53 protein-coding genes and 1 tRNA gene are annotated in these 53949 nt (G+C 51.2%); 35 read left to right on the top strand and 19 right to left on the bottom strand.

The features are described from left to right. Window positions 1-73 (bottom strand) — tRNA-Met (locus D6C13_RS21605). Between the two features lie 220 nt (window positions 74-293). Here D6C13_RS21605 and mltA point away from each other — a divergent pair. Together mltA and tcdA are read left to right on the top strand one after the other, a co-directional pair. Beyond that, window positions 294-1406 (top strand): murein transglycosylase A, encoded by a 1113-nt coding sequence (mltA, locus tag D6C13_RS21600; RefSeq protein ID WP_120134699.1) that lies wholly within the window; start codon window positions 294-296, stop codon window positions 1404-1406. A gap of 33 nt (window positions 1407-1439) precedes the next feature. Beyond that, window positions 1440-2255, top strand: a complete 816-nt coding sequence (gene tcdA, locus D6C13_RS21595; protein WP_120134698.1) for a tRNA cyclic N6-threonylcarbamoyladenosine(37) synthase TcdA — start codon at window positions 1440-1442, stop codon at window positions 2253-2255. On the opposite strand, the gene csdE is transcribed toward tcdA, so the two are convergent. Together csdE and csdA are read right to left on the bottom strand one after the other, a co-directional pair. After that, the gene (gene csdE, locus D6C13_RS21590) at window positions 2243-2680 is read right to left on the bottom strand and encodes a cysteine desulfurase sulfur acceptor subunit CsdE (RefSeq protein ID WP_208642929.1); all 438 of its coding nucleotides are present in this window, start codon (window positions 2678-2680) and stop codon (window positions 2243-2245) included. The two genes, tcdA and csdE, sit on opposite strands and share 13 nt — an antisense overlap. Window positions 2681-2697: 17 nt before the next feature. Continuing rightward, on the bottom strand, window positions 2698-3903 hold the full coding sequence (gene csdA / locus D6C13_RS21585; protein ID WP_120134696.1) for a cysteine desulfurase CsdA: 1206 nt from the start codon (window positions 3901-3903) through the stop codon (window positions 2698-2700). 185 nt (window positions 3904-4088) lie between these two features. On the opposite strand from csdA, the gene D6C13_RS21580 reads away from it, so the two are divergent. The 4 genes from D6C13_RS21580 (at window position 4089) to rlmM (ending at window position 7295) form a co-directional block, all read left to right on the top strand. Next, window positions 4089-4310 (top strand): YgdI/YgdR family lipoprotein, encoded by a 222-nt coding sequence (locus D6C13_RS21580; protein ID WP_104924609.1) that lies wholly within the window; start codon window positions 4089-4091, stop codon window positions 4308-4310. A gap of 475 nt (window positions 4311-4785) precedes the next feature. Then, window positions 4786-5706 carry a transcriptional regulator GcvA gene (locus D6C13_RS21575; RefSeq protein WP_120134695.1) on the top strand — a complete coding sequence of 307 codons (921 nt, stop codon included), beginning with the start codon at window positions 4786-4788 and terminating at the stop codon, window positions 5704-5706. A gap of 94 nt (window positions 5707-5800) precedes the next feature. Further along, window positions 5801-6196: a DUF423 domain-containing protein gene (locus tag D6C13_RS21570; RefSeq protein WP_095923229.1), complete on the top strand. Its 396-nt coding sequence runs from the start codon at window positions 5801-5803 to the stop codon at window positions 6194-6196. Then, on the top strand, window positions 6189-7295 hold the full coding sequence (gene rlmM, locus D6C13_RS21565; protein WP_120134694.1) for a 23S rRNA (cytidine(2498)-2'-O)-methyltransferase RlmM: 1107 nt from the start codon (window positions 6189-6191) through the stop codon (window positions 7293-7295). The genes D6C13_RS21570 and rlmM overlap by 8 nt, the downstream gene beginning before the upstream one ends. A gap of 106 nt (window positions 7296-7401) precedes the next feature. Here the strand turns inward: rlmM and xni are convergent, their stop codons facing one another. The 3 genes from xni to queF form a co-directional block, all read right to left on the bottom strand. Next, window positions 7402-8154 (bottom strand): flap endonuclease Xni, encoded by a 753-nt coding sequence (xni, locus tag D6C13_RS21560; protein ID WP_120134693.1) that lies wholly within the window; start codon window positions 8152-8154, stop codon window positions 7402-7404. Window positions 8155-8220: 66 nt separating this feature from the next. Next, entirely contained in the window at window positions 8221-9585 is a 1365-nt protein-coding gene (gene ppnN / locus D6C13_RS21555) for a nucleotide 5'-monophosphate nucleosidase PpnN (RefSeq protein ID WP_120134692.1), read from the bottom strand. 183 nt (window positions 9586-9768) lie between these two features. Further along, window positions 9769-10614 carry an NADPH-dependent 7-cyano-7-deazaguanine reductase QueF gene (queF, locus tag D6C13_RS21550; protein ID WP_120134691.1) on the bottom strand — a complete coding sequence of 282 codons (846 nt, stop codon included), beginning with the start codon at window positions 10612-10614 and terminating at the stop codon, window positions 9769-9771. A gap of 79 nt (window positions 10615-10693) precedes the next feature. Here queF and syd point away from each other — a divergent pair, with 79 nt between their 5' ends. Continuing rightward, on the top strand, window positions 10694-11245 hold the full coding sequence (gene syd, locus D6C13_RS21545; protein ID WP_120134690.1) for a SecY-interacting protein: 552 nt from the start codon (window positions 10694-10696) through the stop codon (window positions 11243-11245). A 675-nt stretch (window positions 11246-11920) separates the two neighbouring features. On the opposite strand, the gene D6C13_RS21540 is transcribed toward syd, so the two are convergent. After that, the gene (locus D6C13_RS21540) at window positions 11921-13159 is read right to left on the bottom strand and encodes an MFS transporter (RefSeq protein WP_120134689.1); all 1239 of its coding nucleotides are present in this window, start codon (window positions 13157-13159) and stop codon (window positions 11921-11923) included. A gap of 191 nt (window positions 13160-13350) precedes the next feature. Between D6C13_RS21540 and D6C13_RS21535 the strand changes: the two genes are divergently transcribed. Genes D6C13_RS21535 through D6C13_RS21525 form a run of 3 tightly spaced genes read left to right on the top strand, consistent with a single transcriptional unit; the run spans window position 13351 to window position 14938 of the window. Next, the gene (locus D6C13_RS21535; protein ID WP_120134688.1) at window positions 13351-13665 is read left to right on the top strand and encodes a YqcC family protein; all 315 of its coding nucleotides are present in this window, start codon (window positions 13351-13353) and stop codon (window positions 13663-13665) included. 1 nt (window position 13666) lies between these two features. Then, entirely contained in the window at window positions 13667-14446 is a 780-nt protein-coding gene (gene truC, locus D6C13_RS21530) for a tRNA pseudouridine(65) synthase TruC (protein WP_120134687.1), read from the top strand. A gap of 42 nt (window positions 14447-14488) precedes the next feature. Further along, complete coding sequence (locus D6C13_RS21525) at window positions 14489-14938, top strand: flavodoxin (protein ID WP_120134686.1); 450 nt, start codon at window positions 14489-14491, stop codon at window positions 14936-14938. A gap of 86 nt (window positions 14939-15024) precedes the next feature. Here the strand turns inward: D6C13_RS21525 and D6C13_RS21520 are convergent, their stop codons facing one another. The 4 genes from D6C13_RS21520 to map all read right to left on the bottom strand — a co-directional run bounded on the left by D6C13_RS21520 (window position 15025) and on the right by map (window position 20018). Next, window positions 15025-15414 carry a DUF3461 family protein gene (locus D6C13_RS21520; protein ID WP_056781756.1) on the bottom strand — a complete coding sequence of 130 codons (390 nt, stop codon included), beginning with the start codon at window positions 15412-15414 and terminating at the stop codon, window positions 15025-15027. Window positions 15415-15556: 142 nt separating this feature from the next. After that, a complete protein-coding gene (gene dapD, locus D6C13_RS21515) occupies window positions 15557-16381 on the bottom strand; it encodes a 2,3,4,5-tetrahydropyridine-2,6-dicarboxylate N-succinyltransferase (protein ID WP_101079222.1) in 825 nt (274 codons plus the stop codon). Window positions 16382-16427: 46 nt separating this feature from the next. Beyond that, window positions 16428-19118, bottom strand: coding sequence for a bifunctional uridylyltransferase/uridylyl-removing protein GlnD (gene glnD / locus D6C13_RS21510; protein ID WP_120134685.1), 2691 nt, complete (start codon window positions 19116-19118; stop codon window positions 16428-16430). Window positions 19119-19226: 108 nt separating this feature from the next. Next, on the bottom strand, window positions 19227-20018 hold the full coding sequence (gene map, locus D6C13_RS21505) for a type I methionyl aminopeptidase (protein ID WP_120134684.1): 792 nt from the start codon (window positions 20016-20018) through the stop codon (window positions 19227-19229). A 367-nt stretch (window positions 20019-20385) separates the two neighbouring features. Between map and rpsB the strand changes: the two genes are divergently transcribed. From rpsB to D6C13_RS21400, 21 genes are all read left to right on the top strand, one after another. Continuing rightward, on the top strand, window positions 20386-21111 hold the full coding sequence (rpsB, locus tag D6C13_RS21500; protein ID WP_120134683.1) for a 30S ribosomal protein S2: 726 nt from the start codon (window positions 20386-20388) through the stop codon (window positions 21109-21111). A 147-nt stretch (window positions 21112-21258) separates the two neighbouring features. Continuing rightward, entirely contained in the window at window positions 21259-22110 is an 852-nt protein-coding gene (tsf, locus tag D6C13_RS21495) for a translation elongation factor Ts (protein ID WP_112288325.1), read from the top strand. Between the two features lie 158 nt (window positions 22111-22268). After that, window positions 22269-23000, top strand: a complete 732-nt coding sequence (gene pyrH / locus D6C13_RS21490) for a UMP kinase (RefSeq protein WP_095923215.1) — start codon at window positions 22269-22271, stop codon at window positions 22998-23000. 108 nt (window positions 23001-23108) lie between these two features. Next, a complete protein-coding gene (gene frr, locus D6C13_RS21485; RefSeq protein ID WP_120134682.1) occupies window positions 23109-23666 on the top strand; it encodes a ribosome recycling factor in 558 nt (185 codons plus the stop codon). Between the two features lie 157 nt (window positions 23667-23823). Beyond that, window positions 23824-25020 carry a 1-deoxy-D-xylulose-5-phosphate reductoisomerase gene (gene ispC, locus D6C13_RS21480; protein ID WP_120134681.1) on the top strand — a complete coding sequence of 399 codons (1197 nt, stop codon included), beginning with the start codon at window positions 23824-23826 and terminating at the stop codon, window positions 25018-25020. A 285-nt stretch (window positions 25021-25305) separates the two neighbouring features. After that, window positions 25306-26064 carry a (2E,6E)-farnesyl-diphosphate-specific ditrans,polycis-undecaprenyl-diphosphate synthase gene (ispU, locus tag D6C13_RS21475; protein WP_095923213.1) on the top strand — a complete coding sequence of 253 codons (759 nt, stop codon included), beginning with the start codon at window positions 25306-25308 and terminating at the stop codon, window positions 26062-26064. Window positions 26065-26073: 9 nt separating this feature from the next. After that, complete coding sequence (gene cdsA, locus D6C13_RS21470; protein ID WP_120134680.1) at window positions 26074-26922, top strand: phosphatidate cytidylyltransferase; 849 nt, start codon at window positions 26074-26076, stop codon at window positions 26920-26922. Between the two features lie 41 nt (window positions 26923-26963). Further along, window positions 26964-28319 carry a sigma E protease regulator RseP gene (gene rseP / locus D6C13_RS21465; RefSeq protein WP_120134679.1) on the top strand — a complete coding sequence of 452 codons (1356 nt, stop codon included), beginning with the start codon at window positions 26964-26966 and terminating at the stop codon, window positions 28317-28319. 36 nt (window positions 28320-28355) lie between these two features. Further along, window positions 28356-30776 (top strand): outer membrane protein assembly factor BamA, encoded by a 2421-nt coding sequence (gene bamA, locus D6C13_RS21460; RefSeq protein WP_120134678.1) that lies wholly within the window; start codon window positions 28356-28358, stop codon window positions 30774-30776. Between the two features lie 153 nt (window positions 30777-30929). Next, window positions 30930-31427 carry a molecular chaperone Skp gene (gene skp, locus D6C13_RS21455; protein ID WP_120134677.1) on the top strand — a complete coding sequence of 166 codons (498 nt, stop codon included), beginning with the start codon at window positions 30930-30932 and terminating at the stop codon, window positions 31425-31427. 2 nt (window positions 31428-31429) lie between these two features. Then, on the top strand, window positions 31430-32452 hold the full coding sequence (lpxD, locus tag D6C13_RS21450; RefSeq protein ID WP_120134676.1) for a UDP-3-O-(3-hydroxymyristoyl)glucosamine N-acyltransferase: 1023 nt from the start codon (window positions 31430-31432) through the stop codon (window positions 32450-32452). 147 nt (window positions 32453-32599) lie between these two features. Continuing rightward, a complete protein-coding gene (fabZ, locus tag D6C13_RS21445) occupies window positions 32600-33055 on the top strand; it encodes a 3-hydroxyacyl-ACP dehydratase FabZ (RefSeq protein ID WP_095923207.1) in 456 nt (151 codons plus the stop codon). A 3-nt stretch (window positions 33056-33058) separates the two neighbouring features. Further along, a complete protein-coding gene (lpxA, locus tag D6C13_RS21440) occupies window positions 33059-33847 on the top strand; it encodes an acyl-ACP--UDP-N-acetylglucosamine O-acyltransferase (RefSeq protein ID WP_120134675.1) in 789 nt (262 codons plus the stop codon). 18 nt (window positions 33848-33865) lie between these two features. Next, on the top strand, window positions 33866-35017 hold the full coding sequence (lpxB, locus tag D6C13_RS21435) for a lipid-A-disaccharide synthase (protein WP_425272740.1): 1152 nt from the start codon (window positions 33866-33868) through the stop codon (window positions 35015-35017). Further along, the gene (rnhB, locus tag D6C13_RS21430; RefSeq protein ID WP_120134673.1) at window positions 35010-35606 is read left to right on the top strand and encodes a ribonuclease HII; all 597 of its coding nucleotides are present in this window, start codon (window positions 35010-35012) and stop codon (window positions 35604-35606) included. Before lpxB ends, rnhB begins: the two co-directional genes overlap by 8 nt. Before the next feature lie 70 nt (window positions 35607-35676). Beyond that, a complete protein-coding gene (dnaE, locus tag D6C13_RS21425; protein WP_120134672.1) occupies window positions 35677-39159 on the top strand; it encodes a DNA polymerase III subunit alpha in 3483 nt (1160 codons plus the stop codon). Window positions 39160-39171: 12 nt separating this feature from the next. Beyond that, window positions 39172-40131, top strand: coding sequence for an acetyl-CoA carboxylase carboxyl transferase subunit alpha (accA, locus tag D6C13_RS21420; RefSeq protein WP_120134671.1), 960 nt, complete (start codon window positions 39172-39174; stop codon window positions 40129-40131). A 187-nt stretch (window positions 40132-40318) separates the two neighbouring features. Then, window positions 40319-42466, top strand: coding sequence for a lysine decarboxylase LdcC (locus tag D6C13_RS21415; protein WP_120134670.1), 2148 nt, complete (start codon window positions 40319-40321; stop codon window positions 42464-42466). An 86-nt stretch (window positions 42467-42552) separates the two neighbouring features. Next, on the top strand, window positions 42553-42942 hold the full coding sequence (locus D6C13_RS21410) for a VOC family protein (protein ID WP_120134669.1): 390 nt from the start codon (window positions 42553-42555) through the stop codon (window positions 42940-42942). Window positions 42943-42949: 7 nt separating this feature from the next. Beyond that, on the top strand, window positions 42950-44293 hold the full coding sequence (tilS, locus tag D6C13_RS21405; protein ID WP_120134668.1) for a tRNA lysidine(34) synthetase TilS: 1344 nt from the start codon (window positions 42950-42952) through the stop codon (window positions 44291-44293). A gap of 49 nt (window positions 44294-44342) precedes the next feature. Next, on the top strand, window positions 44343-44672 hold the full coding sequence (locus tag D6C13_RS21400) for a c-type cytochrome (RefSeq protein ID WP_167458061.1): 330 nt from the start codon (window positions 44343-44345) through the stop codon (window positions 44670-44672). Between the two features lie 67 nt (window positions 44673-44739). On the opposite strand, the gene rof is transcribed toward D6C13_RS21400, so the two are convergent. Together rof and D6C13_RS21390 are read right to left on the bottom strand one after the other, a co-directional pair. Next, window positions 44740-45000, bottom strand: a complete 261-nt coding sequence (rof, locus tag D6C13_RS21395; RefSeq protein ID WP_120134666.1) for a Rho-binding antiterminator — start codon at window positions 44998-45000, stop codon at window positions 44740-44742. Then, window positions 44987-45187, bottom strand: a complete 201-nt coding sequence (locus D6C13_RS21390; protein WP_013574215.1) for a YaeP family protein — start codon at window positions 45185-45187, stop codon at window positions 44987-44989. Before D6C13_RS21390 ends, rof begins: the two co-directional genes overlap by 14 nt. A gap of 215 nt (window positions 45188-45402) precedes the next feature. Between D6C13_RS21390 and D6C13_RS21385 the strand changes: the two genes are divergently transcribed. The 3 genes from D6C13_RS21385 to nlpE all read left to right on the top strand — a co-directional run bounded on the left by D6C13_RS21385 (window position 45403) and on the right by nlpE (window position 47122). Next, window positions 45403-45963 (top strand): YaeQ family protein, encoded by a 561-nt coding sequence (locus tag D6C13_RS21385; protein WP_120134665.1) that lies wholly within the window; start codon window positions 45403-45405, stop codon window positions 45961-45963. Continuing rightward, window positions 45930-46379, top strand: coding sequence for an alternative ribosome rescue aminoacyl-tRNA hydrolase ArfB (gene arfB, locus D6C13_RS21380; RefSeq protein WP_425272739.1), 450 nt, complete (start codon window positions 45930-45932; stop codon window positions 46377-46379). The genes D6C13_RS21385 and arfB overlap by 34 nt, the downstream gene beginning before the upstream one ends. A 65-nt stretch (window positions 46380-46444) precedes the next feature. Continuing rightward, the gene (gene nlpE / locus D6C13_RS21375) at window positions 46445-47122 is read left to right on the top strand and encodes an envelope stress response activation lipoprotein NlpE (RefSeq protein ID WP_120134663.1); all 678 of its coding nucleotides are present in this window, start codon (window positions 46445-46447) and stop codon (window positions 47120-47122) included. Between the two features lie 94 nt (window positions 47123-47216). Here nlpE and proS read toward each other — a convergent pair whose 3' ends face one another. The 6 genes from proS to metN all read right to left on the bottom strand — a co-directional run bounded on the left by proS (window position 47217) and on the right by metN (window position 52889). Further along, window positions 47217-48935, bottom strand: coding sequence for a proline--tRNA ligase (proS, locus tag D6C13_RS21370; RefSeq protein ID WP_120134662.1), 1719 nt, complete (start codon window positions 48933-48935; stop codon window positions 47217-47219). 119 nt (window positions 48936-49054) lie between these two features. After that, window positions 49055-49762, bottom strand: a complete 708-nt coding sequence (tsaA, locus tag D6C13_RS21365) for a tRNA (N6-threonylcarbamoyladenosine(37)-N6)-methyltransferase TrmO (protein WP_120134661.1) — start codon at window positions 49760-49762, stop codon at window positions 49055-49057. Beyond that, on the bottom strand, window positions 49759-50166 hold the full coding sequence (rcsF, locus tag D6C13_RS21360; RefSeq protein ID WP_120134660.1) for an Rcs stress response system protein RcsF: 408 nt from the start codon (window positions 50164-50166) through the stop codon (window positions 49759-49761). The genes tsaA and rcsF overlap by 4 nt, the downstream gene beginning before the upstream one ends. Window positions 50167-50334: 168 nt before the next feature. Next, window positions 50335-51150 carry a MetQ/NlpA family lipoprotein gene (locus D6C13_RS21355; protein ID WP_120134659.1) on the bottom strand — a complete coding sequence of 272 codons (816 nt, stop codon included), beginning with the start codon at window positions 51148-51150 and terminating at the stop codon, window positions 50335-50337. Between the two features lie 61 nt (window positions 51151-51211). Continuing rightward, window positions 51212-51865, bottom strand: a complete 654-nt coding sequence (locus D6C13_RS21350; protein ID WP_120134658.1) for a methionine ABC transporter permease MetI — start codon at window positions 51863-51865, stop codon at window positions 51212-51214. Then, window positions 51858-52889 (bottom strand): methionine ABC transporter ATP-binding protein MetN, encoded by a 1032-nt coding sequence (gene metN, locus D6C13_RS21345; protein ID WP_120134657.1) that lies wholly within the window; start codon window positions 52887-52889, stop codon window positions 51858-51860. Before metN ends, D6C13_RS21350 begins: the two co-directional genes overlap by 8 nt. Before the next feature lie 179 nt (window positions 52890-53068). On the opposite strand from metN, the gene gmhB reads away from it, so the two are divergent. Beyond that, the gene (gene gmhB / locus D6C13_RS21340; RefSeq protein WP_120134656.1) at window positions 53069-53629 is read left to right on the top strand and encodes a D-glycero-beta-D-manno-heptose 1,7-bisphosphate 7-phosphatase; all 561 of its coding nucleotides are present in this window, start codon (window positions 53069-53071) and stop codon (window positions 53627-53629) included. Window positions 53630-53949 lie beyond the last annotated feature (320 nt).

Here is a 53949-nt window from a genome sequence, read left to right as displayed (position 1 = left end):
TGCGGGGGCCGGATTTGAACCGACGACCTTCGGGTTATGAGCCCGACGAGCTACCAGGCTGCTCCACCCCGCGTCCGATGGAGGCGAACTATACTCCCCATGAGATTTCGTGCAACCCTTTTTTTTATTTATTCAAATAAAGCACTTAGTTGCTGACTTTTTATCCACAAAATACCCGTTTGATGGCCAATTTGGCTCAGCACACTTTTTTCGGCTGTGGCAATTCCTTTCTGATAGGCCGTTTGTTATCGTTTCGCCAGTCATTTCCCTGAAAGTAAGAGAGCGCGGCAATAATGAAAGGACGTTGGAGTAAATATCTGCTGGGTGGTCTGGTGATAGCGGTACTGGCGGGATGTTCCTCGCGACCCACTGACCGCGGCCAACAGTATAAAGATGGTCGTCTGGATAATGCGCTTGAATACGTCAATGAGCCGAATGCGACAGGCAAACCGGTGAATGCGTTGGATTACTCCAATCAGGTTGCCGCAGTTCAAATTGCCTCTTCTTCTTTATATGGTCGTAATAACACGACTTTCCAGGCCGTACAGCAATGGTTACGTTCCGGCGCGGATACCCGCAATCTGAGCCAGTATGGAATCAGTGCGTATCAGATGGAAGGCGCTGACAATTTCGGTAACGTCCAGCTGACTGGCTATTACACGCCTGTGTTGCAGGCGCGTTATACCCGTCAGGGGGAATTCCAGTATCCGCTGTACCGTATGCCACCGAAACGCGGCCGTCTGCCGGATCGCGCTTCTATATACTCCGGTGCGCTGAGCGATAACTACGTGATTGCCTGGACCAACTCTCTGATGGATAACTTCATGATGGAAGTGCAGGGCAGCGGGTATGTCGATTACGGCGATGGTCGCCCGTTCATGTTCTTTGGCTACGCAGGCAAAAACGGCCATGCCTACCGCAGTATCGGCAAAGTGCTGATCGACCGTGGCGAAGTGGCGCGTGAAAACATGTCGATGCAGGCTATCCGTCAGTGGGCCGATACGCACAATGCGGCTGAAGTCCGCGAACTGCTGGAACAAAATCCGTCATTTGTCTTCTTTAAGCCGGAACCGTTCGCCCCGGTTCGTGGCGCAAGCGGTGTTCCGCTGATCGCCAAAGCGTCAGTGGCGTCCGACCGTTCGCTGATCCCGGCGGGTACCACTTTGCTGGCCGAAGTCCCTGAATTAAATGATAAGGGTAAATTCACCGGTAAATATCATATGCGTCTGATGGTCGCACTGGATGTCGGCGGTGCGATTAAAGGGCAACATTTCGATATGTATCAGGGGATTGGGACAGATGCGGGTCATGCGGCAGGATATTATAATCACTACGGACGCGTCTGGGTGTTAAAATCAGCGCAGAACGGCAAGCCGCTGTTCACGGCTTACGCGCCATCCAACTAGATTTCGACACAACGCACTGAGGTTTATCGTTTCATGACAGCTACTTACTCCGACGCTTATCAGCAACGTTTTGGTGGAACTGCCCGGCTTTATGGTCAGCAGTCGCTGGCGCTGTTTTCGCAGGCGCATGTCTGTGTGATTGGTATTGGCGGTGTGGGCTCCTGGGCTGCGGAAGCGCTGGCGCGAACCGGCATTGGCGCGATTACGCTGATTGATATGGATGATGTGTGTGTCACTAACACCAACCGCCAGATCCATGCGTTGCGTGAAAATGTCGGGCAGGCGAAAACGGAAATCATGGCGCAGCGTATTCTGGCGATTAATCCGGAGTGTAAAGTCACCTGCATTGACGATTTTATTACGCCGGATAATGTGGCTGAGATGCTCAATCAGGGGTTCAGCTATGTGATTGATGCTATCGACAGCGTGCGGCCAAAAGCCGCTCTGCTGGCTTATTGCCGTCGTTATAAGATCCCGGTAGTGACAACCGGCGGTGCGGGCGGACAAATCGATCCTACGCAGATTTCTGTCGTGGATCTGGCGAAAACTATTCAGGATCCGCTGGCGGCAAAACTGCGCGAACGTTTGAAAAATGATTTTAACGTGGTGAAAAACAGCAAAGGTAAGCTCGGGATTGACTGCGTATTTTCCAGCGAACCGCTGATGTATCCGCAGGCCGATGGCTCAGTCTGTGCGTCGCGGGCAACGGCTGAAGGGCCGAAACGGATGGATTGTGCATCCGGTTTTGGTGCGGCGACCATGGTTACCGCGACGTTTGGGTTTGTCGCGGTTTCTCATGTACTGAAGAAAATGATGGCGAAAGCACAGCGTCAGGCTCAGGCCGCCTGACGGGCAAGGGCGATAACGCCTTCTGCCAGCGCATTCAGTCCGCTCGAGCGGCTGGTGCTGAGCTGCTCACGCAATCCCAACACGTCAAACAGCGCCAGCGGATCACGCTTTACGATCTCGTCTGGCGTTTTGCCTTCTACTGCCGTCAGCAGCACGGCCAGCAGACCTTTCACGATGCGACCTTCGCTGTCGCCATAAAAATGCATTGTCCCGTTTTCTGCTTTTTCCGCCCCCAGCCAGACCCTGTTTTCGCACCCGGACAGCTCATTTTCAGGCGTTTTCAGTGCCATATCCAGCGGCGGCAGGGATTTCGCGAGCAGGATTAACTGGCGATAGCGGTCTTCCCACTGACGGAAAGAGGCGAATTTTTCGGTCAGTGAAGCTTCAGTGATCTCGTGGCCGAAAGGATGTGGCGCTAACATGATATTCCCCAAACAATGAATTAGTCGGCTAACAAATCGAGGGCATATTTTACCGCCCCGACCAGCCGTGTAACGTCCTGTTCATTATTATACGGTGCAAATGAGGCGCGTAATGTTCCGCTGATGCCCAGCGCATCCATCAGTGGCTGAGCGCAATGCTGTCCGGCGCGCAGGGCAATCGCCTGTTCAGACAGCAACGCCACCAGGTCACTGTGATGCACACCGGCGATATCAAATGCCAGAACGGTAGAATTCTGACAGCGGAAACTGCGGAAGCCTTCAATCTGCGACAGTTGTTCTTCTGCCAGTGTCGCCAGACGTTGGCTGTATTTCTCTGCGGCTTGCAGATCGAAAGTTTTCAACCATTTCAGTGCAGCAGACATCCCGATCACACCGGCAATATTCGGCGTTCCCGCTTCGAAGCGATGCGGAACGGCCTGCGGTGTGAAATCCGTCATAGAAGCCTGCGTCAGCATTTTCCCGCCACCCTGCCACGGCGTCATACTTTCCAGTAATTCGGTTTTGCCATACAGCACGCCGATGCCGGTCGGTCCGTAAAGCTTATGACCGGAGAAAGCATAAAAGTCGATATCAAGCCGCTGTACATCTGGCGGGCAATGCACCACGCCCTGTGCGCCATCGATAAGCACGGGCGTGCCGTTGGTATGTGCCTGTTCAACGGCGCGGGCAATATCGGGCATGGCGCCGGTCACGTTCGACATTTGCGTCAGAGCCAGCAGGCGTGTTTTACCGTTCAGAAGTGCGGGGAGGGCATTGATATCCGGAATACCGTATTTATCTACCGGCAGCGTGACAACGTGCGCCCGACACTGTTGTGCCACTATCAGCCACGGAATGAGGTTCGCGTGATGTTCAGCCTGACTGACAATAATCTCATCACCCGGTTGCAGGCGCGGACGCAGCCAGCTTTGTGCCACCAGATTTATCGATTCGGTCGTTCCCCGTGTCCAGACGATATTTTCGCTTCGCGGCGCATTAATCCATTGCGCCATCTGAACTCTGGCCTGCTCGTATTGTTCCGTCAGAGTTTGCGCCGCACGATGCTGGCTGCGGTGGACGGTTGCGCCTTCCTGCGTATAGAAATTTACGGTCGCGTCGATTACCGCCTGCGGCTTCAGCGCCGTGGCAGCGCTGTCGAGATAGCATTGTCCCTGAGACAGCGCAGGAAACTGCTGGCGGAATCCGGCGGGGTTAAAGTCTGTCATACGAAATCAGATCCTTCGGCCTGAGTTTAAAAAAGCAGTTTTTGTAACACAAGCCGCTTATTCATTTTAGGAATGGTTACCTGGAAATTTATCAGAGGTTTGTTATGCTGAATTACGAAGACTAGACGCATTAGCCTGGAGTTTAACCAGGAATTTAAAGCATTTTAATCTGCAAGGAGTCTATGATGAAGAAGATCGCCGCCGTAATTTCAGCTGCACTGCTGACAACAACACTTGCCGCCTGTTCGAGCAACTACGTGATGCATACCAACGATGGCCGTACCATTGTTGCTGAGGGTAAACCTAGCACGGACAGTGATACCGGTATGATCAGTTATACCGATGCGTATGGCAACAAGCAGCAGATCAATAAATCTGAAGTTAAAGAAATGGCAGAAGGGAATTAATCCCTCAGGTAACCTCCCTGATTCTATGAGTCCGGGGTGACCTCACGTTCTGCTTTATGACAAAACCGGCTCTTCTTGCGATGAGGCCGGTTTTGTCACATTATGCGCCCGCATAATGCTGCACAAGCCCTGACGTGTCATGAAAAACAGGCAAAAAAAAGCACCGCAAATTGCGGTGCTGAAAAATCACTTTGGACAGACAGGGTAATGTACAGGAAGTGAAAAGTTTGTAGCATTCAAGCTACGTGTCCGGATTGCCAGACAATTGCAAACACAACATCACAACCACAAGCCAAAAGTATTTCAGCATCCTCATACCAATCTACTTTTCGTTCCGGCTCAGGAAGTGGCGCCACTATAGGTTTTTGCCTGTACATCCTCAACGGACAAATTATAATGTCTCGGATTAAAAAAACTAATATCTAAAACCGCGGACAGGCGCTCCGCTTACCGGCGAATAAGAAGTATTCATTCTATGTCAAAACGTTTACCGCCTTTAAATTCTCTGCGGGTATTTGATGCCGCAGCACGCCACCTTAGTTTTACTAAGGCTGCCGAAGAATTGTTCGTCACGCAGGCCGCTGTTAGCCACCAGATTAAGTCAATTGAGGACTTTTTAGGGTTAAAACTGTTTCGCAGGCGTAATCGCTCATTGTTACTGACCGAAGAAGGGCAGAGCTATTATCTGGATATTAAGGAGATATTCTCATCCCTGAATGAGGCGACGCGCAAACTTCAGGCGCGCAGCGCGAAAGGCGCTCTGACGGTGAGTTTGCCGCCGAGCTTTGCGATTCAGTGGCTGGTACCAAGATTGTCTGGCTTTAACTCAGCTTATCCGGGCATCGATGTGCGCATCCAGGCTGTGGACCGTGAAGAAGACAAATTGTCCGACGATGTAGACGTAGCGATTTTCCACGGTCGGGGTAACTGGCCGGGTCTTCGTGCCGAGCGTTTATATGCTGAGTATTTACTTCCGGTTTGTTCTCCTTCTTTACTGATGAGCGATAATCCGCTGAAGGAACCGGCAGATCTAAGCCACCATACTTTACTGCACGATGCTTCACGCCGCGACTGGCTGGCCTACACCAAACAGCTCGGGCTACAGCAGATCAATGTTCAGCAGGGACCCATTTTCAGCCACAGCGCGATGGTGGTTCAGGCCGCGGTTCACGGACAGGGAATTGCGCTGGTGAATAATGTCATGGCGCAGACAGAGATTGAGGCCGGACGCCTGGTGTGTCCGTTCAGTGAAGTGTTGATCAGTAAAAATGCTTTTTATCTGGTTTGTCATGACAGTCAGGCAGAACTGGGTAAAATAGCCGCCTTTCGTCAGTGGATCCTCGCGCGTGCAGCCAGCGAGCAGGAAAAACTGCGCTTTCGTTTCGATCAGGCATGAAGCCGGATTTCTGGGGATAGAACGTCCTGAGTCTGCTTATCAGACTGATTACTTGGGATTTTCATCGGCAAATAACGATAACAGGTAACGCATAATGACCAGTCGTTCAATGTTGATCTTCGCCGCGATCAGCGGTTTTATCTATGTCGCTTTCGGTGCCTTTGGCGCACACGTGCTGAGTCAGTCACTCGGCGAAGCGGAAATGGCGTGGATCCATACCGGATTAACGTATCAAAGTATTCATACGCTGGCGGTAATGATTTTAGGTGTTGCGATGCAGCGCCAGCGTAATGTGTGGTTCTACTGGAGCAGCGCCTTTTTAGCGCTGGGAACCGTGTTGTTCAGCGGCAGCCTCTATTGTCTGGCGTTGTCGCATCTCCGTTTATTCGTTTTTGTAACTCCGATTGGCGGTACCTTGTTCCTGGTCGGTTGGATTTTGTTGTTGATCGGCGCACTGCGCCTGAAGAAAAAGGCCGAACGCCATGAATAAAGTTGCTCTCTACTGCCGTCAGGGTTTTGAAAAAGAATGCGCAGCAGAAATTACCGACAAAGCCGCAAAGATGGAAATCTTCGGTTTTGCCCGTGTTAAAGAAAACAGCGGTTATGTGCTGTTTGAATGCTATCAGCCGGATGATGCTGACAAGATTGCGAAGAATTTGCCGTTCCGTGAACTGATTTTTGCCCGTCAGTTAATCGTGGTCGGCGAATTGCTGAAAGATTTACCGCCGGAAGATCGCGTTTCTCCGATCGTTGGCATGGTTCAGAACGTCATCACCAACGGTGGTGAACTTCGCGTTGAAGTGCCGGACACCAATGAAAGCAAAGAGCTGACCAAGTTCTGTCGCAAACTGACGGTGCCGCTGCGTTCCGCAATGCGTGAACGCAAAGTGCTGGGTAAGAAAGAGAACGCGCTGCGCCCGGTGGTGCATGTGTTCTTTATCGCGCCGGGTTGTTGCTACGTGGGATATTCCTACAGCAATAACAACTCACCTTTCTATATGGGTATTCCGCGCCTCAAGTTCCCGTCTGAAGCGCCAAGCCGTTCGACGCTGAAACTCGAAGAAGCTTTCCACGTCTTTATTCCGGCGGATGAGTGGGATGAACGTCTGGCCAGCGGCATGTACGCGGTCGATTTAGGCGCGTGCCCTGGCGGCTGGACGTATCAGCTGACACAACGCAGCATGATGGTCACGGCTGTCGATAACGGCCCGATGGCGCCAAGCCTGATGGAAACCGGTCAGGTTATACACCTGCGTGAAGACGGCTTTCGTTACAAATCCACCAGTACCAAAAACTACTGGCTGGTGTGCGATATGGTAGAAAAACCGGCGAAAGTGGCTGCGCTGATGTGTGACTGGCTGGTCAACGGCTGGTGTCGTGAGGCGATCTTTAACCTTAAATTGCCGATGAAAAAACGTTACGAAGAAGTGTCTAACATTCTTGAGCGTATCGATGAGCGTCTGAAAGAAAATGGCGTGAACGCGGAGATTTTCGCGAAACAGCTTTATCATGACCGCGAAGAAGTCACCGTGCATATCCGCCGTTTCTGGTCGGCCATCGGTGGGCGTCGCGACGAGCGCGACCGCTGAGGTACTCTTCATACTTCGAGTTGCTGATGCGCTGGCTGCAACTCGAAGTATTTTAAGTATCTGGTTATGGCGTTTCTTAATAAGAAGCGCCTTTTTTACACCCATTTTATGGCAGACGCAGTTGCTGTAAATTGCCGTCCAGCGCGACGTCGGTTTGCAGTGTCGAAACCCGTTTGCAGATATAAGCCTGTTCGCGATGTTCCTCCAGTTTTTTACGCCATTTTTCTGGCACGCCTTCCAGATTATCGTAAAGCTCATCCAGCGATCCGGTCTGCGTCAGTAGCGTAACCGCCGTCTTCGGGCCTATCCCCGGCACGCCCGGAATTTTACTGCTGCTGATCCCGGCCAGCCCCCAGTAATCGGTCAGTCGCTGCGGCAGAACACCAAAGGTTTGCTGCACAAAAGGCATATCCAGCCAGCGTTTCTGGAAGTAATCGCGGATCTGAACGTTCGGTGCCAGCAGCTGGCAGTAACCTTTGTCGGTTGAAACGATGGTGACCTGATGCCCGCCGGACGATACTTTCGCTGCCAGCGTTGCCGCCAGGTCATCCGCTTCGTTGCCCGTCGAATGCCAGCAGGCGATGCCCTGCGATTCGAAACCGGCTTTCAGACTGGGCATTTCCGCGAATAAATTTTCCGGCATCGGTGTGCGCCCGGCTTTGTAGTCAGGCAGACACTGATGACGCCAGCTGTCTGCGCGGTCATCTTCGTCAAATACCGCAACGGCGTGCGTGGGCTGAGTATGCTGAATCAGCTGTGCGATGGCGTTCTGGCAGGTAGTCAGACAAGGCGAACCCTGAACCGCATGAATCCGGCGGATCAGGTTCAGGGCATCGATAATCAGCAGATGTATAGCCATGATAATCTCCATAATAAAGGCGACTCGCGTCGCCCTTAGATCTGCTTTTGAAACGTGACTGAGGGGTCAGGCACAAATCTCATAACAAGGAATGTACGCGCTGCCCGGCAATTTCATGCGGTGCTGAGCGACGAACCCTTGCAGCAGGCTGTCCATTTTCTTCATTAATGCCGGATCGCCGTGCAACTTAAAGCGACCATGTTGTTCGATGGCGTGGATCCCAAACTCTTTCACGTTACCGGCCACAATCCCCGAGAAGGCGCGGCGCAGTGCGGCGGCAAGTTCCTGCGGTGGCTGATTTGGATAAAGGTTCAGATTCGCCATGTTTTCATGGTTTGGCTCGAAAGGATGCTGCAAATCAGGTGCAATGCGAATCGACCAGTTGAAGCTGTAAGCGTCCCCGCTATTACGGCGGTTCTCTTTCACCAGCGGCATAGCGCGTTTCATCTGACGGGCCACTTCGGTCGGATCGTCGATGATGATGGTGTAGAACTTGCAGGCATCTTCGCCGAGCGTGTCTTTAATGAACGCATCGAGCACGTGGAAGTAATCGGCGCTTTCTTTCGGACCGGTCAGGATCAGCGGAAGAACCTGATCGCTGTTTTCCGGATCCATCAGGATCCCCAGCAGATACAACAGTTCTTCTGCGGTACCTACGCCACCCGGGAAGATAATGATCCCGTGGGCAATACGTACGAACGCCTCAAGCCGTTTTTCGATATCCGGCATGATGATCAGTTCATTGACCAGCGGGTTAGGCGGTTCAGCGGCAATAATTGAAGGCTCGGTCATGCCGATAAAGCGGCCTGATTTGTAACGCTGTTGCGCGTGACCGACGGCGGCTCCTTTCATCGGCGCTTCCATCGCACCCGGCCCGCAGCCGGTGCAAATGTTCAGTTCGCGTAAACCCAGCTGGCTGCCGACGTTGCGGGCGTACTGGTATTCGATTTCATTAATGGAGTGACCGCCCCAGCACACGACCATGTTCGGATCTTCATCCAGATGCAGGGCGCGGGCGTTGCGTAAAATAGAAAACACCAGGTTGGTCAGGTGTGCTGAATTTTCGGTATTCAGGTGCTGAAAACGACCGGCGTTGTCGATTTGACCACTGACGAACAAAATGTCGCGCAGCACGGCAAACAAATTAGCCTGCAATGAACGGATGATCCGCCCGTCCACAAACGCATCTTCCGGCGGATTCACCAGCTCGAGTTTGACGCCACGCTCTCTGCGCAGCACGTTGATATCAAAGCTTTCGTAACGTTCGAGAAGTTCTTTACTGCTGTCAGTCTGGCTGCCGCTGTTGAGAACGGCCAGTGAACAATTTCGGAAAAGGCGATAGAGGTCGCTGCTCGCAGTGCGTTTGAGCATGTCGACTTCCAGCTGCGACAACAAATCCATTGAGCCTAACGGGCTGATATGTGTAATCAAAGTTGCTCCTTGACACCAACGGGTGCAGTGATTCTTTCTGCTACCTGATTGCGGCGCATGATTTTTCGGATCATGTTTTTTGCGCCGTATGCAATTTACGTATGCAATTTAACAGTAACCCTGTCATCAGGCTTTTACCAATGCTGACAGAGCGTTAGCTCAGTTCTTGAGCAACGTCTCGCATTATTGTCTGACAAGTCTCGCTGTTGCAGGTTCAAACGGGAAGTTGGATCTCCACGGATTGATATCCAGCCCGCCGCGACGTGTGTAACGGGCATACACGGCAAGTTTTTCCGGCTGGCAGAAACGCAGCAGATCGTTGAAGATCCGCTCGACGCACTGTTCGTGGAATTCGTTGTGATGACGGAAAGACACCAGATAGCGCAGCAGGGCTTCGCGGTCAATTTTCGGGCCGCGGTATTGGATCTGTACGGAACCCCAGTCCGGCTGATGCGTGATCAGACAGTTGGATTTCAGCAGATGGCTGACCAGCGATTCTTCAACAATTTCATCACCTTTAGCATTGGCCAGATAATCAGTACTGAATTCATAGCTGTCGATTTCAATATCCTGCTCGTCAATACAGACGCCTGCGAAATGTCCTACCGGCGTGCCTTCTATTTCAGACAGGCGGCTGACCGTTACCGTCACGTCACCTTGCGCGCAGGCGCTCAGGTCACGGGTTAAGGTTTCCTGCACGGTTTCCCAGTCCGGGAAGACGGTCTGATTGAAACTGTTCAGATAGAGTTTGAAACTTTTGGATTCGATCAGGTTCTGACTATTGGCATTCAGGCTGATTTCGCCCACGGCAACCTGCGGCAATCCTTTGGCGTTGAGCCAGGACAGTTCATACAGCGTCCAGATATCTGCGCCATGAAACGGTAAATTATCCGGATACAAGCCCAGCGGCTCACGGTTCATGCTGCGCGGAACGGCCTGCAATAAAGACGCATCATAATGGTCAACGTAAGCCATACTTTTGCCCAGCGTCAGTTGCGCCAGAGCGGGGTTATCCTGATATGAGGACATGCTGTCACCTTGCTAAGAGATCGGTACAATAGAGAATAGCCACCAGTTTAACCCAGCCTTACCGGAAGATGAGAGAATTATGGAGTCTGAAGTTTCTGTAGCATTGCGTGAATTTACTCAGCGTTTTGTCGATCTCTGGCAACAGGAAACCGGCATGCCGCCTTCCAGCGAAGCCCTGTTTGGCGTGGATTCGCCATGCGTGGTGAAGACGGAAGAAGATAAGGTGTACTGGCTGACTCAGACATTCAGCCCGCAGGCGACCCTGGAAAATGTCGAACGCGCGATGGAATTACAGTTGCGTCCCGAAGCGCATGAGTTCTATACCACGCAGTTTGCCGGAGATATGACTACCAGCTGGCAGGGCAATGCGCTGACGCTGTTGCAGGTATGGAGCCCGGAGGATTTTACCCGTTTGCAGGAAAATCTGATTGGTCATCTGGTTACGCAAAAGCGCCTGAAGCTGACGCCAACGATTTTTCTGGCGACCACAGATTCCGAGCTGGATCTGGTTTCGCTGTGTAATGTGACGGGCAATGTAGTGCTTGAACAGTTCGGCAGCAAAAAACGAACTATACTCTCGCCATCGTTGTCAGAATTCCTTACAATGCTGACCGCTGTTTACCCCGCCTGATTGTATTATCGACGCACCCCATCCCGCAGAGCACAAATGGCTCACAAGCGTGTGAGAGATCTCTCACAAAGGCTGTAAGAGATCTCGCTAATTTGACTTAATAATACGGCTCAAATTAATTAAAACCTATTTAAAATCAATGCGTTTATGCATTCCCCTATTGTGGGGCGGCTTACATCTCCTGATTTTGGCTTACAGCCTGTCTTGTCCGTAAGGGCAAAATCGACGATTCTAGTCGTGCACCAAGGAAGCATGAGACAGAACATCAGGATGATGGCTGAATCATAAAAGAAGGGGACGGCTCAGGAAGAGTCAGGACGGCATCGGATTATGCCAGGATGTTTCAGGACGAAACCAGGGACACCTCCAGGACGGAGAAGAGAGCTCACAAAGGAAGCTGAGCGGGTCACAGATGACCAAGGGATATCAGTCAGGATGACTTAGGACAGACCGTCAGGATGAAAGTTGGACGATGCGAAGGACAGCCGGTTAGGATAACCGCAGGAAAAGTTTTCAGGGATTGAGCAGGGAGCACTTAGGTAGCTGGATTGCTATAAAACGAACCGGGGGCACTGTGTAAACAGTGCCCCCAACTTTTTGTCTGAATCTTTTGTCGCAACGCCTGAACATTCTGGTAACAGAAGGCGCTCCGCGATATCCGAAGCGCCCCCTCATTCAGCCGATTGCCCCTAAGACATCATCCTGCCCCTGCTTTTTCGGCAGCAGGAACAATGTGGCGAAGATATCCAGCAGGTAAATTCCAGCCAGTAACGTAATCGCTGCGGTAAACGAAACCTGCGCTACCAGTATCCCGATCACCAGCGGACCGAAACCGCCCACGCCACGTCCGAGATTAAATAACAGATTCTGCGCCGTCGCCCTTATGTGAACCGGATAGAGATCCGATATCAGGCCGCCGTAACCGCCAATCATGCCATTCACAAACATGCCCATCAGCGCGCCCGCGAACAACATCAGGGTCGGGTCGGTAAGCTGCGCATAACACACCACCATAATGACGGCACCGACCTGATAAATCAGGAAGATTTTCCAGCGCGGGAAACGGTCAGAAAGCATGCCGAACAGCCAGATCCCAAACGTCATCCCCACGACAGTGACCGCTGTCCACAGGCCGGATTTGGTCAGCGAGAAGCCGAAGTTTTTCGACAGATAGCTTGGCATCCAGATCATCAGCCCGTAGTAGCCAAAGTTCTGCACTGAACACAGGATCAGAATACCGATGCTGGCTTTGGTCGTGGCTTTATCACGGAACAATAATTTGATGCGGTTGAAAAGTGAGCCATCATTATTGCTGGCTGTCTGTTTAACAAAGGCTTCCGGCTCGCCCATTGTGCGGCGGATTAGGAAAGAGGCCAGCGCCGGCAGCAGTCCGACCAGGAACATGCCGCGCCAGCCGATAATGCCGAGCAGCAGCGGGGTCAGAAATGCTGCCATTAACACACCCAGCTGCCAGCCCATGCCGACATACGCTGAGGCGCGGTTACGTTTTTCAGCGGGCCAGGCTTCTGCAATCAGCGCCATACCGATACCGAACTCACCGCCCAGGCCGACGCCTGCCAGCGTGCGGTAAATCAGTAAGTCCCAGTAACCCTGTGCGAAAGCGCACAAACCGGTGAACAGGGAGAACATCAAAATGGTGAATGTCAGTACGCGGATGCGACCAAAACGATCGCTGATTGGCCCGAAAATCACACCGCCCAGTACGGCACCTATCAAAGTCCAGGTAACCAGCGAGCCACTTTGTGAGGATGACAAACCAAATTCGCTGGTGATAGCGGGGAGCATGAAGCCGAGGATCAGTAAATCAAAGCCGTCCATAGCGTAGCCGGTGACGGAGGCCAGCATCGCTTTTGCCGGTGTTGCGTGTGCTTTTTGAGGATGTTGTGCGGACATTTTTACACATCTGTTAAGAAAAAAGTGGCGGTAGTTTGCCCGTATCGGGCGTTTATCGCCACCACGAAAAACTTATGATTGGATTGATAAATTGGATACGATGCAGAAAGTTGGGGCATCAGTCCTTCAATGTTATGCTTTGCGCCGCCCAGGCGGAGGCTGCCCGGGGCCATGAACGAAGAGAATCATTGATGAATACAGAAAACCAGGTTCGCGAGATTTTAGAAGATATCGAGCAGGTCATGCGTGACGATAAATTGTGGCACGCCACACCGCCGGAAGCGGAAGCCTTTGAAAGCAAGGAACCGTTTTCCGTAGATACCATGTCGGCTGAACAATGGCTGCAATGGGTGCTGGTTCCGCGCATGTACGCGTTACTTGAAGCTCAGTCGCCATTGCCAACCCGTTTTGCTATCACCCCCTATTTTGAAGTGGCGATGCCTGAAGCACTCCGTTTGCTGACTCAGCTGCAACGCCTCGACGATTTGCTGAACATAGAAGACTGACATGCTGGAAATTTTGTATCAGGACGAACATCTGGTAGCAGTGAATAAACCTGCAGGCATGCTGGTTCATCGCAGCTGGCTGGACCGCCATGAAACGGTGTTTGTGATGCAGACATTGCGTGATCAGATTGGTCAGCATGTGTTTACGGTTCACCGGCTGGATAAGCCGACGTCCGGCGTTTTGCTGCTGGCGCTGTCCAGCGAAGTGGCGCGACTGTTGTCGCAGCAGTTCGAAAATAATCAGATGAGTAAGGTGTATCACGCAGTGGTTCGCGGGTATGTGCCACAAGACGGCACGCTCGATTATGCGCTGACCGAAGAGCTGGATAAAATCGCTGATAAGTTTGCGAATCCGGACAAAGCGCCACAACCTGCTGTCACGCATTATCGCGTTGTCGCACAGGTCGAAATGCCGGTGGCTGTCGGGCGCTACGACACCGCGCGCTACAGTCTGATGGAGCTCAAGCCGGAAACCGGCCGTAAGCATCAGTTGCGCCGCCATATGTCGCATTTGCGCCACCCGATTATCGGTGACAGCGCGCACGGCGATTTAAAGCAAAACCGCGGTATGACGCAACATTTTGACTGTTCTGGACTGATGCTGCACGCCAGCCATATGCAACTGCCGCATCCGGTCACCGGAGAACCACTTTCATTGAATGCGCGCTGGGATGGCCGCTGGCAGAATGTGGTGACGCAGTTTGGCTGGCAGGGCAAAATCCCTGAGCTTGAAAGGGTTGAGTTTGCAGAAACTTGCGGTCAGGATAGTCCACAAATTTAAGTCCTTTGATTGAAATATTGGCATCACACAGGAGTGAAACCCATGGCAGAAGTCGGAATTTTTGTCGGTACGGTATACGGCAATGCGTTACTGGTAGCAGAAGAAGCGGAAACCGTGCTCAAAGGCCAGGGCCATGAGGTGAAGTTGTTTGAAGAAGGTACGCTGGAAGCCTGGCAGTATTACCGTCATCACTTTGTCCTGATTGTGACGTCAACCACCGGTCAGGGCGATTTGCCGGACAGCATTGCGCCTTTGTATGCCGCTATCCGCGACACAGTCGGCTATCAGCCTGAACTGCGTTACGGTGTGATTGCGCTGGGCGATATCAGCTACGATCATTTCTGTGGCGGCGGCCATAAGCTGGATGATTTGTTGCAGGAGCAGGGCGCGTCGCGGATCGGCGAAATGCTGGAAATTGATGCGATGGAAACTGCCGAACCGGAAACGGTCGCTGTTCCGTGGGTCGAGAAATGGGGTCAGTTGCTTAAATAATTTCACCCCGTCTTATCTGCGCGCAATAAAAAAGGTCAGGCAAACGCCTGACCTTTTTACTTTCTCAATCTTCCGAATGCGATTAATCAGCGACCGCTGGTCAGTTTTTCCAGATCGGATTCAATTTCAGTAATCTTATTCGCCACAACAGATTCCAGGTGACGCAGGTCATCAAGAATTTTACGCTTCAGATCCACTTCAACCTGATCGCGCTGACAGATTTGGTCCAGCTCATCAATCACATAGCGCAGGTTAGGGCTGATTTCATGAATTTCTTTATAACCTTGTCCCGCGTTATCGGCGACGATGGTTTTGCGCTGGCGTGGATATTTAAATTTCACGCTTTTAGCAAAAAACTCACCTTTATCTCTGCGGAAGTAGATCTTCAGAATGTCGTTATTGGCCTCCTGACGCAGGCTGTAACGATCAATATCGTCGGGATTATTAATGCCCAGGCTTTTCAGATTGTCATACATAGCGCCACCTTCGTTTAGGAGAAAATCAGAGTGTTATGATGAACTGAACGGCGGCTTTAATCATTGATTAATTGCACACTTTGCCGCTTAGAAGATAAAAAAATAGCGGGTTATTTTTTAACAATACCCGCTATTTTTAAGTTTAGTCGATTGTGCGCAATAACTCATTCAGGCCGGTTTTGCCCAGAGTCTTCGCATCCACTTTCTTGACGATCACGGCGCAGTACAGGCTGTATTTACCGTCTTTAGACGGCAGGTTGCCGGAAACCACAACGGAGCCCGCAGGTACGCGGCCGTAATGCACTTCGCCGGTTTCGCGGTCGTAAATTTTGGTGCTCTGGCCGATGTAAACGCCCATGGAAATCACAGAGCCTTCTTCGACGATCACGCCTTCAACGATTTCAGAACGCGCGCCGATGAAGCAGTTGTCTTCGATGATGGTCGGGTTAGCCTGCAATGGCTCCAGAACGCCGCCGATGCCCACGCCGCCAGAGAGGTGAACGTTTTTACCGATCTGCGCGCAAGACCCTACGGTCGCCCAGGTATCAACCATGGTGCCTTCATCAACGTATGCGCCGATGTTGACGTAAGAAGGCATCAGCACGGTGTTACGTGCAATGAATGCGCCTTTACGCACGGCAGCAGGTGGCACCACGCGGAAACCTTCACGCTGGAAACGCGCTTCATCGTAGTCAGCGAATTTCATTGGCACTTTATCGAAGTAACGGCTTTCACCGCCTTCCATGACCTGGTTGTCATTGATTCTGAACGAGAGCAGAACCGCTTTCTTCAGCCACTGATGCGTCACCCATTCGCCATCAATCTTCTCGGCCACGCGCAATTCGCCGCTGTCGATTTTGTTGATAACCTGAGTGATGGCGTCGCGCGTTACGCTGTCAACGTTAGCCGGGGTGATATCTGCACGGCGCTCGAAGGCTTGTTCAATAACGGTTTGTAGTTGCTGCATCCTGTTCTCTTTCCTGAATTGGTTTTAAAAGATAGTGGTACTTGTATCACATTTTATCGCCAGGGTTGAGTGCCTCAGTTAATCGGCGTGTGATTTCCTTGCGAGTTTGCTTATCCAGCGCGCGTCGCTCGCTGTTTGCCAGAATAAATAAGTCTTCTACACGTTCGCCGATGGTCGAAATGCGCGCACCGTGCAGTGACAGCCCGAGATCAGAGAACACTTCCCCCACGCGGGCCAGTAAACCCGGCTGATCGAGCGCCACCAGTTCCATATACGTGCGGCGGTCGGTATGCGTCGGCAGGAAACTGACTTCGGTCTGCACGCTGAAATGACGCAGTTTCGGCGAAGGACGTCGGGCGCGAGGCGGCTGATAAGCCTGCGTCATCGACTGTTCCAGCGCGTAACGGATGGCTTCGTGCCGGTCCTGTGCCAGCGGACTTCCGTCCGGTTCCAGCACAATGAAAGTATCCATCGCCATGCCGTCGCGGTTAGTGAAAATCTGCGCGTCATGAATGCTCAGGTTACGCCGGTCGAGCTCACCGGCGACGGTAGCAAACAGATACGGGCGGTCAGGGCTCCAGATAAATATCTCGGTACCGCCGCGCGTTGCCTGACGGCTGACCAGCACCAGCGGTTTGGTGGAGTCATGCTCAAGCAGATGTCTTGCGTGCCACGCCAGCTGATTGGGTGAGTGGCGCAGGAAATAATCCGCGCGGCAACGGCTCCAGATGCGGTGCAGTGCTTCTTCATCGATATTGTCCATGCGCAGCAACGCCAGCGCCTGAAGACGGTGATGGCGCACGCGCTCGCGCAGATCCGGCGTGTTCTGCATACCGCGACGCAGCTGTTTCTCGGTAGCGAAATACAGCTCGCGTATCAGGCTCTGCTTCCAGCTGTTCCAGAGGGTTTCATTCGTGGCGCAGATATCGGCCACGGTCAGGCTGACCAGATAGCGCAGACGGACTTCGGTCTGCATTTCCGCCGCGAATTGCTGAATTTCGTTAGGATCCTGAATATCGCGGCGCTGGGCTGTGACTGACATCAGCAGATGGCAGCGAACCAGCCATGCGACCAACTGGGTTTCGCGGGAATTCAGCCCGTGCAGTTCGGCAAATTCCAGCACATCCTGCGCGCCCAAAATTGAGTGATCGCCGCCACGGCCTTTAGCGATATCGTGGAACAGCGCGGCCATCAGCAACAGTTCTGGCTGTGGCAGACGCGGGTATAATTCGACGCATAAAGGATGCTTTGGCCGCGTCTCTTCATGGGCAAAACTTTCCAGTTTTTGCAGCACGCGGATAGTGTGTTCATCGACGGTATACGCATGGAATAAATCGAACTGCATCTGCCCGACGATTTGCCCCCATTGCGGCATGTAAGCCCATAAAACACTGTGACGGTGCATCGGCACCAGCGCGCGGGACACAGCGCCCGGATGGCGCAGAATCGACATAAACATTTCGCGCGCCTGCGGGATCATACACAGCGGCTCTTTGAGATGGCGGCGGGCATGGCGCAGGAGCCGCACAGTCGTTGAGTAAATCCCTTTGATCTCGCGGTGACGCACCATCAGATGGAACATGCTGATGATAGTTTCAGGGCGGGTATCGAACAGGGATTCGTCGCGCAGATCGATAAGGTCGCCACGTAACTGGAAATGTTCATCCAGCGGGCGCGGTTTTTCATTGGGGCCAATCGCCAGAATCGCTTCGTCGAACAACTGCAATAACATCTGATTCAGCTCGCCGACCCGACGGGTCATACGATAGAAATCTTTCATCATGCGTTCGACCGGCTGATTGCCTTCGCCCTGATACTGCAAGAGCTGAGCCACGCTTTGCTGACGGTCGAACAGCAGGCGGTTGTCGTATCTCGGCAGGACCAGATGCAGGGCGAAACGGATACGCCACAGGAAGCTCTGACATTCCAGCAGTTCGTTGCGCTCGGCTTTAGTCAGGAAGCCAAATGCGACCATTTCATCGAGTGATGTGGCGCCAAAATGGCGGCGGGCCACCCACAGAATTGTGTGGATATCACGCAGGCCGCCGGGGCTGCTTTTGATGTCGGGTTCGAGGTTGTAGCTGGTGCCGTGATAACGCTGATGGCGCTCATTCTGCTCGACAATTTTAGCGCGGAAAAAGTTCGGTGAAGGCCAGAACCCGTCGCTGAAAATGTGTTTCTGCATACTGAGAAACAGCGCGACGTCGCCGCAAATCAGGCGGGATTCGATAAGGTTGGTGGCGACGGTTAAATCGGCCAGACCTTCTAAGAGGCACTCTTCCAGAGTCCGGACGCTGTGGCCGACTTCCAGTTTGAGATCCCACAGCAGGGTGATCAGCTCGCCAATCCGCAGCGCCTGCTCGTCGTTGAGGCGTTTCTGACTCAGTACCAGTACATCGATATCGGATAAAGGATGCAGCTCGCCGCGCCCGTAGCCGCCGACGGCCACCATCGCGGTTTCAGGAATATTGTCGAACCCGTAGAACGTCCACAGACGTTGCAGCAGCTGGTCGATGTAATGCGCCCGCGCATCCACCAGTTCTTCCGCCCGTTGCCCGGCATTGAAGGCATCCGCCAGCCATACCTGAAACTGTTCCATATGCTGTTTCAGGCTCTGACGGTTTAAATCGTCATCCGGATAGACAGAAGGGGAGGCAGGTTGTGGTGGGAAATTGCGGGTGAGATCCTGTGTGGTTTCTGGTTGCAGGCTCTTTTCAGCCGGAAAATTTTCAATCATGGGTGCGCAGCCCTACACGTGAGAGACCAATAAACGTGAAAGATAAAAAAACCGGCTTTCGCCGGTTTGATTCACAGATTTATACCCTCTCCGCAGAGCGGGCGACTGTCAGTCGTGCGTCAGGATAGCCGGGATGGTGTCATCCTTACGCAGCGTCATAATTTCACAACCGTTATCTGTCACCACAATAGTATGCTCGTACTGAGCCGACAAGCTGCGATCTTTAGTTTTTACTGTCCAGCCGTCTTTCATGGTGCGGATACGGAAATCACCGGCGTTGACCATCGGTTCAACGGTGAAAGCCATGCCAGCCTGTAATACCACGCCGCCGTCATCCGCATCGTAATGCAGAACCTGAGGTTCTTCGTGGAAACCTTCGCCGATACCGTGACCGCAATATTCGCGCACGACGGAGAATTTCTCGGCTTCGACGAATTTCTGGATCTCTTTACCCAGCGTGCGCAGGCGGATGCCCGGTTTGATCATACGCAGCGCAATATACAAGCTTTCCTGCGTGATGCGGCAAAGGCGCTCGCCCAGAATGGTCGGTTTGCCCGCGATGAACATCTTGGAAGTATCACCGTGGAAACCGTCTTTAATCACGGTGACATCGATATTGACGATATCGCCATCTTTCAGGATTTTGTCTTCACTCGGAATACCGTGGCACACCACTTCGTTAATCGAGATACAGACAGATTTCGGGAAGCCGTGGTAATCCAGGCAGGCAGAAACGGCTTTCTGTTTGTTCACGATGTGATCGGCACAAATGCGGTCCAGTTCACCGGTGCTCACGCCAGGTTTGACGAAAGGCTCAATGATTTCCAGCACTTCGGCAGCCAGACGGCCAGCCACGCGCATTTTTTCGATGTCTTCAGGGGTTTTGATTGAAATAGCCATGTGTTGTCCTGCAGGTTCTGTGCATCAGGTATGCTTTATTTCTACACCGATGTCGTCAATAATTAGCTGTGGCTTATGGTATCAGCCCTGATATTTGCTGCCAAACTATCATTTTCCGCTAAGCAATTCGGTGAACAAAAGTTGCTGCCTGGTCGTTATTTATGATATAAAGCGCGCCGGCAATCCGCTCTGGGTCTTACGACTCGAAGGGATTAAAGCCAAAATCACTCATTGTGTACTTATTAACGTAAGTAATAACACACACGTATCGACACATACGCCGGGGTGCCTTGGGAATTCGTTCTTCGGGGTCGGTTGTATGGGATACGTGGAGGCATAACCCCAACTACTTAATAGAGGTTTTATCATGGCAACTGTTTCCATGCGCGACATGCTCAAGGCCGGTGTTCACTTCGGTCACCAAACCCGTTACTGGAACCCGAAAATGAAGCCTTTCATCTTCGGCGCTCGTAACAAGGTTCACATCATCAACCTTGAGAAAACTGTTCCAATGTTCAACGAAGCTCTGGCTGAGTTGCAGAAGATCTCCTCCCGTAAAGGTAAGATCCTGTTCGTTGGTACTAAGCGCGCAGCAAGCGAAGCGGTAAAAGAAGCTGCAAACAACTGCGACCAGTTCTTCGTGAACCATCGCTGGTTGGGCGGCATGCTGACTAACTGGAAAACCGTTCGTCAGTCCATCAAACGTTTGAAAGATCTGGAAGTTCAGTCTCAGGACGGTACTTTCGAGAAGCTGACCAAGAAAGAGGCGCTGATGCGCACTCGTGAACTGGCTAAGCTGGAAAACAGCCTGGGTGGTATCAAGGATATGGGTGGTCTTCCTGATGCTCTGTTCGTTGTCGACGCTGATCACGAACACATTGCAATCAAAGAAGCTAACAACCTGGGTATCCCGGTATTCTCCATTGTTGATACCAACTCCGATCCGGATGGCGTTGACTTTGTTATCCCTGGTAACGATGACGCAATCCGTGCAGTAAATCTGTACCTGAGCGCTGTTGCTGCCACTGTCCGTGAAGGCCGTTCGCAAGACTTGGCTGTTCAGGCAGAAGAAAGCTTCGTAGAAGCTGAATAATAAGGCAAGCTCAGCAGAGCCCTTATTAACCAGGTATTGAAATATGTTGGTTAGGGGGCCTTTATTGGCCCCCTTTGCTTATCTTAAATGCGAGAAATATCTCACCGCAAAAAGCCTTTTTGCACTGAGATAATCGAGGAAAATACAATGGCTGATATTACCGCTGCCCTGGTAAAAGAACTGCGCGAACGTACTGGCGCTGGCATGATGGATTGTAAGAAAGCTCTGGTTGAAGCTAACGGCGACATCGAGCTGGCAATCGAAAATATGCGTAAATCTGGCGCGATCAAAGCGGCGAAAAAAGCAGGCAACGTAGCTGCTGACGGCGTGATCAAAACCAAAATAGAAGGCAACTTCGGCGTGATTCTGGAAGTTAACTGCCAGACTGACTTCGTTGCTAAAGATGCAGGTTTCCAGGCTTTCGCTGACAAAGTGCTGGACGCTGCTGTTGCAGGCAAAGTGACTGACGTTGACGTTTTGAAAGCTCAGTTCGAAGAAGAGCGTATTCAGCTGGTTGCTAAAATCGGTGAGAACATCAACATCCGTCGCGTTCAAATCCTTGAAGGCGATGTGCTGGGTAGCTACCTGCACGGCGCACGTATTGGTGTTCTGATTGCTGCTACCGGCGCAGACGAAGAACTGGTTAAGCAAATTGCGATGCACGTTGCAGCAAGCAAACCAGAATTCGTTAAGCCTGAAGATGTGTCTGCTGAAGTGGTAGAAAAAGAGTACCAGGTTCAGCTGGACATCGCGATGCAGTCTGGCAAGCCGAAAGAAATTGCAGAGAAAATGGTTGAAGGCCGCATGAAGAAATTCACCGGCGAAGTTTCTCTGACGGGTCAGCCTTTCGTTATCGATCCAAGCAAAACTGTTGGCCAGGTTCTGAAAGAACACAACGCTGACGTGACTAACTTCATCCGCTTTGAAGTGGGCGAAGGTATCGAGAAAGTTGAGACTGACTTTGCTGCTGAAGTTGCAGCAATGACTAAACAGTCTTAATCAGTATCTGATACACCCAAAATGGAACCGCTGCGAAAGGGCGGTTCCGTTTTATCCAGCCCCAAATTCCTATTACATTGTGCGTAAAGTCATTCTGACAGCGCTATGATGTAAAGACCGACTATCCATTAAGACACATTGCTTCTAGGACAGACACCATGGCTACCAATGCGAAACCCGTTTATCAACGTATCCTGCTTAAACTCAGTGGCGAAGCCCTGCAGGGCAGTGAAGGTTTTGGTATCGACGCGAGTGTATTAGATCGTATGGCTCAGGAAGTAAAAGAGCTGGTCGAACTCGGCATTCAGGTAGGCGTTGTGATCGGCGGCGGTAACCTGTTCCGTGGCGCGGGCCTCGCACAGGCGGGCATGAATCGTGTTGTAGGCGACCATATGGGTATGCTGGCGACTGTCATGAACGGCCTGGCAATGCGTGATGCATTACACCGTGCCTATGTTAACGCACGTCTGATGTCTGCAATCCCTTTGAACGGTGTTTGTGATAATTACAGCTGGGCTGAAGCTATCAGCTTGCTGCGTCATAACCGCGTGGTGATTTTCTCCGCCGGTACCGGCAACCCTTTCTTTACCACTGACTCAGCAGCCTGCCTGCGCGGTATCGAAATCGAAGCTGATGTGGTATTAAAAGCCACCAAAGTTGACGGTGTGTATTCCGCTGACCCGGTGAAAAACCCGGAAGCGACGCTGTACGAAAGACTGACCTATCAGGAAGTGCTGGAACAGGAATTGAAAGTGATGGATCTGGCGGCCTTTACGCTGGCCCGCGATCACAATCTGCCAATTCGTGTTTTCAACATGAATAAGCCTGGCGCACTGCGTCGCGTGGTGATGGGTGAAAATGAAGGGACGCTGATTTCTAAAGCGGAGTGATCCTTCACAATTGAACATTGCGTTCAGCCAGCCTCTGCTGGCATGAGTATTCACGGACTATACTGATGTTATGGTCTGCCAGGTAACCCGCTTTCAAAGGTTAACAACGTGATTAACGAAATCAAAAAAGACGCTGAAATTCGTATGGAAAAATGCGTCGAATCATTCAAAACCCATATCAGCAAAATCCGCACCGGCCGTGCATCACCAGGCATCCTGGATGGCATCATGGTGGAATACTACGGTTCAGCCACCCCTTTACGCCAGCTGGCGCAGGTGACAGTGGAAGATTCCCGTACGCTGGCTATCTCCGTGTTTGACCGTTCAATCAGCGCAGCGGTAGAAAAAGCGATCATGACCTCTGATTTGGGTCTGAACCCATCATCAGCAGGCGCGACTATCCGCGTTCCACTGCCAGCACTGACCGAAGAACGTCGTAAAGACCTGATCAAGGTTGTACGTGGCGAAGCTGAGCAGGGCCGTGTGTCCGTGCGTAACGTTCGCCGCGATGCTAACGATAAAACCAAAGCACTGTTGAAAGATAAAGAAATCAGCGAAGACGAAGATCGCCGTTCTCAGGATGATATTCAGAAATTGACTGATATGTTCATCAAGAAAATTGACGTTGCTCTGACGGAAAAAGAAGCCGAGCTGATGGAGTTCTGATCCCGCTTTAGCTTCCTCTCAAGCGCCGCAATTGCGGCGCTTTGTTTTTTGCGCGCTTTAATTTTTTTAGCGGTTGGCACAATCTCATAGACAAGCCAGATAAGAGGTTTCAGACTGTGCACTTTACGAATTTACGAGCGCTATCCCGGGCATTTTCATGAAACAAATGACTATTCTTGGTTCGACAGGGTCTGTCGGCACCAGCACGCTTTCCGTTGTCCGGTCTAATCCTGACAATTTCACTGTTAAAGCACTGGTTGCAGGGCGCAATGTTGACGTTATGGCGCAGCAGTGTCTTGAATTCCAGCCTGCTTACGCCTCTATGGCGGATGAAGCTTCTGCCCTTGCGCTGAGAGTCATTCTGGCTGAACAGGGATGCCGTACTGAAGTGCTTTCCGGCCCTGATGCGGCCATCGAACTGGCGGCCCTTGATGATGTTGATCAGGTGATGTCGGCTATCGTGGGTGCAGCGGGCTTATTACCGACACTCGCCGCCGTCCGCGCCGGTAAACAAGTGCTTCTGGCGAACAAAGAATCGCTGGTCACCTGCGGGCGTATCTTTATGGATGCCGTGTGTCAAAGTCAGTCCCAGCTTCTGCCCATCGACAGCGAACACAATGCGATTTTCCAGAGCCTGCCGGAAACTGTTCAAAAACAGCTGGGTTTTGCTTGTCTCGAAGAACACGGAATTTCCCGCATTATCCTGACCGGCTCCGGCGGCCCGTTCCGCGAACTTCCTTTAGATCAGTTTAGCGATGTGACGCCTGATCAGGCCTGTGCCCATCCAAACTGGTCGATGGGTCGCAAGATTTCCGTTGATTCAGCCACCATGATGAATAAAGGCCTTGAGTACATTGAGGCTCGCTGGCTGTTTAATGCCTCTGCCGCAGAAATGGAAGTCATCATTCATCCACAATCGGTGATCCACTCAATGGTCCGTTATTGCGACGGGAGCGTACTGGCGCAACTGGGTTCGCCGGATATGCGCACGCCCATTGCGCATGCGATGGCCTATCCGCAACGTGTGAAGACTGAAGTGGAAGCGCTGGATTTCTGCAAAATGGGTGCGATGACCTTTAGTGCGCCAGATTATGCGCGTTACCCGTGCCTGCAACTTGCCATTGAAGCCAGTAAAACCGGGCAGGCAGCCACCACGGCGCTGAATGCAGCTAACGAAATTTCTGTCGCCGCTTTCCTCAAGGGCGAACTGCGCTTTACTGACATTGCTTCCCTTAACCGTGAAGTCATGGAGCAACTGGTGAGTGCGGAACCCGAGTCTGTTGAGGAAGTGTTGCTGATTGACGCATTGGCGAGAGTGCGTGCGAAAGATAAACTTCGTACTTTTGCGGTGTAGGCCTGTTTTAGTACTTATGCAGCAGTTTGTTAGCATCACACTGAGATGGTATAGTCTGCGCCACACTGGCAGCAGATTTGGCTTTTCAGAGACTGAATGTTACAGGTGGAATCGGTGAGCTGTCAGTTAAGCCGTGCCTGAAAGGGAGACACGGCTTTTTTGCGCGTGTAGTCGCAACAGCGACAAATAGGTGCAGCGCCTGCTGGCTGTTCTGGTGTATGCCTGAAGAGAGTTTTGCCAGCCGGAAAGCCGCTGTGTTCTGATAAAAGGAAATGAGTACGCGTTATGTCCCTCGAAAATCAACAGATGTCTGATATGTGTTGCTCTCAACCTCGCCATGTTGCCATTATCATGGACGGTAACGGACGCTGGGCAAAACGTCAGGGTAAAATGAGGGTATTTGGTCATAAAGCGGGAGTGAAGTCAGTGCGTAAAGCCGTGAGCTTTGCTGCCAGTCATCACCTCGATGCGCTCACGCTTTATGCCTTTAGTAGTGAAAACTGGAATCGCCCGGCTCAGGAAGTTTCCGCACTTATGGAACTGTTCGTGCGTGCACTGGACAGTGAAGTCAAAAGCCTGCACAAACATAATGTCAGGTTGCGGATCATTGGCGATGTCAGTCGTTTTAGTGCTCGTCTGCAGGAACGCATTCGTCGTTCAGAAACACTTACTCAAAATAATGACGGTTTGACGCTCAACATCGCTGCGAATTACGGTGGCCGATGGGATATTATTCAAGGCGTTAAGACACTGGCAGGTCAGGTTGAAGCCGGCACACTGCGGGCGGAGCAAATTACAGAAGAGTTGCTGAATTCAGCAGTCTGTATGAGCGAACTGGCACCCGTCGATTTGGTGATCAGAACCGGTGGGGAACATAGGATCAGCAATTTCTTGTTGTGGCAGATTGCCTATGCAGAGTTGTATTTTACCGATGTCCTCTGGCCTGATTTTGATGAAAATACCTTCGAAGGTGCGCTGACTGCTTTTGCACAACGCGAGCGCCGCTTCGGGGGCACTACACCTATCGGCGCTGATGCGTCCTAGGGAGAACATTTGCTGAAGTATCGCATTATCACAGCTCTGATTTTAATACCGATTGTTATTGCAGCACTCTTTTTGCTACCCCCGGTAGGTTTCGCCATCGTCACATTAGTTGTGTGCATGCTGGCGGCGTGGGAGTGGGGACAACTGGCGGGTTTTGCAACACGTAATCAGCGTATCTGGCTGGCCATACTCTGTGGTTTTCTGTTGACCGCCATGTTGCTGAGCATACCGGCTTATCAGCAGAGTGTGCATCTGATGCAGGTTAGCGGTTCTTTGTGGGCCGGACTTGCGTGGTGGTGTGTCGCGCTGCTGTTAGTGGTGGGATATCCGGCTTCGGCAGGATTCTGGCGCCATTCCCGCGTATTGCGGGTAATATTCGGTGTGCTGACGATTGTGCCATTTTTCTGGGGCATGATCGTACTGCGCCAATATGGCTATGCTGAGAACCATCACACTGGCGCATGGTGGTTGTTATATGTGATGCTACTCGTCTGGGGTGCTGATTCCGGCGCGTATCTGTTTGGTAAATTATTTGGTAAGCACAAGTTGGCACCGAAAGTCTCTCCGGGAAAAACCTGGGAAGGGTTTGCCGGTGGGCTTCTGACTTCAGCCCTCATAGCCTGGTTGTTTGGTCGTTATGCACCTTTAAATGTGCAGCCTTCAATCTTGCTGATTTGCTCCGTTGTCGCTGCCCTGGCTTCTGTGCTGGGCGACCTGACGGAAAGTATGTTCAAACGCGAGGCAGGCATCAAAGACAGTGGTCATATGATCCCTGGCCACGGCGGAATACTTGACCGTATCGACAGCCTGACGGCTGCGGTGCCTGTATTTGCCTGTCTGATGCTGTTAGTGTATTAATCCGTCGCAGACGGTGAAGTTTCTAAGGAATAGTTAGACATATGATGAACATACTCTGGAGCCTGGCCGCCTTTATCGTCGCATTGGGGGTGCTTATCACCGTGCACGAGTTCGGCCATTTCTGGGTTGCTCGTCGTTGTGGTGTGCGTGTAGAACGCTTCTCTGTCGGTTTTGGACGTGCGCTCTGGCGTCGTACCGATCGTCTGGGAACTGAATATGTCCTGGCTATCATTCCCCTCGGGGGTTACGTCAAAATGCTCGATGAGCGTTTAGAGACCGTACCTCCTGAGCTTAAGCACCTCACTTTTAACAGTAAAACGGTCTGGCAGCGTGCTGCTATTATTGGCGCGGGCCCGATTGCTAATTTTATTTTTGCGGTGTTTGCCTACTGGGTCATCTTTATTGTTGGAGTGCCAACAGTACGCCCTGTTGTGGCTGAAATCATGCCGCAATCCATTGCCGCACAAGCCAAAATTTTGCCAGGCATGGAACTAAAGTCTATTGGGGGTATCGAAACGCCTGATTGGGATTCGATCCGTTTGTCGTTGATGGGTGAAATTGGCAGTCGCCAAATGATGCTTGGGGTCGCTGAGTTAGGTTCTTCGACAGTCACTGAAAAGGTTGTCGATTTGCGCGAATGGACGTTTGATCCTGAAACGCAAGATCCGGTGGTTGCGTTGGGGATTATTCCGCGCGGTCCCCAGGCAGAACCCGTTTTATCAGAAGTGCAATCTGGCTCTGCTGCACAAAAGGCTGGTTTGCAAGTGGGCGACCGGATCGTTAAAGTTGACGGTCAGGTTCTGGCGGGTTGGCGTAATTTTACGCTGCAGGTTCGTGATAACCCGAATAAAGCTATTGCGCTGGAGATTGAGCGTAATGGTGAGGCTCTTGCATTAACTCTGACACCAGAAAGCCGGACGGTGGGTAAAGGTATTGTACAAGGTTTTGCTGGGGTAGTTCCCAAAGTCATACCGTTACCTGAAGAGTATAAAACAGTTCGCCAATATGGTCCTTTTGTCGCTTTATATGAGGCCGGTGCAAAAACCTGGCAACTGATGAAGCTTACGGTCAACATGTTGAGCAAATTGTTTACCGGTGATGTGAAGCTGAACAATCTGAGTGGCCCAATTTCCATCGCACAGGGCGCAGGAATGTCAGCAGAGTATGGTTTAGTGTCGTACCTGACTTTTTTGGCGCTTATCAGCGTCAATCTCGGTATCGTAAACCTGTTCCCATTACCGATATTAGATGGTGGACACTTGGTTTTTCTGGCAATAGAAAAGCTTAAAGGTGGTCCAGTTTCCGAGCGAGTTCAAAACTTCAGCTATCAGGTCGGTGCAGTATTGCTGTTCCTGGTTATGGGGCTTGCACTTTTCAATGATTTCTCCCGTCTTTAAGACCGGAGATTAGGTTAGGAAGAACGCATAACAACGATGGCGATCAAAAAGTTGCTCATAGCGTCGCTGCTGTTTGGCAGCGCCACCGTATACGGTGCAGACGGTTTCGTAGTGAAAGATATTCATTTCGAAGGCCTGCAGCGAGTTGCCGTCGGTGCGGCGTTACTCAATATGCCGGTTCGCGTCGGTGATACGGTTACTGACGATGATATCAGTAATACCATTCGTGCATTGTTTGCCACTGGCAACTTTGAGGACGTTCGCGTCCTGCGTGATGGTGATTCACTGATTGTTCAGGTCAAAGAACGCCCAACCATTGCCAGCATCACTTTCTCCGGTAACAAATCGGTGAAAGATGACATGCTCAAGCAAAACCTGGAGGCCTCTGGCGTCCGTGTTGGCGAAGCACTTGACCGCACCACCATCGGCAGTATCGAGAAAGGTCTCGAAGACTTCTATTACAGCGTGGGTAAATACAGTGCGTCGGTAAAAGCGGTTGTGACCCCTTTGCCGCGTAACCGTGTTGACCTGAAACTGGTCTTTACCGAAGGTGTTTCTGCCAAAATTCAGCAGATCAACATCGTGGGTAACCACGCCTTTACGACTGATGAGCTGATCTCGCGCTTCCAGTTGCGTGATGAAGTGCCATGGTGGAACGTCGTCGGTGACCGTAAATACCAGAAACAAAAGCTCGCGGGTGACCTTGAAACCCTGCGCAGTTTCTATCTGGATCGCGGTTATGCCCGTTTCAATATTGATTCGACGCAGGTCAGCCTGACGCCGGACAAAAAAGGCATCTACATTACGCTGAACATTACAGAAGGTGAGCAATACAAACTTTCTGGCGTGGATGTGACTGGCAGCATGGCGGGTCACTCTGCAGAAGTTCAAAGCCTGACTAAAATTGATAAAGGCGAGCTGTATAACGGCGCCAAAGTCACCAAAATGGAAAACGACATCAAACAGATGTTGGGGCGTTATGGTTACGCTTATCCACGTGTGACCACACAGCCAGAAATTAATGATGCAGACAAGACCGTTAAGCTGCACATCAACGTTGATGCGGGTAACCGTTTCTACGTGCGTCACATCCGCTTTGAAGGGAATGACACCAGTAAAGACAGCGTACTGCGCCGTGAAATGCGTCAGATGGAAGGTTCCTGGTTAGGCAACGATCTGGTCGACAAAGGCAAAGAGCGTCTGAACCGTCTGGGTTACTTCGAAACTGTGGATGTTGATACGCAACGGGTTCCGGGTTCACCGGATCAGGTTGATGTAGTCTACAAAGTGAAAGAACGTAATACCGGTACTTTCAACTTTGGCGTGGGCTACGGTACAGAAAGTGGTGTCAGCTTCCAGGTAGGTGTCCAGCAGGACAACTGGCTGGGTACGGGTAACTCTGTCGGCATCAGCGGTACCAAGAACGATTACCAGACGTACGCGGAATTCACCATCACTGATCCATACTTCACCGTTGACGGCGTAAGTTTGGGTGGTCGTATCTTCTATAACGACTTTAAAGCTGATGATGCGGATCTCTCCAGCTATACCAACAGAAGTTATGGTATTGGCGGAAATCTGGGCTTCCCGATTAATGAGAACAACTCATTACGCCTGGGTCTGGATTACGTCCATAACGATCTGTCCAATATGGAACCACAGATTGCTATGTTCCGTTATCTGAACTCTGTTGGCCTGCAACCTGCTGTAACGACCAGCGACAATGCAGATGCCGACTTCAGCGCGGATGACTTCTTCGTGAATCTGGGTTGGGGTTATAACAACCTTGACCGTGGTTACTTCCCGACTTCTGGGTCTAAAGCCAGCCTGAACGGTAAAGTGACTGTTCCGGGCTCAGATAACGAATATTACAAAATTACATTTGATTCAACCAGTTACTTGCCACTGAATCAGGATCGTGATTGGGTGCTGATGGGCCGTGCGCGTGCAGGTTACGCAGATGGTCTGGGCGGTAAAGAAGTGCCGTTCTACGATAACTTCTATGCCGGTGGCTCAAGCAGTGTTCGTGGTTTCCAGTCGAACACCATTGGTCCTAAAGCAGCGTATTACAGATGTACTACTGCAAATACCTCATACAACACCTGTCCGATTGATAATTCGGACGATGCAGTCGGTGGTAACGCCATGGCGGTGCTGAGTGCGGAACTGATTGTTCCTACTCCGTTCGTCAGCGAGAAATACGCAAACTCACTGCGTACTTCCCTGTTTGTGGACAGTGGTACAGTATGGGATACCGGTTGGGAAAATACCCCTGAGTCTCAGGCTGCGGGCGTTCCTGACTACAGTAAACCAGGCAACATTCGTGTTTCTTCAGGTATTGCATTGCAGTGGATGTCTCCACTGGGACCATTGGTCTTCTCATATGCACAACCTATCAAGAAATATGAAGGCGATAAGGCAGAACAGTTCCAGTTTAACATTGGTAAAACCTGGTAACGTCCTGCCTGGGCAGAATTTGTTCAGCAGAATCGCAAAGGCCTGATGCTGAATTTGATACACGGGTTTCGGCCCGTGTCTTGTTTTCTTATCGGGTGTTTTGTGTAATTTACTGTGCCATCTGGCACAAACGGGTGATGGAAGGAGTTTATAGTGAAAAAGTGGTTATATGCCGCAGGCCTCGGTTTAGTTATGGCTTCTTCAGCGAGCGTTCAGGCTGCTGATAAAATTGCTATCGTTAACGTAGCAAGCATTTTTCAACAAATGCCTGCTCGTGAAGCAGTAGCAAAACAGCTGGAAAACGAGTTCAAAAGCCGTGCGACAGATTTGCAATCTCAGGAACGTGATCTGCAAACCAAAATGCAACGTCTGCAACGTGATGGCTCTACAATGAAAGCCAGCGATCGTTCAAAACTTGAAAAAGACGTTATGGCTCAGCGCGAAGCTTTCTCTGCTAAAGCGCAGCAGTTCGAGCAAGATAACCGTCGTCGCCAGGCTGAAGAACGTAACAAAATCCTGAGCCGTATCCAGGATGCTGTTAAATCTGTAGCCAGCAAAGAAGGTTATGATGTTGTTATCGATGCAAACGCCATTGCGTATGCAAACAACGACAAAGATATTACTGCTGATGTGCTGAAACAGGTTAAATAAACATGTCTTCAATTCGACTGGCTGATCTCGCACAGCAGTTGGATGCACAATTGCACGGTGATGGCGAAATTGCCATCACCGGCGTTGCTTCAATGCATTCCGCACACTCTGAGCAAATCACGTTTTTATCAAACAGCCGTTACCGTGAACAGTTGGCTTCCTGCAATGCAGGTGCCGTAGTGTTGACCGAAGCGGATCTGCCATTTTGCCCTACCGCGGCATTAGTGGTTAAAAACCCTTACCTGACGTACGCGCGTATGGCGCAGTTGCTGGATACTACTCCGGCGCCGGCACAGGATATTGCTGCGAGTGCAGTGATTTCTGACAGTGCAACTTTAGGTAAGAATGTCTCGGTTGGCGCAAATGCAGTTATCGAATCCGGCGTTGTACTGGGTGATAACGTCATCATCGGTGCAGGCTGCTTTATCGGTAAAGAAGCGAAAATAGGGTCAGGAACCCGACTTTGGGCCAACGTTTCTATTTACCATCGCGTGGAGATTGGCGAACAATGCCTGATTCAGTCCGGGACAGTGATTGGCGCTGATGGCTTTGGTTATGCTAACGATCGCGGTAACTGGATCAAAATTCCTCAGCTCGGCACCGTTATTATCGGTGATCGTGTTGAAATCGGCGCCTGTACCACAATCGACCGTGGTGCGCTGGATGACACCATTATCAGCAACGGCGTTATCATCGATAACCAATGTCAGATTGCACACAACGTCGTGATTGGAGACAATACGGCGGTTGCCGGTGGTGTTATCATGGCTGGTAGTCTGAAAATCGGACGCTACTGTCAAATCGGCGGAGCCAGTGTTATCAACGGTCACATGGAGATTTGTGACCAGGCTGTCGTTACGGGAATGGGAATGGTAATGCGACCAATCACTGAACCTGGGGTATACTCCTCCGGTATCCCGTTACAACCGAATAAAGTTTGGCGTAAAACGGCTGCATTGGTAATGAATATTGACGAGATGAATAAGCGCTTGAAAGCTGTCGAGCGTAAAATCGAAAAAGATTAATTACCACCTACGGTGCTGCTTTGTGTTCCCTTCGTTGAGTGAACCTGCGACATACGTTCCTATTTGCGGCCTGCCTGATGACCTTTTTTTGGGGTCTGGCAGGCCGTGTTATTGATGCCATCAGTTTTTATAGACAGGAAGAGTATTTTGACTACTGACACTCATACTCTGCGTATTGAAGAGATTCTGGATTTATTGCCTCACCGTTACCCATTCTTGCTGGTTGACCGCGTGCTGGACTTTGAGAAAGGGAAATTTTTGCGCGCCGTGAAAAACGTTTCTTTTAACGAACCGTTCTTCCAGGGGCACTTCCCGGGTAAACCTATTTTCCCAGGCGTTTTGATTCTGGAAGCGATGGCTCAGGCCACCGGCATTCTGGCGTTCAAAAGCGTAGGAAAACTGGAACCGGGCGAATTGTATTATTTTGCAGCAATCGACGATGCACGCTTTAAACGTCCGGTCTTGCCGGGTGACCAGATGGTTCTGGAAGTTGAATTCATTAAAGAGCGTCGTGGCGTTGCTCGTTTCAAAGGTGTCGCGAAAGTTGATGGTGAGATCGCTTGCGAGGCATCCATGATGTGCGCCCGTCGCCGGGAGTCTTAATACATGATTGATAAAACCGCCTTTATTCATCCAAGCGCTATTGTTGAAGACGGTGCCGTGATCGGCGCCGGAGCCCATATTGGTCCTTTCTGCTACGTGGGTTCCCAGGTAGAAATTGGTGAAGGTACTGAGCTTAAATCACACGTAGTGATTAATGGCGTGACCAAAATTGGTCGCGATAACCGCATTTTCCAGTTCGTTTCCATTGGTGAAATTAACCAGGATCTGAAATATGCAGGTGAACCAACACGCGTTGAGGTCGGCGATCGCAACAATATTCGTGAGAGCGTTACCATTCATCGTGGTACCGTTCAGGGCGGTGGTCTGACAAAAGTAGGCAGCGATAACCTGTTGATGGTTAACGCACATATTGCCCACGATTGCGTCATTGGAAATCGCTGTATTTTGGCGAATAACGCGACCCTGGGTGGTCACGTCGAAATTGATGATTTCGCGATTATTGGCGGTATGACGGCGGTGCACCAGTTCTGTATTATCGGCGCGCATGTCATGGTGGGTGGGTGTTCCGGGGTTGCCCAGGACGTTCCTCCGTTTGTGATTGCGCAAGGAAACCACGCGACACCATTCGGTATCAATATCGAAGGGCTTAAGCGTCGTGGTTTTGAAAAAGCCGATCTGCATGCTATCCGCAATGCCTATAAGTTACTGTATCGCAGCGGTAAAACGCTGGAAGAAGCCCAACCGGAAATCGCTGCAATTGCCGCTGAATTCCCGAAAGCTAAACCCTTCAGTGATTTCTTTGCCCGCTCAACGCGCGGCATTATTCGCTGATCTGCGCTACGGAAAATAATGCAAAAGCCTGTTCTGACAATTGGTCTGGTGGCCGGTGAAACGTCCGGTGACATTCTTGGCGCCGGGCTGATTCGGGCCTTGAAAAAGCATCATCCTGATGCCCGCTTTGTGGGTGTCGCAGGTCCGCTGATGCAGGCGGAAGGATGCGAAGCCTGGTACGAAATGGAAGAACTGGCGGTAATGGGCGTGGTAGAAGTTCTTGAACGATTACCACGCCTGTTGAAAATCCGCAAAGATCTGACCCAACGCTTTAGCGAACTCAAGCCTGATGTGTTTGTGGGCATCGATGCCCCGGATTTTAACATCACGCTGGAAGGTCGTTTAAAGCAGCGCGGTATCCGCACGATTCATTATGTCAGCCCGTCTGTTTGGGCCTGGCGACAAAAGCGCGTTTTCAAAATTGGTAAGGCGACAGATTTAGTTCTGGCATTCCTGCCGTTCGAAAAAGCGTTCTATGACAAATTCAACGTTCCCTGCCGTTTCATTGGCCACACCATGGCCGATGCAATGCCGTTGCATCCTGATAAACAGGCGGCACGTCTGGTGCTGGGGATACCTGATGATGTTCACTGCCTGGCGTTATTGCCGGGAAGCCGCCATGCGGAAGTGGAAATGCTCAGCGCAGATTTCCTTAAAACCGCGTTGCAGTTGCGGGAAACTTATCCTGATTTGCACATCGTGGTACCCCTGGTGAACGCGAAACGTCGCGAGCAGTTCGAGCGTATCAAGGCTGAAATTGCGCCTGATTTGCCCGCTCACTTGCTCGATGGCCAGGGCCGGGATGCGATGATTGCCAGCGATGCGGCTTTGCTGGCATCCGGGACGGCAGCACTCGAATGTATGCTGGCGAAATGTCCGATGGTAGTGGGCTATCGCATGAAACCGTTCACTTTCTGGCTGGCAAAGCGTCTGGTGAAAACACCGTATGTTTCATTGCCAAACTTGCTGGCAAGACGGGAAATTGTCACCGAATTACTGCAAACCGAATGTGTGCCTGAAAAGCTTTCTGCTGCTTTGTTGCCTTTACTGGCCGGTGGCGAGAAAAGCCATGCGCTGCGTGAGACGTTCCTTGAACTGCATGAAAGCATCCGTCGTGATGCAGATGAACAGGCTGCTCAGGCGGTGATGGAGCTGGCAAACCATGAGTGATTTATTTATCTATCCGCAGGCCGTATGTATTGCGGGTGTGGATGAAGTGGGTCGCGGCCCGTTAGTGGGCGCTGTGGTAACAGCTGCGGTGATCCTCGATCCGGCCAATCCGATTAAAGGCCTGGCGGATTCTAAAAAACTGTCTGAAAAGCGCCGTGAGGCGTTATACATCGAAATTAAAGAGAAAGCGCTGGCCTGGAGTCTCGGGCGTGCGGAACCGCATGAAATCGATGAACTGAATATTCTGCATGCCACCATGCTGGCCATGCAAAGAGCGGTTGCTGGTTTGGGTATCACGCCTGATATGGTGCTGATTGATGGCAACCGCTGCCCTAAACTTCCGATGGCGTCACAGGCGGTGGTGAAAGGGGATAGCAAGGTCGCTGAAATCAGCGCTGCTTCCATTCTGGCTAAAGTCACCCGCGATCGCGAAATGGTTGAACTGGATCTTCAGTTCCCTGAATATGGTTTTGCGAAGCACAAAGGTTACCCGACGCCGGTGCATCTCGAAAGCCTTGCCCGCCTTGGAGCAACAGCACATCACCGTCGAAGTTTCTCTCCGGTGAAACGCGCGCTCGGGCTGGCATAACGCGTCACTTGTTCCTGCCCCGTTTTGCGGGGTATACAACCCTTAATTCACTCATTTCTGGACTCTGGATATGGCCGAACCTCGTTTTATTCATCTGCGTGTACATAGCGACTATTCCATGGTGGATGGGCTCGCGAAAGTGGGCCCGCTGGTGAAATGCGCAGCGTCACTCGGCATGCCCGCTCTGGCGATTACAGATTTCACCAACCTTTGCGGACTGGTAAAATTTTACGGCGCCGCGCACGGTGCCGGCATTAAGCCGATTATCGGCGCAGACCTGAATGTTCAGAGTGAAATCCTCGGCGATGAGCTGGCTCAACTGACCGTTCTGGCGATGAATAATCAGGGCTACCAGAATCTGACGTTGCTCATCTCCAGAGCCTATCAGCGCGGTTATGGCGCTGCCGGACCCATTGTCGACCTCGAGTGGATGGCTGAGCTGAACGAAGGCCTGATCCTGCTTTCCGGCGCGAGAATGGGCGACGTCGGCAAGTTCCTGACCCGCGGCAATGATTTGCAAGTGAATCAGTGTCTGGATTTCTACCAGCAATATTTCCCTGACCGCTATTACCTCGAATTAATCCGCACCGGCCGCGCAGAAGAAGAAAACTATCTTCATGCTGCCGTGGCACTGGCGACAGAGCGTGGTTTGCCGGTCGTGGCCACTAACGATGTGCGGTTTATGGTGCCGACCGATTTTGATGCCCATGAAATCCGCGTCGCAATCCACGACGGTTTTACTCTCGACGATCCCAAACGTCCGCGTAATTACACTTCGCAGCAATATATGCGCAGTGAAGACGAAATGTGCGAGCTGTTTGAAGATGTTCCTGAAGCGCTGCAAAACAGCGTGGAAATCGCCAAACGCTGTAACGTGACCATCCGTCTGGGCGAATATTTCCTGCCTCAATTCCCGACCGGCGATATGACCACGGCAGATTTCCTGGTCGAGAAATCGAAAATCGGTCTGGAAGAGCGTCTCGAGTTTTTATTCCCTGATCCGCAAGTGCGTGCTGAAAAACGGGTTGAATACGACGAACGTCTGGACATCGAACTCGGCGTTATCAACCAGATGGGATTCCCGGGATACTTCCTGATCGTAATGGAATTCATCCAGTGGTCGAAAGATAACAGCGTGCCGGTCGGACCGGGACGTGGTTCCGGTGCGGGTTCTTTGGTGGCGTATGCGCTGAAAATTACCGATCTGGATCCGCTGGAGTTTGACCTGCTGTTCGAACGTTTCCTTAACCCTGAGCGTGTTTCCATGCCCGACTTTGACGTCGACTTCTGCATGGAAAAGCGCGACCGGGTAATCGATCACGTCTCTGAAATGTACGGTCGTGAAGCTGTTTCGCAGATCATCACTTTCGGTACGATGGCCGCCAAAGCGGTTATCCGAGATGTGGGGCGCGTCCTCGGTCACCCGTATGGTTTCGTTGACCGCATTTCAAAACTGGTGCCACCTGATCCGGGGATGACGCTGGAAAAAGCGTTTGCCGCAGAACCTCAGTTGCCAGAGATTTATGAGGCTGACGAGGAAGTTAAGTCGCTGATCGACATGGCCCGTCAGCTGGAGGGTGTCACCCGTAATGCCGGTAAACACGCCGGTGGGGTGGTCATCGCGCCAACCAAAATTACCGACTTCGCGCCGCTTTATTGCGATGCCGAAGGTAACCATCCGGTTACACAGTTCGATAAAAACGACGTGGAATATGCCGGGCTGGTGAAGTTTGACTTCCTCGGCCTGCGTACGCTGACCATCATCGACTGGGCGCTGGCAATGATTAACGCCCGCCGCGAGAAAACCGGTGAGCCACCGCTGGACATTGCTGCCATCCCGCTCGATGACAAGAAAAGTTTCGAAATGCTGCAACGTTCGGAAACCACAGCGGTATTCCAGCTTGAATCGCGCGGCATGAAAGATCTGATCAAACGTCTCAAGCCCGACAGTTTCGAAGACATGATCGCACTGGTGGCGCTGTTCCGTCCGGGGCCGTTGCAGTCAGGCATGGTAGATAACTTTATCGACCGTAAACATGGTCGCGAAGAGATTTCCTATCCGGATATCCAGTGGCAGCATGAATCTCTGAAACCTGTGCTGGAGCCGACTTACGGCATCATCTTGTACCAGGAACAGGTCATGCAGATTGCGCAGGTTCTGGCGGGTTATTCGCTGGGTGGCGCAGACATGCTTCGTCGTGCGATGGGTAAGAAAAACCCGGTTGAAATGGCCAAGCAGCGCGGCGGTTTTGAAGACGGTGCGAAATCTCGCGGCATCGACGGCGAACTGGCGATTAAAATCTTCGATCTGGTAGAAAAATTCGCCGGTTACGGTTTTAACAAATCTCACTCAGCGGCCTATGCGTTAGTGTCATATCAGACGCTATGGCTGAAAGCGCATTATCCGGCAGAATTCATGGCGGCGGTAATGACCGCGGATATGGATAACACCGAGAAAGTGGTCGGTCTGGTCGACGAATGCTGGCGTATGGGGCTGAAAATTCTGCCGCCTGATATCAACAGCGGCCTGTACCATTTCCATGTGAACGACGAAGGTGAAATTGTTTACGGCATTGGCGCTATCAAAGGCGTGGGCGAAGGTCCGATTGAAGCCATTATTGAGGCGCGTAATGAGGGCGGCTATTTCAAAGAGCTGTTTGATCTCTGCGCGCGTGCTGATGTCAAAAAACTGAACAAACGTATTCTCGAAAAACTGATCATGTCCGGTGCCTTTGACCGTTTAGGCCCGCACCGCGCTGCACTGATGAGTTCTCTGCCGGACGCACTGAAAGCCGCTGATCAGCATGCTAAAGCTGAAGCGATTGGTCAGGTGGATATGTTTGGTGTTCTGGCCGAAGCGCCGGAACAGGTCGAAAAATCCTACTCGAATGTGATGCCGTGGCCGGAACAAACGGTGCTGGATGGCGAACGTGAAACGCTCGGGTTATATCTGACTGGCCATCCGATCACCCAGTATTTGAAAGAAATCGAGCGTTATGGCGGCGGCCAGCGCCTGAAAGATATGCACCCGACGGAACGGGGCAAAATGACCGTTGCAGTGGGACTGGTGCTCGCTGCACGCGTTATGGTCACCAAGCGCGGTAACCGCATTGGGATTTGTACACTGGATGACCGCTCAGGTCGTCTGGAAGTCATGTTGTTCACCGAAGCGTTGGAAAAATTTCAGCATTTATTGGAAAAAGACCGTATCCTTATCGCCACAGGACAGGTCAGCTTTGATGACTTCAGTGGCGGGCTTAAAATGATGGCCCGCGATGTAATGGACATCAGTGAAGCACGGGAAAAATATGCTCGCGGTCTTGCTATATCGCTGACTGACAGGCAAATTGATGACCAGCTTTTGAACCGTCTCCGCCAATCGTTGGAACCTCATCGATCGGGGACGATACCAGTGCATCTGTATTACCAACGAGAAAACGCAAGAGCCCGGCTACGATTCGGGGCGTCATGGCGTGTTACGCCAACGGACAAACTGTTGCTGGATTTGCGAGGCCTGGTCGGTAGTGAGCAGGTGGAACTGGAATTTGACTAAAATAGGAATGCTATGAGTCTGAATTTTCTTGATTTTGAACAGCCGATTGCGGAACTGGAAGCGAAAATTGACTCGCTGACTGCAGTCAGCCGTCAAGACGAAAAATTAGATATTAATCTTGACGAAGAAGTTGCACGCTTGCGCGAAAAGAGCGTTGAACTGACTCGTAAGATTTTCTCTGATCTGGGTGCCTGGCAAATTGCCCAACTGGCGCGCCATCCTCGTCGCCCTTATACCCTGGATTATATCAAACATATCTTTACTGATTTTGATGAACTGGCGGGTGACCGTGCCTATGCAGACGATAAAGCTATCGTTGGCGGTATCGCCCGTTTAGGTGAACGTGCCGTGATGATCATTGGTCATCAGAAAGGCCGTGAAACCAAAGAGAAAATTCGTCGTAACTTCGGTATGCCTGCGCCGGAAGGGTATCGCAAAGCGTTACGCCTGATGGAAATGGCCGAACGCTTCAAACTGCCAATCATTACCTTCATCGACACTCCGGGTGCTTATCCTGGCGTTGGCGCTGAAGAACGTGGACAGTCTGAAGCTATCGCCCGTAACCTGCGCGAAATGTCCCGCCTGAATGTACCGGTTATCTGCACCGTGATCGGTGAAGGGGGTTCCGGTGGCGCACTGGCTATTGGCGTTGGCGATAAAGTTAACATGCTGCAATACAGCACCTATTCGGTCATTTCACCGGAAGGTTGTGCTTCTATCTTGTGGAAGAGCGCGGATAAGGCTCCACTGGCTGCGGAAGCAATGGGTATTGTTGCACCGCGTCTGAAAGAGCTGAAACTGATCGACTCCGTTATTCCGGAGCCTTTGGGTGGCGCTCACCGCAACGTGGAAGCTATGGCGGCTTCTCTGCGTGCACAACTGGAAGCTGATCTCAGCGATCTGGATGTTCTCAGCACTGAAGAACTGCGCAACCGTCGTTATCAGCGTCTGATGACTTACGGCTACTGCTGATTTGCGAGTGATTTCGAAAAGGCCATGCTGATGCATGGCCTTTTTTATTGTCTGTTTTCCCGCTCAGACTTTCCTGCAATCTTAAAACCCTATGTTTTGACCCAAACTCATCAGCAAGGGGTACACAGCAGGGACCAACCGTGTTTCTATTAATACCTGAGATAAAAACAACAGAAGGATTTGTCAGATGAATATTATCGCTATCATGCGCCCGGACGGGGCTTACTATAAAGAGGAGCCAATCCGTGAACTGGATAGCGCACTGACGCTTCTTGGGTTTCAGATAATTTATCCGCGTGACCGGGCTGACTTACTCAAACTCATCGAAAACAATGCCCGGATCTGCGGCGCGATTTTCGACTGGGATCAGCACAGTGAAGAGCTGTGTACAGAAATTAACGAGCTGAATGAATATCTGCCTCTGTATGCATTTATCAATACGCATTCGACGCTGGACGTTGATGTCAATGAAATGCGTATGGTGCTGTATTTCTTTGAATATGCCCTGAGTGCGGCCGACGATATCGCTAAACGCGTCCGTCAGTACACCGATGAGTACATCGACACGATTACGCCGCCGCTGACGAAAGCCCTATTCACCTATGTGGAAGAGGGGAAGTACACCTTTTGTACGCCGGGACATATGGCCGGTACGGCCTTTTTAAAAAGTCCGGTAGGAACGCTGTTCTATGATTTTTTCGGAGCGAAAACGCTGAAAGCAGATGTGTCGATTTCGGTCACTGAGTTGGGTTCTCTGCTCGATCACACCGGCCCGCATCTGGAAGCTGAAGAATATATCGCGCGAACGTTCGGCTCTGAACAGAGTTATATCGTCACCAACGGTACGTCGACTGCCAACAAAATAGTCGGCATGTATGCAGCGCCTGCCGGAAGTACGGTGCTCATTGACCGTAACTGTCATAAATCACTCGCGCATCTGATGATGATGACCAATATCGTGCCGATCTATTTGCGCCCGAACCGCAATGCTTACGGCATTCTTGGCGGGATCCCGCAGCGTGAATTTACCCGCGAGAGCATCGAAGAAAAAATTGCCCAGACCGTGAATGCCACCTGGCCGGTTCACGCCGTCATTACTAATTCCACGTACGATGGCCTGCTGTACAACACCGATTACATCAAAAATACCCTGGATGTTCCGTCGATTCATTTCGATTCCGCATGGGTGCCCTACACCAACTTCCATCCTATTTATGATGGCAAAAGCGGAATGAGCGGCGAACGGATCCCGGGGAAAGTCATCTACGAAACGCAGTCGACGCACAAATTGCTGGCGGCTTTCTCGCAGGCTTCGATGATCCACATTAAAGGTGATTACAACGAGAGCACCTTTAATGAAGCCTATATGATGCACACCACGACGTCGCCAAACTACGGCATTGTGGCCTCAGCGGAAACCGCGGCGGCGATGCTGCGCGGGAATCCCGGACGGCGCCTGATCAACCGCTCGGTGGAACGTGCGCTGCATTTTCGTAAAGAGATCCAAAGACTGCGTGAAGAAACTGACGGCTGGTTCTTCGATATCTGGCAGCCGGAACATATTGACGAAGCTGAATGCTGGCCACTGAATCCGGATCAAAACTGGCATGGTTTCGCCAATGCTGATACTGATCATATGTATCTGGATCCGATCAAAGTGACCATTCTGACACCCGGCATGAATGAAATGGGTAAGCTGGAAGAAGAGGGGATCCCGGCAGCGTTAGTGGCGAAATTCCTCGATGAGCGCGGTGTCGTGGTGGAGAAAACGGGGCCCTATAACCTGCTTTTCCTGTTCAGTATCGGCATTGATAAAACCAAGTCTATGAGCCTGATGCGCGGTCTGACTGATTTCAAACGCAGTTACGATCTCAATCTGCGGGTCAAGAATATGCTGCCAGATCTGTATGCGGAAGATCCTGATTTCTACCGCAATATGCGTATTCAGGATCTGGCGCAGGGGATCCACAAGCTGATCGTCCGTCATGACCTGCCGCGTTTAATGCTGGAAGCCTTTGAAGTGCTGCCGGAAATGAAAATGACACCGTATGAAATGTTCCAGCATCAGGTTCGCGGGCACATTGATGAATGTGATATCGATGAGCTGATCGGCAAAGTGTCAGCCAACATGATCCTGCCTTATCCTCCGGGTGTGCCGGTGGTGATGCCGGGAGAGATGATCACCGAGGAAAGCCGCGCGGTGCTCGATTTCCTGATTATGCTGTGCTCAATAGGCGAGCGTTACCCCGGTTTTGAAACCGATATTCATGGAACGCGTCTCACAGAAGACGGGCGCTATCTGGTGAAAGTCTTAAAACTTCCGGAAGTGGAGTAACAAATGGCCCTCTTCGTGAGGGCTTTTTATTGACGACTCCGGACAGCCTGAGTAACGTTCACCTCAGAAATCAACAGGACATGACTATGCTTACTCTTCGCCAGATCCACCATATCGCTGTTATTGGATCCGATTATCAGGCCAGCAAACATTTTTACTGCGACATTCTCGGGTTCACATTACTGGGCGAGTTTTATCGTGAAGAGCGTGATTCCTGGAAAGCCGATCTGGCGCTCAACGGTCAGTACACCTTAGAACTGTTTAGTTTTCCGCAGCCGCCGGCGCGTCCAAGCCGCCCGGAAGCCTGTGGATTGCGGCATCTGGCATTTAGCGTTGATGATATCGAACAGTCCATTTCAGCGCTCACTACCGCGGGTGTCGTCTGTGAAACGGTACGAATAGATCCCTACACCGGTAAAAAATTCACGTTCTTTAACGACCCGGATGGCTTGCCGCTGGAATTGTACGAATCCTGATCATTCTATGAACTCAAAAACTGCTGCGACATTTCTGACCGAACATCTGCGCCATAAAATCGGTGACGGACGCAAACTTTGCGTGGCGTTCAGCGGCGGGCTGGATTCATCCGTCCTGCTGGCCGGGCTGGCAGAGTTACGTGATACCACACTGCCGGAAATCGAACTGCGGGCGCTTCATATTCATCATGGGTTAAGTCAGTTTGCCGATGACTGGGTGGAACACTGCCAGGAGTTTTGTCAGCAACGGAAGATCACTTTTTCTGCCGTCAAAGTGCATATTGATGCGCAAAACGGCGGTACAGAAGCTGCCGCGAGAACGGCGCGATATCAGGCATTTGCCGACAATCTGGTCAGCAATGAAATCTTACTGACTGCGCAGCATCTCAACGATCAGTGTGAAACCTTTATGCTGGCGCTTAAGCGTGGCAGCGGCCCGGCGGGTCTTTCCGCGATGAGCGCGGACAGTTCAGCGCACGGTTATCGTTTGTTACGCCCTCTGCTCGACCTTACCCGTGAGCAGCTTGAAGAATTTGCGGCCCGGTCTCAGCTGAGCTGGATCGAGGACGACAGTAACGGTGATGCCCGCTTTGATCGCAACTTCCTGCGGCTGGAGATCCTGCCCGCGCTGTATGATCGCTGGCCGCACTTTGCTCAGGCTGCCACCCGCAGCGCACTGCTTTGCGCAGAACAGGAATCCCTACTGGACGAGTTGCTCAATGAATCCCTCAATGTTTTGGTTGATGGACAGAGGAGTTTGTCGGTCGAGGGTCTCAAGGCGTTTTCAGCTGTCAGACGCTCTGCATTAATGCGCCGCTGGCTGGCTTTGCTCGGTGAAAAAATGCCTTCGCGCGAGCAGTTGCAAAGAATATGGGATGAAGTGGCATTAAGCCGCGAAGATGCACAGGCGCAGTTAGTACTGGGAGGCATGGTTATCAGGCGTTTTCGTCAGCGTCTGTATTTATTACCGGAATTCCAGTCACTGAAAGATCAGATTATCTGCTGGGATCCGTGCGAAAAATTAATGCTGCCGGACGGGCTGGGCTTTCTGGAAATCGATATTGATCCCCGTACGCAAGCGGATGGTTGTCTGATCCGCCAGCCTCACGCTGATGAGAAGATCACCGTACGTTTTCAGGCGCAGGGATCTATTGAAAAAGTCGGGCGGGATCGTGCGCGTCAGGCGAAAAAACTCTGGTCGGAACTGGGTGTTCCGCCGTGGCAGCGCGATCGTATTCCATTGATTTATTACAATGAGCAACTGATGGCCGCACCGGGATGGTTTATCACCCGCCAGGCCCTGACTGAAAATAACGAAGCGCAGTGGCGGATCGTCTGGTACGTGGCGTAATTAAAGATAAGTTAATATTGGGCAGTTCTTATACGCCCGGGGAGTGGTGATGTTGGTTGTGATGAGAAGTCTGACAGCAATAGCGACCCTTATGCTGGTCAGTTTACCGGCTCTGGCCGGCGGAAATGTGGCTGACGGGCAGTCAAAATCAGCCAGTTGCGCGGCGTGTCACGGCGCAAAGGGGCAGGCGGTAAATTCTATCTACCCTAAACTGGCAGGGCAAAATGCAGATTATCTGGCGCTTTCGTTACACGCTTATAAAAAAGGTGAGCGAAGTGGCGGGCAGGCCGGAGTGATGCAGGCATTCAGTTCATCATTGTCGGATCAGGATATCAGCGATTTGTCGGCGTATTACGCCAGCCTGGCTCCGCTGAAATAAGCGGGGGGCAGAAATGCAAACGGGCAATCCTGAGATTGCCCGTGAGGTAAATTGAAGGTGGTTTCTGCTATTCAGCGCTGACAACTACCGTGCCAATTTCCGGATGGCTAAAGCTTTCAATGTGATCTAAACGAAGATCCCGTTGTTCGCCGTTCGCCTCAACCACCAGATATTCCACTTTTTTACGCATTAACAAATCGTTGGCTTTTGCCTCAACAATTTCTCCGCTACGCATCTTCAGCGTCAAAACCAGGTGATTCTGGCAGGCGAGCTCGAGATTATCGTAGTCATCGCAATTGATGGGTTGGTACTCATCATTCATCGACATAATCGCTCACCAATAAGTTAGCGGCGGCATAGGCCGCCTGGTCCCTAACGGAAGACGGAAGTTCAGCGTTTGCTGCCACTTCGTCCAATGCTTTCAATACACAGCCCAACGCATCGGGCACATATCCGAGATCGCCGCTGGCGATTTCAGAATATCTACGGCGTACCAACTCACAGTATTGTTGCATAAGTTCTCCCTAAAAAGCGTATCCCTCTGAGGAAAGCGCAGAAAGATAAGCTCTCAGTATTTAACGACTATAGCACAGGAGAGTGTGAGTTATTAGCGGGCCTGTAAAGGTAAATCGTTTGCCTAAATCCAATATTGAGGATGACCATCGGGGGAAAACTGGTCGCGGCAGGACGCTTTCAAGTACACTGTGCGTCTATTATCAAGGGGTTTACCATGGCGTTAAAAGCAACTATTTATAAAGCAGCAGTCAATATCGCCGATATGGACCGCAATTTCTTTCATGACGCTAACCTGACACTGGCGCAGCATCCTTCAGAAACAGAACAACGCATGATGCTGCGTTTGCTGGCATGGATTTATCATGCTGACGAAAGACTGGCATTTACCCGCGGATTAAGCGCGGAAGATGAGCCGGAAATCTGGCGCAAGAATGACCACAACGGTATCGAATTGTGGGTCGAATTGGGATTACCTGATGAGAAGCGTCTGAAAAAAGCCTGTAACCAATCGCGCGAAGTTGTCCTTTACGCGTATGGTGAGCGTGCAGCGAAAGTCTGGTGGTCGCAAATCGAGGGCAAAGTCAGAGGTTTTGAGAACCTGCGAATCCGTTATATAGAAGATGAGTTACTGACTCAGCTGACCGCTTTCGGCAGCCGTACTATGAATTTACAGGCAACGTTGCAGGACGGAACTATTTGGCTTTCTGATGCTCAGAGTAATTTGGAAATTCATTTTTCTGAATGGAAAGAGTCTGTTGTGAAAGAAGCCAGGTAATCAGCGTGCTAATCCTTTCTGGAAAACTGGAAATACCCGACAGCGAAATCGAATTAACGGCGATACGCGCTCAGGGGAACGGCGGCCAGAACGTCAATAAAACCTCAACGGCCATACATTTACGCTTTGATATTAAAGCGTCGAGTTTGCCAGAATATTACAAAGAGCGGTTACTGGCGTTCAACCATCATTCTGTTACCGCCGATGGCTGGGTCATTATTAAGGCCCAGGAATATCGCAGCCAGGAGATGAATCGTGAAGCCGCTCTGGCACGGCTTGGGGCATTGATTTCACAGGCGATGGTGGTAGAAAAACCACGCCGGGCCACAAAACCGACCCGCGGGTCTAAAATTCGCCGGGTAGAAAGTAAGGTTCGCAAGGGTGCGACGAAAGCATTGCGGGGCAAGGTACGGTAGCCCTAAATTTGTGCTGCAGGACAATTTTTATCGCAGCACTGTGGAATAGCAGTAGGGGAGAAACTGTGAAAAAAATCATTATTGGGGCAGTGCTGGCGCTCGGGGCGTTATCATTGTTCGGCTGTCATACCGCCGCATTTAACCATGACAAACCTTTGCAGGCGATGCAGCAAAGTTACAGCGGCTTGTTGCCCTGCGCGGATTGCAGCGGCCTGAAAACGTCACTTTTCCTGCAACAGGACGGAACATATATCCTGCAGGAAATTTATCAGGGAAGTAAAGGCGGCGATCAGGCGTTCGCCAGTTACGGGCGCTGGGCGCGAACTGCCGATAAACTGGTGCTGACGGGTAACGGTGGTGAGAAACGCTATTTCCATCCGAAAGATGAAAATCTGGAAATGCTGAATATGAGCGGCGAGCCCATTACCTCTCAGTTCAATTATACCTTGAAGCCGGTGCAGCAAAGTTTGCCTAAGACGCCGATGGCACTGACCGGAATGATGCAATACAGCGCCGATGCCGCGTCATTCAAAGATTGTGCAACCGGTAAAGTGTTCCCGATGTCGGCAAATAAATCACTGCAGGAAGGCTATCTTGCGGCGCGTAAAGCACCCAATCAGCTGGTCTTCCTTGCTATGGATGGCCATTTCATGACGGAGCCATCAATGGAAGAAGGGCAGTTACAGAACGCCGTGGTGGCGGATAAAAACGTCAAGTTTGACGCCACCAAATCCTGCCCTTAAAACCAAGCTGACTGAACTGCTCCAACTGAATTGTACAGACAAAAATGCCCGCAAAAAGCGGGCATTTTTTATGGCAAACAATCTTTAGCCAATATTAACGCGGGATCTGGCTCAGCAGATATTCGACGATATCGCTTTGTTTGATCATCTGTTTTTCGCTGGAACGACGGTTTTTGTATTCCAGCTCTTCAGCGTCCAGATTACGATCACCAATCACTACGTGATGCGGAACACCGATCAGTTCCATATCCGCGAACATGACGCCCGGGCGCTCTTTACGATCGTCGAGGATCACATCGATACCGTGTGAACGCAGTTCTTTGTACAACGCTTCTGCCGCATCTTTCACGCGGAAAGATTTGTGCATGTTCATTGGCAGAATAGCGACCTGGAAGGGGGCGATAGCATCCGGCCAGATAATGCCGCGATCGTCATGGTTTTGCTCAATCGCCGCAGCAACCACACGGGTCACGCCGATACCGTAACAACCCATGGTCATTACCTGATTACGGCCATCTTCACCCTGAACCGTCGCATTCATCGCTTCTGAGTATTTGGTACCCAGCTGGAAGATATGACCGACTTCGATACCGCGTTTGATAACCAAAGTACCCTGGCCATCCGGGCTTGGATCGCCGGCGACGACGTTACGGATATCGGCGACTTCTGGCAGCGCAGCATCGCGATCCCAGTTAATACCGAAGTAATGCTTACCGTCGATGTTAGCACCTGCGCTGAAATCGCTCATGGCGGCAACAGTGCGGTCAGCAACAACAGGCATCGGCAGATTGACCGGACCGAGAGAACCCGGACCCGCAGCCATGATTTCACGAATTTCAGCTTCTGTCGCAAAAGTCAGTGGTGCAGCAACTTGTGGCAGTTTTTCAGCTTTGATTTCGTTCAGCTCATGATCGCCACGCACCAGCAGTGCAACCAGTTTATGGCCGCTTTCTGCCGTCGCGTGAACCATCAGGGTCTTAACGGTTTTCTCAACCGGAACCTGGAACTGTTCAGTCAGTTCAGCGATGGTTTTAGCGTTTGGCGTTTCAACAACACGCATTTCTTCGGTTGCCGCAGCGCGCGGAGCTGCCGGAGCCAGGGCTTCAGCGAATTCGATGTTAGCCGCGAAATCAGAAGAATCAGAGAACACCACATCATCTTCGCCGCTCTGCGCCAGAACCTGGAATTCATGCGAAGCGCTGCCGCCGATAGAACCGGTATCAGCCAGCACGGCACGAAAATCCAGCCCCATGCGGTTGAAAATCTGGCTGTAAGCGGCGTACATGGCATCGTAAGTTTCCTGCAAAGATTCCTGCGTCGCGTGGAACGAGTAGGCATCTTTCATCAGGAATTCACGGGAACGCATCACGCCAAAACGCGGACGAACTTCGTCACGGAATTTGGTCTGGATCTGGAAGAAGTTCAGCGGCAATTGTTTGTACGAGCTGACTTCATTACGGATCAAATCGGTAATGACTTCTTCGTGGGTCGGGCCCAGAACGAATGGACGATCGCCACGGTCAACGAAACGCAGCAACTCCGGACCGTATTGTTCCCAACGTCCGCTCTCCTGCCATAAGTCGGCGGGCTGAACTACCGGCATCGACACTTCAATGGCGTTCGCGTTGTTCATTTCTTCGCGTACGATGTTTTCAACTTTCTTGAGAACACGTAAGCCGGTAGGCAGCCAGGTATACAGGCCTGAGGCCAGTTTACGGATCATCCCCGCACGCAGCATCAGCTGATGGCTGATCACTTCCGCGTCGGCTGGCGTCTCTTTCAGTGTAGAGAGCAGATATTGAGTAGTACGCATGATGTTGTTGGTTCCGTTAGCACTGCAAATTGCAATCAGGCTGCCTTTGGCAGCCAAAACGTGAAAAGTGGTTTAGTTTACCAGCGAGTTGCTGTTGTCAAAAGAGACGCAGAGGAAATTTAGTCTTTGTCGAGGGACAATACCTGATTCAGAGAGCCCGTCACCCGCCAGCGAACATTAAACTCCAGCAGACGAACGGCGTAATCCCGCTCGGCGGCTTCTCCCTTACGGTACGCCGGACGAGGATCCTGTCCTAAAACCTGCGTAATAAAACGGCGCAGATGCGGGTATTGCCTCGCATGCTCTTCCAGCTGCTGTTCAGCCTGCGGCAAAAATTCTACCGGCATATTGGCTTCCGGCGCATGCTGGGCAAACCCGGCGCGCGCTTCAGGATGGCTTTCTGCGAAGGGAAGGTAAGGCTTAATATCCACGACAGGCGTGCCATCCACCAAATCCAGACTGCCCAGCTGCAGAATGACATTTTGTCCCTGACAGCGGATCCCTTTAAGCTCAACCAGAGACATCCCAAGCGGATTTGGCCTGAAGGTTGAGCGGGTAGCAAATACCCCGGTACGTGTATTTCCGCCCAGGCGTGGCGGACGAACTGTGGGACGCCAGCCGCCTTCCATCGTCTGATGAAAAATGAACATCACCCATAAATGGCTGAAGTCTTCCAGCCCGCGAACCGCTTCGGGCTGGTTATACGGCGCGTGCAGATGTAATTCACCGCCACCATCCTCAATCAAACCCGGCTGGCGCGGAACAGCAAACTTCTCTTTATAGGGCGAGTGTATCGTCCCTATTTGCTCAAAAGAAAATGAGGTCATTTAAACGTGACGTTGAGGGCAGAACCCTGACAAATCGCCTGCTCGAAACATCCCGGCACACCGCTGATGATCTGACACTGGTGCAGTAATACTGCATTGGCCTTCATATAAGAGGCGCGGGTCAGCATTCTTTTGCGTGCGGCAGCGAGGCTGGGTGGTGCATCATTTTGGTCGCCCTGGCAGGATTCGCCGGAGACTTCGCCTAAATCACGGAAAGGGCTACCGACCAGTGCTTCAGCGTCTTTATAGAGTTTTACCGGGGCAGGGCGGACCGGAGCCGGTTTAGCTTTAACGGGTTTTGGCTCTTCTTTAACAACGGGTGCAGGAGGGGTTGGCTGTGGATGTTCCGTCGCAGAGCAACCCGCCAGCAAAAGCGCCGACAAACAGAGAGGTAAAGCACGCATGGTATATCCTCTGCTTTTTAATATGTTTACAGGAAAGAATGTGGCGTTATTGAACCAAGGTATTGAGGAAATAACAAGGCGGGCATATGCCCGCCTTGAATTTAATTATGAAAGTAATATTTACAGCGTAATTGTCAGGACGAAATTTGCATCCCTGACAGCAACGGATTACCAGCCTTTAACTGCGCCGCCGTTGAAGATTTTGTTCGCTGCAGCGTTAACTTCTTCAGACTGGTAAGCCTGAACGAATTTCTTCACGTTTTCAGCGTCTTTGTTATCTTCACGCGCAACGATCAGGTTAACGTACGGAGATTCTTTATCTTCTACAAAGATGCCGTCTTTCTCCGGAGTCAGGTTGATCTGGCTCGCGTAAGTGGTGTTGATTACTGCCAGAGCGATTTTCGCATCATCCAGTGAACGTGGCAGTTGTGGTGCTTCCAGCTCAACCAGTTTCAGATTTTTAGGGTTCTCAGTCACATCCAGAACGGTTGGCAGCAGACCAACGCCATCTTTCAGTTTAATCAGACCGACTTTTTGCAGCAGCAGCAGTGAACGGCCGAGGTTAGTCGGGTCGTTTGGCAGAGCAACCTGGTCGCCATCTTTCAGTTCATCAACAGATTTGATTTTCTTAGAGTAACCGGCGATTGGGTAAACGAAAGTGTTACCGACCGGAACCAGTTTGTAGCCACGATCTTTGATTTGCTGATCCAGGTAAGGTTTATGCTGGAAGGCGTTAACGTCGATATCGCCTTTGCTCAGCGCTTCGTTAGGTAACACGTAATCGTTGAAAGTCACCAGTTCAACGTCAAGACCGTATTTCTCTTTCGCTACTTTCTGAGCGACTTCAGCAACTTGTTGTTCTGAACCGACAATTACACCCACTTTGATATGGTTTGGATCTTGTTCTTTTGGTCCGCAACCGACTAATGCCAGCGATCCCAGAAGCGCGCCGACAACGGCAATGGATTTGAATTTGTTAGACATGTCCTTTCCTCAATAAACGGATATAAATCATTCACAGGGTAGCTATTACAGCTGCTATTTCTTATTTATGTGTGACTGCTTTTACGATGCGGTCGCCACAAAATTGAATTAAATACACCAAAACCACTAACAAGACTAATACCGTATTCATCACAGTTGCGTCGTAACCGATATAACCGTATTGATAACCGATTTGTCCCAAACCACCGGCGCCGACAGCGCCACCCATAGCAGAATAGCCTACGAGAGTGATGAGCGTGATGGTCGCTGCATTGACCAGACCCGGCAGAGCTTCTGGCAACAAGATTTTACGGATTATCTGCATTGGTGTGGCACCCATCGCGCGGGAAGCTTCCACCAGACCGCTTGGAATTTCCAGCAGGGCATTCTCAACCATACGGGCAATAAACGGAGCTGCACCGACAGTCAGCGGAACAATCGCGGCCTGCAGACCGATAGAGGTACCGACAATCAAGCGGGTGAACGGGATCATCCACACCAGCAGGATAATAAAAGGAATAGAACGGAAAATATTCACCAGCGCTGACATCACGCGGTAGACGTTTTTATTCTCTGCAATCTGACCCGGACGCGTCACATACAGCAGGACGCCAAAAGGCAAGCCCAGTACAAAACCAAAGAAGCCAGAGGTCAGTGTCATAATGACAGTTTCCCAGATACCCCGGCCCATTAACCACATCATTGCCTCAGACATAACCGAGTACCTCTACTTTCACCTGATTCTCATGCAGGAACTGAATTGCTGCCTGAGTGTTTTCTTCTGAACCGTGCATTTCTGTCAGCATAATCCCGAACTTCACGCCGCCGGCGTAATCCATCTGAGCACTGATAATGTTGTTATTAATGTCAAAGCGACGTACGACTTCTGAAAGCAGCGGGGCATCGACCGACTGACCGGTAAATTCCAGACGCAATAAAGGCACACGATCTGCTTCTGGTTGCGGCACCATACGTTTGGCGTAATCTTCCGGGATATCCAGGTGTAATGTGGACTGAATGAACTGCTGAGCCAGCGGAGTTTTCGGATGAGAGAACATCTCGCTCACTTTATCCTGCTCAATGAGTTTACCGTCGCTGATGACTGCAACCTGATCGCAAATACGTTTTACGACGTCCATCTCGTGTGTAATGAGCAGGATGGTCAACCCCAGACGACGGTTGATGTCTTTCAGCAGCTCCAGAATGGCTCGGGTTGTGGCCGGATCCAGGGCGCTGGTGGCTTCATCACACAGCAACACTTTCGGATTGCTGGCCAGTGCACGGGCAATCGCCACACGTTGTTTCTGTCCGCCGGAAAGATTCGCCGGGTAGGCGTCATGTTTATCTTCCAGACCCACCAGACTTAGCAGTTCAGAAACGCGCTTTTTGATTTCAGCAGAAGACAGGTTGTCCAGTTCCAGTGGCAACGCGACATTGCCGAAAACGGTGCGCGAAGAAAGCAGATTAAAGTGCTGAAAGATCATCCCAATCTGGCGACGTGCGCGCGTCAGCTCTTTTTCAGAAAAAGAAATCAAATCCTGACCATCAACCAATACCTGGCCTTCAGTCGGGCGTTCAAGCAAATTGACGCAGCGTATCAGGGTACTTTTCCCTGCACCGGATGAGCCGATGACGCCATAAATTTGTCCGGCAGGGACGTGAAGACTCACGTCAGAGAGCGCGACTATCTGGCGCGAACCCTGCTGGAAAACCTTGGTGATGTTTGAAAGTTTAATCATATTATTTTTTATTCTGTCTTTTTGCTGTGACGTGGTGAAATTAACTCTTCGGGGGGCGTCCCCGTAGCATGTCGTGGATGCTAAGGCGTCTAGACGTCTAAGTCAACCAGGTTAGCATTCTCACAGGCAGTGAAAACATGCGATACTCACGCCATTAATCAGGCATCAGGAGCAAATTCGTGGCACAACCTGTTTCAGCAATCTTTCTTGACCGTGATGGTACTTTGAATGTCGATCACGGCTATGTACATGAAATCGATAACTTCCAGTTTATCGATGGCGTCATTGACGCCTGTCTTAAATTAAAGGAAATGGGCTTTCTGTTGGTACTGGTGACCAATCAGTCCGGTATTGCACGCGGTAAATTTACTGAAGATCAGTTTATGACGCTGACAGAATGGATGGACTGGTCTCTGGCTGACCGTGGTGTCGATCTCGACGGCATCTACTTCTGTCCTCACCATCCTGAAGGCACCGTTAAAGAGTTTACCCAGGTTTGTGATTGCCGTAAGCCACTGCCAGGTATGTTTTTAACCGCTAAAGAAGAGCTCGATATTGATATGGCTTCTTCTTATATGGTGGGCGATAAACTCGAAGACATGCAGGCGGCTGCGGCTGCGGGTGTCGGACATAAGATTTTAGTGCGCACTGGTAAGCCGGTTACAGAACAAAGTGAAAGTGCAGCTGATGCGGTGCTGGAAAGCCTTGCTGCTTTGCCTTCCTTTATAGCAAAAGCGTAAAAACAGGGGGCTTTGGATAAAAAAACGGCAAACGAAATAAAACTGTGTTTATTCGCTTGCCATTACAATCTAACTCCCTATAATGCCGCTCCATCGACAGGGAACAACGTGAACAACATCACGAAGTGACCGGGTCGGAAAAATTAAAAACAGCGGCAACCGGATGAAATAAACGGTTGACACTGAATGAGGAAAGCGTAATATATGCCCCTCGAGTTAGCAAGCGAAAGCGCGTAACTCACTGCTCTTTAACAATTTATCAGACAATCTGTGTGGGCACTCACAAGACGATATCAGCCACCTCGGTGGCAAAAAATATC

The organism is Rahnella woolbedingensis, from assembly GCF_003602095.1.
Taxonomy (GTDB): Bacteria; Pseudomonadota; Gammaproteobacteria; order Enterobacterales; family Enterobacteriaceae; genus Rahnella; species Rahnella woolbedingensis.
The sequence above is the reverse complement of the archived record's forward strand: the minus strand, read 5'-3'. Positions and strand labels throughout refer to the sequence as shown.

Bases quoted from the DNA above. Each gene is read 5' to 3' on its own strand.
- mltA (WP_120134699.1), top strand. From the start codon at position 294: ATGAAAGGACGTTGGAGTAAATATCTGCTGGGTGGTCTGGTGATAGCG.
- tcdA (WP_120134698.1), top strand. From the start codon at position 1,440: ATGACAGCTACTTACTCCGACGCTTATCAGCAACGTTTTGGTGGAACT.
- csdA (WP_120134696.1), bottom strand. From the start codon at position 3,903: ATGACAGACTTTAACCCCGCCGGATTCCGCCAGCAGTTTCCTGCGCTG.
- D6C13_RS21580 (WP_104924609.1), top strand. From the start codon at position 4,089: ATGAAGAAGATCGCCGCCGTAATTTCAGCTGCACTGCTGACAACAACA.
- D6C13_RS21575 (WP_120134695.1), top strand. From the start codon at position 4,786: ATGTCAAAACGTTTACCGCCTTTAAATTCTCTGCGGGTATTTGATGCC.
- D6C13_RS21570 (WP_095923229.1), top strand. From the start codon at position 5,801: ATGACCAGTCGTTCAATGTTGATCTTCGCCGCGATCAGCGGTTTTATC.
- rlmM (WP_120134694.1), top strand. From the start codon at position 6,189: ATGAATAAAGTTGCTCTCTACTGCCGTCAGGGTTTTGAAAAAGAATGC.
- xni (WP_120134693.1), bottom strand. From the start codon at position 8,154: ATGGCTATACATCTGCTGATTATCGATGCCCTGAACCTGATCCGCCGG.
- queF (WP_120134691.1), bottom strand. From the start codon at position 10,614: ATGTCCTCATATCAGGATAACCCCGCTCTGGCGCAACTGACGCTGGGC.
- syd (WP_120134690.1), top strand. From the start codon at position 10,694: ATGGAGTCTGAAGTTTCTGTAGCATTGCGTGAATTTACTCAGCGTTTT.
- D6C13_RS21540 (WP_120134689.1), bottom strand. From the start codon at position 13,159: ATGTCCGCACAACATCCTCAAAAAGCACACGCAACACCGGCAAAAGCG.
- D6C13_RS21535 (WP_120134688.1), top strand. From the start codon at position 13,351: ATGAATACAGAAAACCAGGTTCGCGAGATTTTAGAAGATATCGAGCAG.
- truC (WP_120134687.1), top strand. From the start codon at position 13,667: ATGCTGGAAATTTTGTATCAGGACGAACATCTGGTAGCAGTGAATAAA.
- D6C13_RS21525 (WP_120134686.1), top strand. From the start codon at position 14,489: ATGGCAGAAGTCGGAATTTTTGTCGGTACGGTATACGGCAATGCGTTA.
- D6C13_RS21520 (WP_056781756.1), bottom strand. From the start codon at position 15,414: ATGTATGACAATCTGAAAAGCCTGGGCATTAATAATCCCGACGATATT.
- dapD (WP_101079222.1), bottom strand. From the start codon at position 16,381: ATGCAGCAACTACAAACCGTTATTGAACAAGCCTTCGAGCGCCGTGCA.
- glnD (WP_120134685.1), bottom strand. From the start codon at position 19,118: ATGATTGAAAATTTTCCGGCTGAAAAGAGCCTGCAACCAGAAACCACA.
- map (WP_120134684.1), bottom strand. From the start codon at position 20,018: ATGGCTATTTCAATCAAAACCCCTGAAGACATCGAAAAAATGCGCGTG.
- rpsB (WP_120134683.1), top strand. From the start codon at position 20,386: ATGGCAACTGTTTCCATGCGCGACATGCTCAAGGCCGGTGTTCACTTC.
- tsf (WP_112288325.1), top strand. From the start codon at position 21,259: ATGGCTGATATTACCGCTGCCCTGGTAAAAGAACTGCGCGAACGTACT.
- pyrH (WP_095923215.1), top strand. From the start codon at position 22,269: ATGGCTACCAATGCGAAACCCGTTTATCAACGTATCCTGCTTAAACTC.
- ispC (WP_120134681.1), top strand. From the start codon at position 23,824: ATGAAACAAATGACTATTCTTGGTTCGACAGGGTCTGTCGGCACCAGC.
- ispU (WP_095923213.1), top strand. From the start codon at position 25,306: ATGTCCCTCGAAAATCAACAGATGTCTGATATGTGTTGCTCTCAACCT.
- rseP (WP_120134679.1), top strand. From the start codon at position 26,964: ATGATGAACATACTCTGGAGCCTGGCCGCCTTTATCGTCGCATTGGGG.
- bamA (WP_120134678.1), top strand. From the start codon at position 28,356: ATGGCGATCAAAAAGTTGCTCATAGCGTCGCTGCTGTTTGGCAGCGCC.
- lpxD (WP_120134676.1), top strand. From the start codon at position 31,430: ATGTCTTCAATTCGACTGGCTGATCTCGCACAGCAGTTGGATGCACAA.
- lpxA (WP_120134675.1), top strand. From the start codon at position 33,059: ATGATTGATAAAACCGCCTTTATTCATCCAAGCGCTATTGTTGAAGAC.
- lpxB (WP_425272740.1), top strand. From the start codon at position 33,866: ATGCAAAAGCCTGTTCTGACAATTGGTCTGGTGGCCGGTGAAACGTCC.
- rnhB (WP_120134673.1), top strand. From the start codon at position 35,010: ATGAGTGATTTATTTATCTATCCGCAGGCCGTATGTATTGCGGGTGTG.
- dnaE (WP_120134672.1), top strand. From the start codon at position 35,677: ATGGCCGAACCTCGTTTTATTCATCTGCGTGTACATAGCGACTATTCC.
- accA (WP_120134671.1), top strand. From the start codon at position 39,172: ATGAGTCTGAATTTTCTTGATTTTGAACAGCCGATTGCGGAACTGGAA.
- D6C13_RS21415 (WP_120134670.1), top strand. From the start codon at position 40,319: ATGAATATTATCGCTATCATGCGCCCGGACGGGGCTTACTATAAAGAG.
- D6C13_RS21410 (WP_120134669.1), top strand. From the start codon at position 42,553: ATGCTTACTCTTCGCCAGATCCACCATATCGCTGTTATTGGATCCGAT.
- tilS (WP_120134668.1), top strand. From the start codon at position 42,950: ATGAACTCAAAAACTGCTGCGACATTTCTGACCGAACATCTGCGCCAT.
- D6C13_RS21400 (WP_167458061.1), top strand. From the start codon at position 44,343: ATGTTGGTTGTGATGAGAAGTCTGACAGCAATAGCGACCCTTATGCTG.
- rof (WP_120134666.1), bottom strand. From the start codon at position 45,000: ATGTCGATGAATGATGAGTACCAACCCATCAATTGCGATGACTACGAT.
- D6C13_RS21390 (WP_013574215.1), bottom strand. From the start codon at position 45,187: ATGCAACAATACTGTGAGTTGGTACGCCGTAGATATTCTGAAATCGCC.
- D6C13_RS21385 (WP_120134665.1), top strand. From the start codon at position 45,403: ATGGCGTTAAAAGCAACTATTTATAAAGCAGCAGTCAATATCGCCGAT.
- arfB (WP_425272739.1), top strand. From the start codon at position 45,930: ATGGAAAGAGTCTGTTGTGAAAGAAGCCAGGTAATCAGCGTGCTAATC.
- proS (WP_120134662.1), bottom strand. From the start codon at position 48,935: ATGCGTACTACTCAATATCTGCTCTCTACACTGAAAGAGACGCCAGCC.
- tsaA (WP_120134661.1), bottom strand. From the start codon at position 49,762: ATGACCTCATTTTCTTTTGAGCAAATAGGGACGATACACTCGCCCTAT.
- rcsF (WP_120134660.1), bottom strand. From the start codon at position 50,166: ATGCGTGCTTTACCTCTCTGTTTGTCGGCGCTTTTGCTGGCGGGTTGC.
- D6C13_RS21355 (WP_120134659.1), bottom strand. From the start codon at position 51,150: ATGTCTAACAAATTCAAATCCATTGCCGTTGTCGGCGCGCTTCTGGGA.
- D6C13_RS21350 (WP_120134658.1), bottom strand. From the start codon at position 51,865: ATGTCTGAGGCAATGATGTGGTTAATGGGCCGGGGTATCTGGGAAACT.
- metN (WP_120134657.1), bottom strand. From the start codon at position 52,889: ATGATTAAACTTTCAAACATCACCAAGGTTTTCCAGCAGGGTTCGCGC.